The following is a 57,671-nucleotide window of genomic DNA, read 5'->3' as shown; positions in this document are numbered from 1 at the left end:
TAAATTGCCAGTGTATAAAAACAATATGGTGTTTTTGGCCCCAAGCAAAAGTGCTTATGCAACAGTTGCTAAATATTCTAAAAATCCACATATAGATGGCTTTGTATCTAAAAATAACTTAGATAATTTTATTAAACCTTCTGCTTCTTTATTAGTAAGTCCTTTAGGTAGAGGTAGAGCAATATTATTTGCTGATAATCCTAATTTTAGAGGTGCTTGGTATGGAACAAACAAACTTTTTTTAAATGCTTTGTTTTTTGGTGCTGAAATTAGAGTGCCTAGATAATAATAAGTGGTATTATTTGTACAAAAAAAGAGCGTTCGTAATACGAACGCTCTTTTTTATTTTAGAATATTTAGCTTTATGCTTTTAAATATTTATTAAAGAAATCAATAGTTCTTTTCCAAGATAAATCTGCAGCTTCTTTATCAAATCTTGGTGTGGTATTGTTGTGAAATCCGTGGTTTGCATTCGGATAAAAATGAGCTGTATGCTCTATTTTATTCGCTTTTAAAACTTTCTCAAAAGCTGGCCAACCCGCATTTACTCTTTTGTCTAATTCACCATATTGTAATAATAATGGTGCTTTTATTTGTGCAGCCATTCCATCATCAGGTTGTCTACCATAATAAGGTACTGCAGCACCTAAATCTGATACTTGCACAGCCATCATATTAGAAATCCAACCACCAAAACAAAAACCAACAACACCTACTTTACCAGTACAATTTTTATGATTTTTCACATAATTATAAGCAGCAATAAAGTCTTCTAGCATTTCTAAACGATCTCTTTTTCTTTGCATTGCTCTACCTTCATCATCATTACCTGGGTAACCACCTAAAGGTGTTAAAGCATCTGGAGCTAAAGAAATATATCCTTCTAAAGCTGTTCTTTTGCCTACATCTTTTATATAAGGATTTAAACCTCGATTTTCGTGAACAACAATAACTCCTGGAAGTTTACCTTTAGTTTCTGCTGGCATAGAAAGTAAACCATCAATTTTTAATCCGCCTTTAGGCGAATCATAAGTAATCATTTTAGAATCTATTCTTGGATCATCATCTTGAACTATAATAGAATCGATATAATTTGGAGAAACAAAACTCAGCAAAGCAGGCAAAGTAATAGCGCCAACTGCGTATAAAGAAAGTTTTTCTAAAAATTGTTTTCTTGTAAGTTTATTGTGTGCGTAATCATCATACAAATCAAATACTTCTTGACTTATATCTTCTTTTTTTAGTTCAATCATAATAGAGAATAGTTTATTAGAAATTTATCCCCCAAGATAATTAAAAATTGATGATTTATTTTGTTAAATTAATTGCAAACTTTGCAGTCTTCTTTTTCTTGAATTTCGCCAACTAAATTGCCTTTTTCATTCATTACAAAACCACAACAATCCATAAAACCTTGTGCAATTAATTTTCTTGCTCGTTGAATTTGCGATTTTGTTGTAGGTAAACTTTGTTTTAATTGATGTGCAACTTCTTGTTGTTTTAATCCTTTGATGTCTGATAAAAACAAAGGATCTCTATATTTTTTAGGCAAGTGTTTTAATATACCTCGCAAGCAATCTTGTTCTGTATGTGTATTTTCTAAGATTTCAGTTTCGGCTTCAAAATTGGCAATTTCAAAGGTTTGATTTGTGCTTTTCCAATAATCTAAAATCGAATTTCTAGCCACAGTAAAACACCAAGATTTTAATTTAGTGATGTCTTTTAAAGTATGAAGTTTGGTGTGGATTTTTATAAAAGTATCCTGTAAAATATCTTCAGCAATAGTGGTATCTTTTACCTTGCTGATGATAAATCGTTTTAAATCCTGAGAATAATTTGTCCAAACTTGTTTGGTAGTCATTGTTTTTATTTTAAAAAAGTCATTTCAACTTTATAAAGAAATCTAATGTAGAAGGTTCTTTATAAAGTCGAAATAACAGTGTAAAACTAACAGTTACAATTTGTACAAGTACAGCTTGTACAAGTGCAATTTTTACAATCTCCAGTTACACAACCTTTGCAATTACAAGTACATTCGTTTTTATATTTCATAATATTTGTTTTAATGTTCATCTAATAGACAGTAAAACTTTAAAAAAGATGCATTAAATTAAAAATATTTTTTTAGTTCTTTTCTAATCGTCATTATTTTGATAGGTGAAACATCTGCACCTCCTGTATTTCCTTTAGGAACCCAAATTAATGTAAATAGGAGAGAAGCTATTAATCTAATAATTTGACCAATACTTTCTTTGATGTTTTTAGTCTTTATGCCAAAATTCAACATCCAATAATGACTAATTGTATGTCTAATTAAATGTTTCTGCCCTAAAATATGTGCATTTTCTAAATGATAAAAAGAAGCTTCAAAATTTTTTAGTTTTAAAGCCTGTTTACCTAATTTTAGTTGATGATAATATGCTGTTTTTAAATTTTGATTATCCATTTTGTTTTAAAAATAGACGAGTTATCATCAAAAAAGATGCATTATTTAGATCTTGAACCTACAAATTGATCAGATTTCACTTTAAATAATACATTAAAAGTGGTTAAACTTCCATAAATTCTGGTGATGTATTGTTGCAAATCAATTTTATCTTGATCGTCTAAGGTCTTGCTTGAGTTAATTTTTTGCTCCATAACACGAATTCGATCTCTAACCATTACAATCTTATGAAAAAACGTATCAATGGGTATTTCTTTATCAGCTAAATTAGAATCTGCTGACCTAAAAATTAAGGTTCCTTTTTTCCATCTATCTGCAATTGGTGCTATTTCTGTAACATCGCTCCATTTTTGTAATAAACTTTTGAGTGATTTTTCAACTTCGTAAAAACTAATCGTATCAACTTCATCTTCTACAGCTTCAATTACTTCAAAATCGCTGTCAATATCTATGGTTTCTAATCCGTCTTTTATAAAAGTTACCCAATAATGTTTGCTGGTAACATTGGTTACAACTCCTGTTCCATATGTTGCGTGTTCTATTCTTGAACCTATTCCTAATAATTTCATTATGTATTTAATTTTTAAGGAAAGATAAATAACTTATCAATTCTATAAAATTATTTTATTTTCAATAATTATTGAAAGTTTAGAAATAAGTTGTATATTTGATGTATGGTATTAGAAGATGCAAAATTAAAATATATTCATACTTGGGGAAGTTTAGCTACTTCTTGGGGAGTTAATAAAACAATGGCTCAAGTACATGCGTTATTATTAGTTTCTACAAAGCCTTTGTCTGCAGAAGATATTATGGAAACTTTACAGATTTCTAGAGGTAATGTAAATATGAATGTTAGAGCTTTAATTGACTGGGGAATTGTACAAAAAGAATTGGTAATTGGTGAACGAAAAGAATTTTTTGTAGCAACCAAAGATATTTGGGAATTGTTTAAACAAATCACCAAAGAACGTAAAAGAAGAGAAGTAGAGCCTGTTTTAAAAGTTTTAGCTGATTTGCAAGAAATCGAAGACGATTCTGAAGAAGCTCTAGAATTTAAAAAGGTTTTAAACGATTTATCTAAAGTAACCACAACAGTAAATAATATTTTAGACAAAACGATTAAAGCTGATGAACACTGGCTTTTATCAAACTTTACCAAAATTGTAAAAAAGTAAAAAAATTTGACTATAAACTTTCAATAAATTCTGAAAGTTTTAAAATTATAATTATGAAATATATAATTTATTTGGTTTATTTAAATCGATTTATTTTTGGAGCAACAATAATACTTTATGCAACTATATTTTTAGGGTTAATGGCTCAAATTATTTTAGGAGGTTTTCAATTACTAACAGCAATTTTTTTAATGTTCTTATATAATAGAATTAATCAGAGTAGAATTCAACAACAAATAATTTATTGGTGTTTTGTAATTGCATATGGGTTATTGTGGTTTTTAGATTTAATAAACCCTAATAGCGATTTTTACGGTTTTGTTTTTTATATTTTAATTCCTTTGAGTATTGCTGGTTTCTTTACATTTATTTTAGAATCTATAAGAGAAGAAAATGAAAACTAAGAAACTATTTACAAATTTGATTGCTTTTGTTTGGTTCATAAACGGATTTTTCTGCAAAACCTTAAATTTTACACAAAGACATCAAGAAATTGTTGGCAGAATTTTAAATGAAAAGTATTCTAGAGAAATAACTTTTACAATTGGAATTTTAGAAATTTTGATGACAATTTGGATTTTATCAGGAATTAAATCAAGGATAAACAGTATTACACAAATCGCAATTGTAATTACTATGAATGTTATAGAATTTATTATGGCAGAAGATATATTACTTTTTGGGAAATTGAATATTCTATTTGCATTGTTTTTTTGCTCAATTGTGTATTACAAAGAATTCATAATTAAAAATAAAGATTATGTTTAAAAAATTTAAAAATCACCCATTTGCAGTGGAAGCTTTTTTTGAAAGTTCTACTGTTTTAACATTTGCAGTTCCAAAAGAACAATTAGAATCTTTAATTCCTGATTGTTTAACATTAGATACTTTTCAAGATAAATGGGCATTTATAGCAATTGCAATGGTGCAAACAAAAGGCTTAAAACCTAAAGGGTTTCCTAAGTTTGTGGGAAATGATTTTTTCTTAATAGGTTATCGTGTTTGTGTGAGATATACAAACAGTAAAGGAAAAAGATTAAGAGGTTTGTACATTTTAAAATCAGAAACAGATAGCCCAAAAATGACTTTTAGAGGGAATATTTTTACACATTATAATTATACAACTACAGATATAAATGTGAAAAATGAAAATGATATTATAAATATATTTTCTAAAAAATCAGATTTTAAGATACAAGTAAACAAAACAGTAGAAGAAGTAGAATTGCCACCAAATTCGCCTTTTTTAAATTGGAAAGAAGCAAGAAAATTTGCAGGCCCTTTACCTTTTACGTTTACTTATAATAAAGGAACGAAAGAGGTTTTAATAATTGAAGGAGTAAGGCAAAACTGGAAACCAAAACCGTTAAAAGTAGAAGATTATCATTTCAATTTTTTAAATAAATTACAATTGAAAAATTGTGTTTTGGCTAATAGTTTTATCATTGAAAATATTCCATATCAATGGAAAAAAGGAAGAATAGAATTATGGAAATAAAAAGAAAAAAGTTTCAAGGAGTCTTAAATATACTAAGTTTTAACAGACATTTTTATGTAATTGGTTTAAGTGTTTTATTCTTAATAATATTAGGTTGTTTATTTTTTAATGCATCAAATTTTATAATTTGATTGATAATTACAACATTTCTGTATGGACTTTTAATGCCTTTAATTGTTTCTGCTTATGTTTATGATTTTTCAGGATATTATAATTTTAATTGGCTAAATCAATTTTCTATTTCTGATGACGAAGAAAAAACATTTGTAAATATCAATGCAGGTTTTGATGAAACAAGTTTTATCATTAAAAACAAATTTCCAAAATCAGATTTAAAAGTTTTTGATTTTTATAATTCAGAGAAACATACAGAGCCTGCAATTGTAAGAGCAAGAAAAGTAACTTTAGAATACCTTAACACTCAGCAAATAAAATATAATGCTATTCCTTTAGCAGATAATTCTGTTGATATAGTTTTTTTATTATCAGCTGTTCATGAAATAAGAAATAATAAAGAAAAATCTGAGTTTTTAAGTGAATGTAAAAGAATTTGTAAACTTAAAGGAAGGGTTATTATGGTAGAACATTTAAGGGATGTTCCAAATTTTTTTGCGTTTTCTGTTGGTTTTACACATTTTTTCTCAAATAAAGTTTGGAAACATGTTTTTAAGCAAGCAGGATTTAGATTAACAAAAGAAACCAAATTTACGCCTTTTATGTCAATTTTTAGTACAATTAATAATTAACAAATATGGAATTACAACTCAAAATTATAGGAATACTTTTATCAATCTTATCCTTTATACATCTTGGTTTTCCAAAATATTTTAATTGGAAAACAGAATTGAAATCTTTAAGTTTAATCAATAAACAAATGATGACAGTTCATACATTTTTTATAGCACTTGTTGTTTTAATGATAGGTTTACTGTGTTTAACTTCTTCAAAAGATTTAATTCAAACAGAATTTGGTAATAAAATAGCACTTGGTTTAGGTATATTTTGGAGCATTAGGTTGATTTTTCAATTGTTTGTGTATTCACCTAAACTATGGAAAGGAAAGAAATTTGAAACTGCTATGCATTTCATTTTTACGCTGTTTTGGATATATATGAGTACACTATTTTTAACTATCTATTTTCAATAAAAAACGAATTATGAACATCAATCTAAAAGAAAACTGGCAAAAAATAAGAATGCATTTTAGTAAATCTTTTGCTGTAAATATGCACGTTTCAATTGCTTCAGTTGATAAAGACAATCAACCTACAGTAACACCAATTGGCTCTCTTTTTCTGAATGATAATCAAACAGGATTTTACTTCGAAAAGTTTGCCTCCAAATTAAATGTGAATTCTAAGACCAATAAAAAAATCTGTATTTTGGCAGTGAATAGTAGTAAATTATTTTGGTTAAAATCATTATTTAAAATGAGTTTTTCTAATTATCCAGCTGTAAAATTATATGGAGAATTAGGAATAAAAAGAGAAGCTACTGAAAAAGAGTTTAGAGCTTTTCAAAGAAGAATCAGACAAACGAAAAGATTAAAAGGGAGTCAATATTTGTGGCAAGATATGAGTATGGTAAGAGAAATTACTTTTACTAAAGGAGAGAAAATTAACTTAGGAAAAATGACTAAGGAATTATAAATATTATGTAGCTAAAAAATCCGCACAAAAATTGCGCGAATTTTAATATGTATATGAAGGTATTACCTTTTACATATTCCTTCTATATTGTCCACCTACTTTAAACAAAGCATCAGTAATTTGTCCTAAAGAACACACTTTTGTAGCTTCCATTAATTTATCAAAAAGATTCTCGTTCTGAATGGCAGCTTCTTGTAAAATTCTTAATTGATGTTCAACTTCTGTTTTATGAATCGCATTCAGATTTTCTTTGGTTTTAATTTGATATTGCTTTTCTGTTTCAGTAGCACGAATCACTTCAGCAGGTAAAACTGTGGGTGATCCTTTAGAACTTAAAAACGTGTTTACGCCAATAATAGGAAAATCTCCATTGTGTTTTAAAGTTTCGTAATACAAACTTTCTTCCTGAATTTTAGAACGTTGATACATGGTTTCCATGGCACCTAAAACACCACCTCTTTCTGTAATTCTATCAAACTCTTCTAAAACTGCAGCTTCTACCAAATCTGTTAATTCTTCTATAATAAAAGCCCCTTGAATTGGGTTTTCGTTTTTTGCCAACCCTAATTCTTTATTGATGATTAATTGAATCGCCATCGCTCTTCTAACTGATTCTTCAGTAGGAGTTGTGATGGCTTCATCATAAGCATTTGTGTGTAGAGAATTACAATTATCATAAATGGCATACAAGGCTTGCAAAGTTGTTCTAATATCATTAAAATCAATTTCTTGAGCGTGTAAAGAACGTCCAGAAGTCTGAATATGATACTTCAACATTTGTGCTCTTGGATTTGCTCCGTATTTATTTTTCATCGCTTTTGCCCAAATTTTACGAGCAACCCTACCAATTACAGCATATTCAGGATCAATTCCGTTAGAAAAGAAAAACGATAAATTCGGGCCAAATTTATTGATGTCCATTCCACGACTTAAATAGTACTCCACATAAGTAAATCCGTTAGACAAAGTTAATGCTAATTGCGTAATAGGATTTGCACCAGCTTCTGCAATATGATATCCAGAAATAGAAACCGAATAAAAATTACGAACCTGTTTTTCGATGAAATATTCTTGAACATCGCCCATTAATCGCAACGCAAATTCAGTAGAAAAAATACAAGTATTTTGTGCCTGATCTTCTTTTAAAATATCAGCCTGTACTGTTCCTCTCACTTGCGCTAAAGTGTCTTTTTTTATCTGTTGATAAACTTCGGATGGTAAAACCAAGTCTCCAGTTAAACCTAAAAGTAGTAAACCTAAACCTTCATTTCCTTCTGGTAATTCTCCTTGATATTTTGGTCTTTCTATACCTTTATCATCATAAATTTCTTTAAATTTTGCTTCAACTTCAGCCTCAAGATGATGTGCTGCGATGTATTTTTCACAATTCTGATCAATGGCAGCATTCATAAAAAAACCTAACAACATTGGTGCTGGGCCATTAATAGTCATAGAAACAGAAGTCATATGATGCGTTAAATCAAAACCAGAATACAGTTTTTTAGCATCATCTAAACAACAAATAGATACACCAGCATTTCCTATTTTACCATAAATATCGGGTCTTACATCAGGATCATTTCCATACAAAGTAACAGAATCAAAAGCTGTAGAAAGTCTTTTTGCATCCATTCCTAAACTTACATAATGAAAACGTCTGTTGGTTCTTTCTGGACCACCTTCGCCTGCAAACATTCTTGTTGGGTCTTCGCCTGTTCTTTTAAACGGATACAAACCTGCTGTATATGGGAATTCTCCAGGCACGTTTTCTTGTAAATTCCAGCGTAACAAATCTCCCCAAGCTTGGTACTTAGGCAAACTAACCTTTGGTATTTTTGAGTGTGACAGCGACTTGCTGTGGGTTTCAATTTTGATTTCCTTGTCTCTAACTTTAAAACTATAAATAGGATTTTTGTAGTGCTGTACTTTTTCTTGCCAGTTTAAAATGATTTCCCAATTGTAAGGATCTAAGTCTAGTTTTACTTTTTCGAATTGCGCAAATAATAATTTGACAAATTCTTTTTCATCAGCATTAATATGTTCTAAAATGGCATCTTCATCCAATCCAGTTTTAATAATTTCTACGGATGAATTTGTGATAGATACTATAGTTTGATGAATTCCATATAATTTTTGAGTAACAATTACTTGTTCATTTACTTTTTTGTCATAATCTCTATTATCATCAGCAATTTCTGATAAATAACGAACTCTTTTTGGCGGAATTACAAATATTTTTTCAGACATTGCTGAGGTAATTTCCATAGTTGATTTTAAATCAGCTCCAGTTTTTTCGACTAATTTATCCATAATACTTTTGTACAAAGTATTCATTCCAGGGTCATTAAATTGCGATGCAATTGTACCATAAACTGGTAAATCCTCTTGATTGATATGCCACAAATTATTGTTGCGCATATATTGCTTTTTTACATCTCTTACAGCATCTAAAGCCCCTCTTTTATCAAATTTATTGATGGCAACCAAATCTGCAAAATCTAGCATATCAATTTTTTCTAATTGTGTTGCTGCACCAAATTCAGGAGTCATCACATATAACGAAGTATCAGAATGTTCAATGATTTCTGTATCAGATTGTCCAATTCCTGAAGTTTCTAAAATAATTAAATTAAATTCAGCACTTTTTAAAACTTCAATAGCTTCATTTACATGTTTAGACAATGCTAAATTAGATTGACGAGTTGCTAATGAACGCATATAGACACGAGAATTGTTAATTGCGTTCATTCTAATTCTATCCCCTAAAAGAGCACCACCAGTTTTTCTTTTTGATGGATCAACAGAAATAATTCCGATTGTTTTTTTAGGAAAATCAATTAAGAATCTGCGTACTAATTCGTCTACCAAAGAAGATTTTCCTGCACCACCAGTACCTGTAATTCCTAAAACAGGAGTAGAGGCCCCTTTTAATTTCCCCAAAGGGGAAAAAATCTGTTCGAAATCTATATGGTTATTTTCTGCGAGAGATATTAATCTAGCAATAGTGTTGACATCTTTATTTTTTAGATTTTCTAAAACTTTTTCACTTCCTAATTCTAGCAACCAACTACCATCTTCATTACAAACTTTCCCATCATTTTTTGAGTCAGATTGTAGTTCCTTCCCTTTGGGAAGGTTAGGATGGGCTTGTTCGCTTTTTTGTACCAAATCATTAATCATACCTTGTAAACCAAGAGCTCTTCCATCATCAGGAGAATAAATTCTTGTAATTCCATAATCCATTAAATCCTTAATTTCTTCAGGAAGAATTACTCCACCTCCACCACCAAAAATTTTGATGTGACCAGCACCCTTTTCTTGCAATAAATCGTACATATATTTAAAATACTCATTATGACCTCCTTGATAAGAAGTCATTGCAATAGCATTCACGTCTTCTTGAATAGCACAATTAACTACTTCTTCTACTGATCTATCATGCCCTAAATGAATAACTTCAACTCCTGTAGATTGAATAATTCTACGCATAATGTTTATAGCAGCATCATGACCATCAAAAAGTGAAGCAGCAGTTACAATACGTATTTTATGATTAGGTTTATAGGTAGATGTTTGTTTCATTCGTAATAAATGTTTAATTTATGTCTTGCAATTTAAGGAATTTTCAAAATAAAGTTTAATCTTATGAATATTTAATTATTTTATAGCTTTTATTTGTTTGATGTTCTTAGTTTGGCATATTTTTTGATAAATTATAGCTAAATTTAATCTTATGAAAACTCTAAAATTATTATCATTATCATTATTTCTATTAGTTGGGTTGTATTCTTGTAATACTGTAAAGGTGGTTACAGATTATGATACAAAGGTAGATTTTAATCAATATAAAACTTTTGCATTTTATAAAACAGGAATTGATAAAGCTGAAATTTCTAGTTTAGATAAAAAAAGAGTTTTAAGAGCAATTGAATCTGAATTGTTAGCACAAGGGTTTACAAAATCTGAAAATCCGGATATGTTAGTGAGTATTTTTACAAAATCGAGACGTAAGGTAAACGTCAATCTGAATAATACTTTTGGTTACGGTTTTGGTTGGGGATGGAATCCTTACAGGTGGAATGGTATGAACAACAATCTAAATATAAATGAATATACAGAAGGTACCTTGTTTATCGATTTTATTGATAAACAAAAGAAAGAATTAGTTTGGCAAGGTATTGGAACTGGTGCTCTAAAACTAGATAATGTAGAGAAAAAAGAAGAACGAATTAAGTTATTTGTAAAAGAAATTATTTCAAGGTTTCCACCAGAGCAAATTAAATAGTTCAAAAGAAGTTATAATAAAAAACGCTAACATTTATTTGTTAGCGTTTTTTTTGATTTATACTTAAGATTATTATTTAATCGGTTTAACCGTTTTAATAATTCTAGCAGCAATTTTGTATGGGTCTCCGTTTGAAGATGGACGACGATCTTCTAACCAACCATGGTATCCTTTTTCTACAGCGATAATTGGAATACGGATAGATGCTCCTCTATCTGAAACTCCCCAAGAGAAATCACTAATAGATGCAGTTTCGTGTAAACCAGTTAAACGTTGTTCATTGTGCTCACCATAAACTTCAATATGTTCTTTAGTTAAAGGACGGAAAGCTTCACAGATTTCTGCGTACTTTTCTTTAGAACCACATTCTCTTAAAATAGAGTTAGAGAAGTTTGCGTGCATTCCAGATCCATTCCAGTCTCCTTTAATCGGTTTTGGGTGGTATTCAATGTACCATCCATACTTTTCTGTTAAACGATCTAGTAGGTATCTAGCAATCCAAATTTCATCACCTGCTTTTTTAGCACCTTTTGCAAACAATTGAAATTCCCATTGTCCAGAAGCAACTTCTTGATTAATACCTTCAAAGTTTAATCCAGCATCAATACATAAATCAGCATGCTCTTCTACGAAATCTCTACCAAAAGTATTTTTACCACCTACAGAACAGTAGTACATTCCTTGAGGTCCTGGATAACCACCTACAGGGAAACCTAAAGGTAATTGTGTTTTAGAATCCATAATAAAGTATTCTTGCTCAAAACCAAACCAAAAATCATTATCATCATCTTCAATAGTAGCACGACCATTAGATTCGTGTGGAGTTCCATCAGCACTTAAAACCTCAGTCATTACTAAGTATCCATTAATACGAGCAGGATCTGGATAAATTGCAACAGGCTTTAAAATACAGTCAGACGCTCCTCCAGAAGCTTGCTTTGTAGATGACCCATCAAAAGACCAATTACCTAATTCTTCAACTGTTCCTTTAAAGTCTTCATGTTCTTCAACTTTGGTTTTACTTCTCATGTTCTGAGTTGGATAGTATCCATCTAACCAAATGTATTCTAATTTAATTTTTGCCATAATTATTTATTGTGTGTGATGTTAATGTTACAAAAATGGCTTTTTTTGTATTGATATCAAAAAAAAAGGGGGGTAAAAATTGAAAATGAATAAAAAATAATTTTATCCCTATTTTTTATGGGGTATATTTGTTTAAAAAATAAAAATTACCCTTTAAAAATCATATTATGTCAACAATTAGATTTTCTGCGTTGCAAGAAATATTGAATAGAAGTGCTAAAAAAGTGCAAGAAAATGAAAAAAGATCGGTTTTGTTTGGCAAAAATGTATTTAATAAACACGCAATGCAACAGTATCTTACAAGAGCTGCATACGAAAGTGTTATGAATGCGATTGAAAAAGGAACAAGAATTGACCGAAAAATAGCAGATCAAGTTGCTGTGAGTATGAAAGATTGGGCTATCTCTAAAGGTGCTACACATTATACTCATTGGTTTCAACCTTTAACAGGTGCAACAGCAGAAAAACACGATGCTTTTTTCGAATCTATAAACGGAAGTTTAGCTATAGAAAAGTTTGATGGTGAACAATTGGTTCAGCAAGAACCAGATGCTTCTAGTTTTCCAAATGGAGGAATTCGAAATACTTTCGAAGCTAGAGGTTACACAGCTTGGGACCCTACATCACCAGCATTTATTTACGAAACAACTTTGTGCATACCTACGATTTTTGTTTCTTATACAGGGGATGCTTTAGATAATAAAACACCTTTATTAAGAGCTTTACAAGCTATAGATATACACGCAACTGCAGTTTGTAAATATTTTGATAAAAATGCAACCAAAGTAAATGCAACTTTGGGGTGGGAACAAGAGTATTTTTTAATAGATGATGCACTTGCATATTCTAGACAAGACATTTTAATGACGGGTAGAACGCTTTTGGGTCATATACCCGCAAAAGGTCAGCAATTAGATGATCATTATTTTGGTAGTATACCTGCAAGAGCTATGAGTTTTATGCAAGATTTAGAGCAAGAATGTATGTTGTTGGGTATTCCTGTAAAAACAAGACATAATGAAGTTGCACCAAATCAATTTGAATTGGCACCCATTTTTGAAGAAGCAAATTTAGCAGTAGACCATAACTCTCTATTAATGGATGTGATGCATAAAGTGTCTAGACGTCATCACTTTAAAGTGCTTTTTCACGAAAAACCATTTGTAGGTATAAATGGTTCTGGTAAACATAATAATTGGTCTTTATCAACTTCAGATGGTACAAATCTGTTAAGTCCTGGTAAAACACCAATGAAAAATTTACAATTCTTAACTTTTTTTGTAAATACAATAAAAGCAGTTTACGAAAATGAAGAATTATTAAGAGCTTCTATAGCCTCTGCAAGTAATGATCATAGGTTAGGAGCCAATGAAGCACCACCTGCAATTATATCTGTTTTTATTGGTAGTCAGTTGTCTAGAGTTTTAGATGAGTTAGAAAATGTAACCATAGGTAAATTATCTCCACAAGAAAAAACAGATTTAAAACTAAATATTATTGGTAAAATACCAGTAATTTTATTAGACAATACAGATAGAAATAGAACTTCGGCTTTTGCTTTTACAGGTAATAAATTCGAGTTTAGAGCAGTAGGTTCATCAGCCAATTGTGCAATACCAATGACAGTTTTAAACACTATTGTTGCAAAACAATTAAAAGAATTTAAAATTGAAGTAGATAATCTTATAGAAAGTAAAAATTTAAAAAAGGATGAAGCTGTATTTAATGTATTAAGAGAATACATTAAAGCTTCAAAAAATATTCGTTTTGAGGGCGATGGTTATGGAGATGCTTGGGAAAAAGAAGCAAAAAAACGAAAACTAAGTAATAATAAAACTACGCCAGAAGCATTAAAAGTAAAAGTTTCTAAAAAAACAATTGCTTTATTTGAAGAAATGAATGTAATGAACAATGTAGAGTTAGAAGCAAGATATGAGATTGAATTAGAAGAATACACGAAACGTTTGCAAATAGAGAGTAGAGTTTTAGGAGATATAGCAAGAAACCATATTGTACCAACAGCTATTAATTATCAAAATACGTTATTAGAAAACACCAAAAATTTAAAAGAAATTTTTGGTAACGAATTTAAGAAGATTGCTAAAGAACAAATCGAATTGATAATGATTATCTCTAATCATATTACAGAAATAAATGCTTTAACCAATAAAATGATTGATGAACGCAGAAAAGCAAATAAACTACAAGGATTAAAATCTGCTCAAGCCTATTGTAATAAAGTAAAACCATTTTTTGATGATATTAGATACCATTGTGACAAGTTAGAAACTATGGTAGATGATAACTTGTGGCCACTAACAAAATACAGAGAATTATTATTTACAAGATAATATACTTTTAGGTATTGAGTTTATGAGGTTTTGGGCGTTTTAACGGGCTTTCATTACTCGCTTTTTTTGCTGAAAAAGCAAAAAAGAGCTAAAACAAACCATTCAATCCCTAACGCATATAGCTTACCTAAAAAGGAAGTAATTTTAAATAATCAACAGTATTAAATACCTCACAGTTTTTTTTGTACTGAATTTATTTCACTATTAAAAGATGTGAGGTTTTTTCTAATAAATAAACTTTTTTTTTGAAAAAAAAATATTTTGAGCTTTTTGTAAAAGCTTTGCTCCTTTGCTAGTAAACATTCATTCAGATTTCTACTGTTTTTTTCAATCAAAAACCTAAATTTGCAATTCACAATACAATAATATGAGTCAAGAAGTTTCTAAAAGATACGCACAAAGAGGTGTTTCTGCATCAAAAGAAGATGTGCACAATGCAATTAAGAATATAGACAAAGGTTTATTTCCGAAAGCATTTTGTAAAATAGTACCAGATTATTTAACTAATGACGATGATTATTGCTTAATAATGCATGCAGATGGTGCAGGTACAAAATCTTCTTTAGCTTATATGTATTGGAAAGAAACCGGAGATATTTCTGTTTGGAAAGGTATTGCACAAGATGCTTTAATAATGAATATAGACGATTTATTATGTGTTGGTGCAACAAATAATATCATGTTATCATCAACCATTGGTCGTAATAAAAGTAAAATTCCTGGCGAAGTTTTATCAGCAATTATAAACGGAACAGAAGAGTTAATTGAAGATCTTAAAGGTTTTGGAGTAACAATCCATTCAACTGGAGGAGAAACTGCAGATGTTGGTGATTTGGTGAGAACAATTATTGTAGATTCTACAGTAACTGCAAGAATGAAACGTTCTGATGTTATTGATAACGCAAACATAAAAGCTGGTGATGTAATTGTTGGTTTAGAATCTTTTGGACAAGCAACTTACGAAACCGAATATAATGGAGGTATGGGTTCTAATGGCTTAACATCTGCAAGACACGATGTTTTTCATAAGTATTTAGCAGATAAATATCCAGAAAGTTTTGATGCAGCTGTACCAGAAGAATTGGTATATTCAGGAGGTACTAAATTAACAGATGAAGTAAAAGATTCTCCTATTGATGCAGGTAAATTGGTTTTATCACCAACAAGAACGTATGCGCCAATTATCAAAGAAATTTTAAATAATTTTTCTTCGGATAAAGTACATGGAATGATTCATTGTTCTGGAGGTGCACAAACCAAAATATTACATTTTGTTGATGAGTTACACATTGTAAAAGATGATATGTTTCCAATTCCGCCATTATTTAAATTAATACAAGAACAATCTAAAACAGATTGGAAAGAAATGTATCAAGTTTTTAATTGTGGACATAGGATGGAAATTTATGTTACTCCAGAAATTGCAGAAGACATTATTTCTATTTCTAAATCTTTTAATGTTGATGCTAAAATTGTAGGTAGAGTAGAAGCATCAGAAACAAAAAAGTTAACTATTAAAAGCGAGTTTGGTGAATTCATTTATGAATAATCCCAAATTTTAAAATATTTAAAAACCTCTAATTCTTATCAATTTAGAGGTTTTTTATTATAGAAATAATTCCTAATTAATTCTTTTGATAAGCGCCAGAAGAATACGTTAACTCATAACTGTGAGTATAGATTTCAAAAACAATTCCAAAAGGATCTTTTACATAACACATTTTAAAAGATTTATCCTGTTGTGCCTCCAAAAGTTGAATATTGTTTAAAAAATAGAGGTAAATCTTTAGAGCAAATTTTAAGAAGTTTAGATAAAAGGGGCTTAGAAGATTGTTAAAGTTCAATAAATAGATGAATTTTATTTTATAAAAACCGTAATTTAGGCACATCAAACTATCAGAAAAAGAAATTTATATGACTAAGAAAGAGTTAAATAAAAAAGAAAATGACGGTTCTAGAAAAGAAGAAACCAATTCTATTATTGAGCGTCAATTACGTTTTCAAGATTTATTAATTAGTATTTCAACCAAATATATCAATTCAGATTTATCGAATATAGATGAGTTGGTTGGTAAATCTTTAAAACAAATAGGAGAGTTTGTAGAAGCAGATAGAAGTTATGTTTTTTCTTATGATTTTGTAAACAATACTACAAGTAATACTTATGAATGGTGTGCAAACGGAATTGAGCCAGAAATAGAAAATTTACAAAATATTCCCATAGATTATATAACACATTGGTTAGAAGCGCACAGAAAAGGAGAGGCTTTTTATGTAGAAGATGTTAGCCAGTTGCCCAAAGATGGAGAGTTTGGTTTACGTGCTATTTTAGAACCACAAGGCATACAAAGTTTAATTGTAATTCCTAAAATTAAAAACAATGAATTAATTGGTTTTATAGGCTTTGATTCTGTTAGAAAAATAAATAAATATGCAGAAAATGAAAAAGATATACTTTTTGTTTTTGCAAATATGTTAGTCAATGTAATTCAAAGAAAAGAACAAGAAGAGCTTATAAAAAAACAAGAACAAAAAAAGGAAGAATTATTACAAAACTTATCAGCACAAAACGAAGAGTTAAGTAAATATGCTCATGCTGTTTCTCATGATTTAAAGGCTCCTTTAATAAATATTCAAACGTTAATAGATTGGTTTTTAGAAGATAATAGAGATAATGTTCCTAATGATTTTTTAGAGCTTTTAAAAGAAACATCTTTTAATGTTGAAAAAATGAACTTCTTAATTAAAGGTATTTTAGATTATTCTACCATAGATAGGTTAGATACAGATGATAGAGATATAGAATTTAATGTAATGGTTTCAGATATTGTTAATGGGATATCAAAACCAGATCATGTAAAACTTACAATTCAGAAAGATTTACCAACTATACATGGAAATTTATGGAGGTTTGAACAAATATTTATCAATTTAATAGAAAATGCAATTAAATATAGTGATAAAGAAGAAGGCCTGATTGAGGTAGGTGTAACTGATAAAAATGAATATTACGAATTTTTTGTTAAAGACAATGGTATAGGTATTAATCCAGATTATTTTGATAGGATTTTTAAAGTTTTCACCAAATTAGAGAGTGTTAGTTCTTCTTCTGGAATAGGATTATCTATTGTTAAAAAAATAATTAATTATTATAAAGGTGATATTTGGTTAGAAAGCCAAGAAGGTAAAGGAACTACATTTTATTTTACCATTTTAAAATAGCATAAACCTGATTTTTAAGTGTTTTTTCTCAAAGAATCTGATTGATTAAAGTACTTAATAAACATACACACTTTATGGTTTAGTACTTTTTTTAAAGTGATAATATTTTGACTATTATTAAAATTATTAATGGTTTAATTAACCTTATCAAAAATAAAATCAATTCTAAAATCATCAGAAGAAACAGATGCTTTTAACTGCTTGTTGTCTAAAATGTATTTTATTCTATTAGGGAATTCGTTCTTCGGATTTTCGCTTACAAAAGAAGTATCAGTTTGTTCTATAAATTTAAATAAAGTTGGTTTTTCATTTACGCCTTTAACCTCTAAATACAGAGTATCTTTAATAGTAATAATACTCAAAATTTCTTGAAAAGACCTAGTTTTACCTTTCATTGTATAACCCATTCCTACTAAATTAGTGTTCCAAATTTCGTAAGTTTGGCTACCAGGTTTGTCATTTAAACGTTTCCATTCACCAATTAAAAAAGTAGGTTTTTGTTTTTTTTTGATATTACTGTTGCAAGAAAATATCAATAAAAATGAACATAAAATAAGTAGCTTTTTCATAAAAATAGATAGGTTTTTTCAAAGATACCCATAAAAATTGTAAATTCGCAATCCAAGAAAAGAGGACAAGATGTTAGATAAATTAAGAATTGTAAAACAACGTTATGATGAGGTTTCTGATTTAATTATTCAGCCAGAAATCATTATGGATCAAAAACGTTATGCACAATTAATGAAAGAGTATAAAGATTTAGGTGATGTTGTTAAGAAAGGTGCTGAATACAATACTCTAATGAACAATATAGAAGAAGCAAAAGAAATTATTGCTGATGGTTCTGATGCTGAAATGACAGAAATGGCAAAAATGGAAATTGATGAAGCTAATACTCGAATTCCGCAATTAGAAGAGGAAATTAAATTCTTGTTAATACCTAAAGATCCAGAAGATTCTAAAAATGCAGTTGTAGAATTACGTGCAGGTACAGGAGGTGATGAAGCTAGTATTTTTGCAGGAGATTTATTTAGAATGTACACAAAATATTGCGAAGGTAGAGGTTGGAAAGTTTCTACTGTAGATTATTCAGAAGGTACAAATGGTGGTTTTAAAGAAATTCAATTTGAAGTAAATGGAGATGACGTTTACGGAATTTTAAAATTCGAAGCAGGCGTTCATCGTGTGCAAAGAGTACCACAAACAGAAACACAAGGTCGTGTGCATACTTCTGCAGCAACTTGTATGGTTTTTCCAGAGGCAGAAGAATTTGATGTAGAGATTAATCCAAAAGAAGTAAGAATCGATTTTTTCTGTTCTTCAGGTCCAGGAGGTCAATCTGTAAATACAACCTATTCTGCTGTTCGTTTAACACATATTCCTACAGGTTTAGTAGCTCAATGTCAAGATCAAAAATCGCAGCATAAAAATAAAGAGAAAGCTTTTAAAGTTTTACGTTCTCGTTTATACGATTTAGAATTGGCTAAAAAACAAGCAGAAGATGCTTTAAAACGTGGTTCTATGGTTTCTTCTGGAGACAGAAGTGCAAAAATTAGAACTTACAATTATGCACAAGGTCGTGTTACAGATCACAGAATTGGTTTGTCTTTATACGATTTACCTAATATTATGAATGGCGATATTCAGAAAATTATAGATGAATTAATGTTAGCAGAAAACACAGAAAAATTAAAAGAATTAGGAGACGGAATTTAAGCTTACTTTTCTTTCTAAAATATTCAAATCTCAAAATTTTACATTTTGAGATTTTTTATTTGCGTTACTTTTTAAATGAAATGCATTAATCTACACAGTACAAACCTTATACTTTTGAAGAAACCAAAAATAAAAATTATGATTGCTACAAAAATTTTAGGATTAACTGCAGCTGTAAGTAAAAGTAAAAAGCTAAAAATTGCATTACTATTAACAGAAGTTGCTTTGTTAACCATGGCTTTTAAAAAAGAGAATAATTTAGAGAAAAAAAAGCTTGAAAATAAAATTGTTTAAGGGAGTTAAAGTAAAAGTTAGCTCTAGAAATTTTTATTTTATTGGGGGATGAAATAAGCAAAATAGAGACAGTAATTTTTATGAATACAAACAGAACCTCAAAAAACGCTTTACGGATATTTTGGGTTTTTGTTTTTTTAAAATTAAGAGTTTGCTTAGTTTTATTTAGCGATAACTTTGTTTCTCTCTTTTTTCTTTAAATAAGAACCAATAATTCTATGAATGTCTCTATTGTCTTTTTGAGGTTGAACAAAAAATAAATAGTCTTCTGGATTTGTTAATTGTTCTGATTGATGCTTATTTACATAGCCAAAACCTTTGTAAATTCCGTCTAAAATTAAGGCAAAACCAATTTCATTCTTAGTTCTTCCAATTTCTTTAATCACCAAATTTTCAGCTCCAATTCCTATTGATTTTATTGCTTCTTTTACACGTAAATTGTAATCTTCTACAGACTCTTTATTGCAACAAATACCTTTACATTCTTTTATTTGATAATGGAAACAAGTACTTACATTAGTTTGTAAATGACAGTATTTTGGGCACAATTCAAACTCTTTACACAAATTTTCTAAATGATTTCTAACCTCAGAAACATTGTAATATTTGGTTAACGGATTTGGTACTAATTTTAAGCGATTATAAGCCAAATGCAAAATTCCTTTTTGGTCTTCGTAAGAAAATAAGCCAATTGCTTCTCCAGATTTTCTTTGGGCTCTATTGTATTTTGGGTAAATATGTTTTATTTCTGATGATTCGTACAAAAGCGCTAATAATTCACTGCCAGTTTTCACATAAGAAATATCAGCAGTTTCTAAACACATATTCTGCTCTTTCTTTTTTTTATCGTAAAAATGACTGATAACTCTTTGCTTTATATTATTGGCTTTACCCACGTAAATAACTTCTTTGGCTAAATTTTTAAAATAATAAACGCCAAAAGTTTCAGGTAAATTATCTACTACTTTTTTATCTAAAAGCGGAGGTAAAGTAGCTTGTCTAGATCTTGGATTTAAAAAAGAATTGATGATGAATTTATCATCTCTTTCAATTAATCTTCTAAACAATTCTGTTGTGGCTTCAGCATCTCCTTTTGCTCTGTGCCTACCATTAATGGGTATATTTTCATCAGTACAAATATTACCTAAACTATATGAGTTTAATCCTGGAATTATTTTTCTTGATAAACGAACTGTACAGAGTTTTTTACGCTTAAAATCGAAACCTAAACTTTTAAATTCTGCCTGAATAATATTGTAATCGAAGTTTACATTATGTGCCACAAAAATAGTGTCTTCTGTAATTTCTGCTACCTTTTTTGCTATTTCATAAAACTTAGGTGCATTTCTAACCATTGCATTTGTAATACCTGTTAAATTGGTAATAAAGGGTGGTATATTTTGCTCAGGATTTACTAATGATGTAAACTCATCTACCACAACTTTTCCATCAAAAACAAAAATAGATATTTCAGTTATTTTCTGACCTTTATATCCATTTCCTGTGGTTTCTATGTCTACTACAGTGTACAATACTTTTTTTAAATTGAGTTATTAAATGTTTTTTTACTTAATTTAAATTGTCACCAATTTATTGTTGTGTTTTACTAAAAAAGCCACGCAATCAAAAATAGAAATTAGTGAATTCGTGGCTTATATATAAAGATGCACAAAATCTGAAATGATTATGCAATAATGTTTTTTAAATCTGCAATAGTTTCTGTCGGATTTTCGGCTCCAAAAACAAAACTACCTGCCACTAAAACATTGGCTCCAGCTTCAATTAATTTATTTGCGTTTTTGTTGGTAACTCCACCATCTATTTCTATTTGACAATTAGATTCTGTAAACTCAATTAAATGTCTTAATTGGCTTACTTTTTTATAAGTATTTTCTATAAATGATTGCCCTCCAAAACCTGGATTTACACTCATAATACAAACCAAATCTAAATCTACAATAATGTCTTCTAAAACTGCAATTGGTGTGTGCGGATTTAAAGCAACTCCGGCTTTCATTCCTGCAGCTTTTATGGCTTGCACTGTTCTGTGCAAATGTGTACAAGCTTCGTAATGCACTGTTAAAATATCTGCACCCAAATCTGCAAAAGTTTGTATGTATTGATCAGGATTTACAATCATTAAATGTACATCAATTATTTTGGTAGCATGCTTATTTATTGCTTTTAAAACTGGCATTCCAAAAGAAATATTTGGTACAAAAACACCGTCCATAATATCAATATGAAACCAATCTGCTTCACTATTGTTTACCATTTCTATGTCTCTTTGTAAGTTGGCAAAATCTGCCGCTAAAATTGAAGGTGCAATTAAATTACTCATTATTATTTTTGTGCTTTTTGCAAATATAATGAAATGAGGTATTCATCTGCTAATATTTTGATAAGTTAAAAGTTTTTGACTTTTTATATGAAACAAAAAATCACTCTTTTTTAAGAGTGATTTTAAAGAAAAATTAAGTGAAATATTTTATATAAAAGTATAATTAGATACCGTTTGTTAATAGCTGTTTTCTTTTAATAAAAAGAATAAAACCTATTGTAGATATTACTAATATTCCAAATATTAATAAATATTGATTTTTTAAAAAAGGGCTATTATTTTTTATACCAAAGTCTTTTTTAAAATCATTTTTTTTTGATAAAACAACTTTTTCATTTTTTTTAGGTGATCTCCACCAAAATACAGTTTGTTGATTACCATTTTCTTTAAAAGCATCAATATCAACTTTTAAAGATTCAGTGTTTATAGGATAATTTTTTATATAAAAAAATGCATCAGTCTCATGAGACCCTAATTTTACGGCGCTTAATCCTAGTTCTAAAGGGGTGTTGTTAATACTCAATTTAATTCTAGATTTTAAATAGTCTATAATTAATTTTTCATATTGATCTCTTGATAATTCTTTAAAATCAATAGCGTTATGTTCATTAAGTAATGCTTTTTGTAACCCAGATTGAGTCATGTATATATTTAAAACAGCTTTGTTATTACTTGATGATACTAATTCAACTCTAGATGTTAAAGGATTGTGAGCTTCTAATGAAAAGTAGCTAGAATATAATAGTAAAATTAGAATGAATTTTTTCATAATTAATTACTGAATTTCAAAACTATCTTGCACTGCCACACCTTTTAAACATGGAGGCATATTTGTAACAGCAGTTGTACTAGCAACATAATGATAAACACCATCTGGGTATTCTGTTGTTGCTGCCGTTCTTCCATTACATTCATCAAGGTCGTCTGGCATTTCTGCATATGCATAAATAGGAAATCCATCTTTTGCAAAACCTGCTAAAATTGTACCAGATGTTTGTTCAAACATGGTACATTCTACTTCATCTATGTTGTTGGCAGCTAAAACCTGATTTATAACTTGTGGTATAAAGTGAGCGTGATAGTAACCTGCTGGGTCTGGATGCCCTCCACAAGGATCAATTGAAGGGAAATTAATTTCCTCAATTTCACTTATATCTTGAGTACCAAACATTGCTGGACCAAAAACAGCAGATGGTGGGTCTCCAGTTAAGGGAGTACCATCAATAGAAAAGCCTAAGTTTTCAACTTCATCTATATCCGTACTAGAACTAGCTAATTTAGGTACAACAGGTACAGTAAAAACAAAGTTTAAATCGGCATCATATGCTAAAGCTAAACAATTAGAAGTACCACTATTATTATTACTATAAACAAGGCCAGTATCATCTTCAACAATATTCCATCCATCAGCTTCCATATCTTCAAGTAAATCTCTAGAAATGTTTCTTAATCCTGGGTTTGTTTCTCCATCATATACAGCAATCCCTCCAATGTCATCAATGGTTTCTGGACAAAACGGACCTAATTCTCCATCAATAGCATCTCCAGAAAAAGTTATTTGATAGCAATCTGCAGTTGTACCATCTTCTAATCTAGCTTCAACTAATTCAATAGAAATAAGGCTACTGGTATTAAAATATGATTCTGCTATAATTGATGATTCACTAGTTGTGGTTTCATCTTCCTCTTCATCATAGCTGTCATTATTACAATTTAGAAAAGAAAAAGTAGACAACAAAATCAAAACAAGTATGGGTAACTTAATAATATTTTTTTTTTGTTTCATGATATAATAATTTAGTTTATAAAATATTTAGATGATATATCTCTTAAAAACTTGTGCTTATATTATTTAGAATTTTAATTAAAAAATAAAACTCTCAGATTTTTTCTGAGAGTTTTATTTTTACTTTTTTAGTACATTTGAAATCTAGCCTAAATAAGTCATTAAAATTTTAGATCTAGAAGTGTGTTTTAATCTTCTGATTGCTTTTTCTTTAATTTGACGAACACGTTCTCTTGTTAAATCGAAAGTTTCTCCAATTTCTTCTAATGTCATTGGTTGGTGCTCACCTAAACCAAAGTATAATTTTACAACATCTGCTTCTCTAGGAGTAAGCGTTTCTAAAGCTCTGTTAATTTCTATACGTAAAGATTCATGTAATAAAACTCTATCTGGGTTTGGAGACTCACCAGAGTTTAATACATCGTATAAATTAGAATCTTCACCTTCTATTAAAGGTGCATCCATAGATACGTGACGTCCAGAATTTTTCATAGATTCTTTAACGTCATTAACTGTCATGTCTAATTTCTTAGCAATTTCTTCTGCAGAAGGAGGACGCTCGTTTTCTTGTTCTAAGAAAGCGTACATCTTATTAATTTTATTAATAGAACCAATTTTGTTTAATGGTAAACGTACAATTCTAGATTGTTCTGCTAAAGCTTGTAAGATCGATTGACGAATCCACCAAACAGCATAAGAGATAAATTTAAAACCACGTGTTTCATCGAAACGTTTTGCAGCTTTAATTAAACCTAAATTACCTTCGTTAATTAAATCTGGTAATGTTAATCCTTGATTTTGATATTGTTTTGCAACAGATACAACAAATCTTAAATTGGCTTTTGTTAGTTTTTCTAATGCTCTTTGATCACCAGCTTTAATTAGCTGTGCCAATTCTACTTCTTCATCTGCAGTAATTAAATCTACTTTACCTATTTCTTGTAAATATTTGTCTAGGGATGCAGTTTCTCTATTAGTAACCTGCTTGGTAATTTTAAGTTGTCTCATCTAATTCTCTCTGACTTTTTAAAGGATTAATGTATTGCTACAACTTATTATACGTAACAATTATTGTAAATGTTACAAAATGTTTCATTTTTTTTTAAAAGTGTAAAAAGACACGTTCAACGTGTTAAAATTGCGGACTAACTTTTTTTAAAAAATAGTTGTGACTTATTGTTTTTTTTTGTGTCTAAAAGGTAATTAGTATTGAAAACAAGTATAGTTAACAAATTAACAGACGAAGAATTGGTCTTTAAAATAGTAGAAACAAACAACTCTCAGTTGTTTGCTATTTTATATGATAGATTCTCTAAAGTTGTTTATAACAAGTGTTATGGCTTTGCCAAAAGTAAAGAAGAAGCAGAAGATTTAACACATGATGTTTTTATTAGATTGTTTGTAAAGTTGAAAACGTTTAAAGGCAATTCTAAGTTTTCTACTTGGTTGTATTCTTTTACATATAATTTTTGTGTGAATTATGTACAAAGAAATACTCATAAGAAAAAAGAAAAAGTTACTGTGGTTACAGATGTAATTAAAGATGATGATGTATCTGAAGAAATTGATGATGCTGCATTATTTGAATTAAAGTCAGATAAATTAGCTAAGGCTCTAGATTTAATGGACCCCAAAGATAAAATGATTCTTTTAATGAAATATCAAGATGATATGAGCATTAAAGAAATTAAAGAGGCTTTAGGTATTGGAGAAAGTGCAGTAAAAATGCGAATTAAAAGAGCAAAACAAAAAGTGGTAAGTATTTACGGAGAACTATAAATATGGGGAATCCTTTTAAAAAAATATTACATCATCATGAAGTGCCAGATGTACTTAAAGAAAAAGTACTGAATGACATTAATATGATTAAGCTAACAATTGATGTTGCTGATTTGTTTTTGGTGAAATACCCAAATACAATTGGCAATATTTTGGGTGCTATACATCAAAAAAAAGAAGATAAATAACTAATTATACAACAAAATGAACGCTTTACAAATAGCCCTACAATCTGATTTCGATTTTAGTTTTTTACAAAACCTTTGGTACAATTTTGTGAACTTTTTACCTCAATTATTAAAAGGGCTTGCTTTTTTAATTATTGGATGGCTTTTTATTAAATTTATTTTATACATCATAAAAAAAGCATTAGGGCTTACAAATATAGATGCTTTACCAGAAAAATTAAATGTAGATGAAATTTTTGGCAATACTTCTATTAAAATTCAACCTACAAAAATTATCATTACAACTATAAAATGGATACTAATCTTTATTTTTATAATTGTAGCTTCTGAGTTGTTAGGTTTAAAAATGGTTTCTGAGCAGTTAGGTAATTTAATTGCTTATTTACCAAAATTAATAAGTGCTTTACTAATTTTTGCTGTTGGTATTTATATTGCAAACATGGTAAAAAAGGCAGTTTCGAGTATGTTTACTTCTTTAGAACTTACTGGAGGCAGCTTAGTTGGAAATATTATTTTTTACATAATTGCAGTAATAGTAAGTGTTACAGCGTTAAACCAAGCTGGTATAAACACAGATTTGATTACTAACAATTTATCTATTATATTTGCATCGATTTTGGCAGCTTTTACAATCTCTTTTGGTTTAGGCTCTAGAGATATAATAAAAAGACTTTTATTCGGTTATTACTCTAGAAAGAACTTAAAAATAGGTAGTAAAATAAAAACTGAAAATTTTGAAGGAATTATTGAGTCAATTGATAATATTTCAGTAATTTTAAAGGTCGAAAATAAAACGATAATTATTCCTGTTAAGGAAATAGTAGATAACAAGATTGAAGTGTTGCATTAGCATCACTTAAAATCTGATAGAAAGTTGGGGGACTATCTATCATGCGTGAGTTAATCACAAAAAAAGAGACCGTTTTTAACGGTCTCTTTACTTTTATATAAATCTAATATTTATTCTGTTTTCTTAAAAAAGACCATTTATTTGAGCATCTATTCTGTCTATTATATAACCTAAATCTTCTTGGTTAGTAACAAAATCTAAATTATCTACATCTATTACTAAAAGTTTACCTTTTGTATAAGTAGAAATCCAAGCTTCATAACGTTCATTAAGTCTGCTTAAATAATCGATACTTATAGAATTTTCGTAATCTCTACCACGTTTGTGAATCTGCCCTACTAAAGTTGATATGTCTGCACGTAAATAAATTAATAAATCTGGTGGCTGTACTAAGTTTTCCATTAACTCAAATAAAGAACTATAATTGCTATAATCTCTATTAGTCATTAAACCCATTGCATGTAAATTCGGTGCAAAAATATGAGCATCTTCGTAAATAGTTCTGTCTTGAATAATGTTTTTACCTGTTTCTCTTAATTCTAAGATTTGGCGAAAACGACTATTTAAAAAGTAAACTTGTAAATTAAACGACCAACGTTCCATTTCTCCGTAAAAATCATCTAAGTAAGGATTTTCATCTACAGACTCAAAATGAGGTTTCCAATTAAAATGTTTGGCTAAAAGTTTGGTTAGCGTGGTTTTACCTGCGCCTATATTTCCTGCAATTGCAACGTGCATATATTGTGTTCTAAAATATTAAAAAGAGCTACAAAAGTAAAAAAATATAACTTTAAATTTGTTAACAAATCAATTTATATCCAAAACCTCTAACATTTAAAATTTGAATGTTAAGATCTTGTTTTAACTTTTTTCTGAGCTTGCTTATAAACACATCCATACTTCTGGCATTAAAAAAATCGTCATTACCCCATAATTTGTTCAGAATAAAAGTTCTATCTAAAACTTCGTTTTTCTTTTCAAATAAATAAAAAAGTAATTCGGCTTCTCTGTGTGTTAAGGTTTCTACAGTATTAGAATTTGTTAATGTTTGTTTTGTGAAATTAAAAATATATTCGCCAATTTTAATGGTTTCTACATTTGTTTTTAATTCAATTCTATTTAGTAATGCCTTAATTCTAACAATAAGCTCTTCCATAGAAAAGGGCTTTTTTAAATAATCGTTACCACCAATTGTAAAACCCTCTAAAACATCGCTAGTTTGCGATTTTGCTGTTAAAAATATAATAGGAATACTTTTGTTTTCTTGCCTAATTTCTTGAGCTAAAGTAAATCCATCTTTTTTGGGCATCATAACATCTAATACTAAAATATCTGGCTCTTCTTTTTGATAAATTTGATAAGCTTCTTCACCATTTTCTGCATGATAAACTACAAAATTTCTAGTTTCTAAACTTTCTTTTACAATCATTCCTAAACTAGCTTCATCTTCAGCTAAAAGTACTTTTATTTTAGACATTGGGTATGGTGATTTTAAAAATGGTTTGTTTTTTATCAGAAGAAAGCGTAATACTTCCTGTATGTTTTTCGATGATTTTTTTACAATAATACAGTCCAATTCCAAAGCCTTTTACATCGTGCGTATTTCCTTTTGGAACTCTGTAGAATTTGTCGAAAATCTTTTCTTGTTGATTTTTTTCAATTCCATTACCATCATCAGCAATTGTTATTTCTGTTGAGTTTAGAATTGAATTTATATTGATGTCTATTGTGTTTCCACCATATTTTATAGCATTATCAATAAGGTTAGAAATTACATTTTCAAAATGAAAAACATCTACATTTACATAATTAGGTTGTAAGTTCCACGAAAAATGTAGCTCTTTTTTATTGGCTAATAATTGGTGTTTTTTTACTAGTTTTTCTGTCATTTCAACCACATCAACAGTTTCTTTTTTTAATATTAATTGTTCGCTATCTAAGGTAGCAGTTTCTAACAATTTTTCTACCATTTGATGTAGTTTTTTTAATTGTACAGAAGACATTGCCAAATATCTTTGAGTTTTTTCTTTATCATCTAAAACATTAAAATTTTCTATAGCTTCTATGGCTGTAGATACTGTAGCTATTGGTGTTTTAAATTCATGAGTAATATTGCTAATTAAATCGTTTTTTATAGCAGCTAATTCTTTTTGTTGATTAATGATTTTTAGTAAATAGAACAAACAAGAAATAATTAATAAAGACAAAATTAACGATAGAAAAATGCCTCCAAAACTTCTTTTTAGAGCTTCGTAATTTGGGTTGCTATAATATAATTTATAAGATTGGTTGTTTTTTAAATAGGTAGATTTTGAGTTTGCTGAAAAATTTTTATCGACTAAAGTGGTGTCTTTGGTTTTTTTAAAAATGGTGTCTTTTTTTAAATGATGAAAACTTGTTTTTAAGTAAATGCCTTTAGTATTTAATTGATTTTCTATTAAAGAATCAATTTTATTATAATCTAAAGATTGATCTAAAAACGAAATAAAGATGGGTTTTAAATTAGTTTTTAGTTTTAAACTATCTGCAGCTGCTTTTCCTTTAAAATATTTTACTGAAGTTTTGTTGCCATTTTCATCAAAATGAATTCCATTTTTATCATCTGTAAATTGGGTAAATGATTTGATTTTATCAATGTTATATTTTTTTAATTTGATAGAGTCTACTTTGTTGAGTTTGCCTGTTTTTTTGCTAACAACATCATATAAAATAGAATCTTGTTTGTTGTTTAAATTATTTATCAATTCTTTGGTGTCTAACATCATAGAATCTATTTTTTCTTGAGAAAAATTTTCATCCGAAGAAATTTGAATACTATTAATGGTAAATTTTGGTTTTTCGTTCTCTTTAGAATTTGAGCTGTTTTTTATTTTTGAAATTATAGAATCGAAAGATTTATTGCTCTTAATTTTTACAGTTTGCTTATTATCAGTATCGTTATTAATAATAGTTAAAAAGTTGCTTTTTGCCAAAGTAGAATAATACTCTTCTATAGCATTGTCTAAACTTAATTGAATTTCATTGGCAACTCTTTGCTTGTTTTCTTGGTAATTTTTTAAATTCCAATAAAACTGAACCCCAATTGTAGTAATAATTGTGGTGGCTATTAAATAAAAAATCCATTTGTATTTTTTGGTATTCATATTACAAATATAAGTTGTAATTGCTATAAATTTAGTCGGTTAACATTCGTTAACACTTGTTAACCTAAATAACAAGAGATCATTATCATCTTTGTAGTGAACAATAATTCAAAATAATTTATTATGAAAAAAGTCCTTTTATTGGTAGCAATCTTATCATCATTATTTAGTTTTTCGCAAGAGAATAATAATAAAGAAACAAATGTAAAGGTGAGTAAAGTAGCTTTTGAGGTAAATTCTCCAGAAGAATTAGAATCTATAGATTGGGAAGGTGTAAAAAAAGTATTTAGTGAAAATACTGAAAATGAAAAAATAGAAATGAGCTTTACTTTAAGTTATCCAGAATCTAAATACAAAATTAAAAGCTCTATAAAGGTAGGAGGAGAATCTAGAAATATTGATTCTTTAATCTTAAAATCAAAAAAAGGAATACAATCTATAATAAAATTATCAACACCTTATAAAAACTAAATATTATGAAAACTTTTATCACAGCATTTACACTTTTGTTAGTTTGTACATTACAAGCACAAAATTTTACAGGAAAAGCGATTTATAAAACGAGTCAGAAATCGAACTTTAAAATGAATAATGAAAAAGGTGTAGATGATAAAATGCAAGAAGAGTTAAGAAAAAGAATTCAGAAAATGTATCAAAAAACCTTTATTTTAGAATTCGATAAAACAACTTCTACCTACAAAGAAGATATAAAATTAGAAGAACCAAAACCACAAGTTGGGGGTAATAATGTTGTAGTAATGTCTTTTGGAGGTTCTGGAGCAGCAAGTGTGTATTATAAAAACATTCAAGAAAAAAGATTTGCAAATCAAACAGAAATAATGGGCAAAGTGTTTTTGGTAAAAGACTCTTTACCAAAATACGATTGGCAAATGACTACAGAAACAAAAAACATTGGTCAGTATACATGTTATAAAGCTACTTATACAGAAGAAGTAGAAAGTAAAAAAATAAGCATTGTTAACGGAGAAACAAAAGAAGATGTAAAAAAAGAAACTAAAGTAACTACTGCTTGGTATACCTTGCAAGTGCCAATTAATAATGGACCAGATAATTACCAAGGTTTGCCTGGTTTAATTTTAGAAATTAACGATGGTAAAAGAATGATTGTTTGTACTGAGATCGTTTTAAATCCTTCAGAAAAAATAACCATTCAAGAACCAGCAAAAGGTAAGGTTGTTAACCAAAACAAGTTTGATGAAATTCAGGAACAAAAATCTAAAGAAATGATGGAGAAATTTAAAAGTAGAAATGGTTTTGATATGGGAAATGGAGTTCAAGTAAAAATAGGAGGCTAGAGGTGTTAAAGTTTTCCCAACAGCTTTAAACTTTTAAACCTTTTTTAAGTCATACTGAACATATAACCGATATTTTTACAAAAAAATAAAAATGATGAAATCAGTATTTACTTTCTTATTAGTTTTAGCAACTAATATTTTATTTTCTCAAAACGACTTTCAAGGTAAAGCAACCTACATGTCTAAAACTACTATGGATATGAGTAGGTTTGAAGGAAGAAGTGAGCAAGAGAAAAAGCAAATTATGGCTCGTATGAAAAATTTTTTAGAAAAAACATACACCTTAAGTTTTAACAAAACAGAATCTGAATTTAAAGAGAATGTAAAATTAGATGCTCCTGGAGGAACTTCTGGTAGAAGATTTGGAGCAAGTAATGGAAAAGGTGCTATTTACAAAAACCTTAAAGAAAAAGAAATGATTGAAGATGTTGAAATGTTTAGTAAACGTTTTTTAATTGTTGAGGATATGGAACAACCAAAATGGGAGTTAAGTTCAGAAACTAAAAAAATTGGTCAATATACTTGTTACAAAGCAACTTTAGTAAAAGTAGATACAAGTGTAGATTTTGGTAGTATTTTTGGTAGAAGAGGTAGAAGAGGTGCAGATAATGAAGATAAAAAGGAAGAAGAAAAAGAACCAGAAGTTAGAACTTTAGAAGTTACAGCTTGGTATTCTCCGCAAATACCTATTAGCTCTGGTCCAGATTCTTATTATGGTTTGCCAGGTTTAATTTTAGAATTAAATACGGGTAGAACTACAATGTTATGTACAGAAATTGTATTAAACCCTTCTGAAGCATTAGAAATTGATAAACCTAAAAAAGGTAAAAAAGTAGATAGAGAAGAATACAACAAAATTGTTAAAGTTAAAACAGACGAATTAAAAGAGCGCTTTCAAAATGGAGGTGGTAGAGGAGGAAGAAGATTCTAATCTTCTTTTAGTAACTTTTTTTAATAAAATTCAAACAAATCAAACATGAAAAAAATATTATTATTCACCATTTTAATGGTGTCATGGGTTTCTACAGCCCAAATTACCCTAAGAGGTGTTGTTAAAGATTCTATTGGTGAACCTTTAGAAATGGCAAATGTTATTGCTATAGATAATGTTGCAAAAACAATTAGCTCTTTTGGCTTTACAGATGCAAGTGGAAGTTTTAAATTAGATTTAAAACGTAATACTACTTATAATGTAAAAATTAGTTATGTAGGTTTTAAAGAAATTAGCGAAACTGTACAAACAAAAGAAGAGAGTATTGTAAAAAACTACACAATGTTCGAAGACAATATGCTAGATGGTATTAATATTGTTGCTAAAATGCCAGTAACTATTAAAGGAGATACCATAGTTTATAATGCAGATTCGTTTAAAAATGGTTCTGAACGTAAGTTAAAAGATGTTTTAGATAAATTACCTGGAGTAGAAATTAATGATGATGGACAAATAGAAGTAGAAGGTAAAGCTGTAGAAAAAATAATGATAGATGGTAAAGAGTTTTTTAGTGGTGATACTAAATTAGCTACAGAAAACATACCATCTAATGCTGTAGATAAAATTCAGGTTTTAAGAAATTATGGCGATGTTAGCCAATTAAGTGGTGTACAAAACAACCAAGATAGAGTTGCCATCAATATAAAATTAAAAGAGGGTAAAAAGAACTTTTGGTTTGGAGATGTTTTAGCAGGTGCAGGAGACTCACCAGATACAGGTTTGTATTTATTTCAGCCAAAATTATTTTATTACACTCCTAAATATACAATCAATATTATTGGTGATGTAAATAATATGGGAGAAGTTGTACTAAGCAGAAGAGATGCAAGAAGCTTTGGTGGTAGTTTTCAGAGCCAAAGTCCATCTAATGGTACAAACATTAACATTGCAGATGCAGGTATTGGTTTTTTAAATGCAAGCACTAGAAATGCAAACAGAATAGAAACTAAGTTAGCTGCTTTAAACTTTTCATACTCTCCTAATCCTAAATTAGATTTAAGCGGATTTTTAATTTGGTCTGGTAATTCTAATGGTCAAAGAAATATAAATACTATAGATTATATAGATCCAGATACCCCAGACGATGTTGTAGATAATAGTACAAACCAAACTAGTAATAATGGCTTGTTTAGATTTAGTACTATATATAAAAAGAACATCAATAATCAATTAAACTATAATGTTTCTGGTCGTTTTTCTAATGAGTTTAGAACAGATAATGTAAATTCTTTTGTTTTAAGTGATATTACTGAAACAGAAAAAGCTACACCTTATACTATTAATCAAGATTTTAGCTACTTTTATACAGCAAATGAAAAAAACATTTTTGCTTTAGAAGTGCAACATTTATTACAAGATGAAGACCCTTTTTATGTTGCTTCTTTAGAAAATGATCCTTTTAATAATAACCCAACTAATGACGAAGATTTAGAAGACTCTGAAGATGGTTTTGATGATACTGCATTTACCTTAGGTTTAGACAGATCTAATTTGTACTACAATTTAGAACAAGACAGACGCGTAAAAACAAATCAAGTAGATGCTAAATTAGATTATTACTATATTTTAAATGATAAGAGTAATTTAAACTTTGTAACTGGTACTATATTAAGTTCTCAGAATTACGATTCACGTTTTTTCCAGATTTTAGATGATGGTTCAGAAGTAGACCCAACTCCAGCTATTGCAGGAATTGATAGTTCTGAAACTACAAATGATACTGAGTACAATTTTACAGATATTTATGCAGGTTTAAGATACCGTCTAAAAACAGGGATTTTTACAATAACTCCTGGTTTTACAGTACACTCTTACAACTCTAACAATACACAATATGGTTCAGAAACTTTTAAAGATACTTTCTTTAAAGTTTTACCAGAATTCGAAACGATTGCTCAGTTTAAAAGCAGTGAGAGTTTAACTTTTACTTATAAACAAGAAGTAAACTTTACAGATGTAAATCAAATTGCAAGAGGTATTGTTGCAAATAGTTATAGTTCTTATTTTGCAGGTAATGCAGATTTAATAAATGCTAGTTTTCATAATGTTAGCTTATTTTATAGAAGCTTTAATTTATTTAATAACAGTAGTGTATTTGCAAGAGTTAACTATAGAAAAACAATAGATCAAGTAAACTCAAATACAATTTTCGAAGACAATTCTGTAGTTTCTAGTAGTACAAGTATTAACTCACCTTTCGATAATGAGAGTTTTACTGCATCTGCAAGATTAAGCAAAACAATCAGAAAAATTACAGCAAGAATTGGTGGTAACTTTTCTTTTAATAAAAGCTATCAATTCATCAACTCTTTAGAGAATACAAACGAAAACGTATCTAGAGGATTCAATACAAGAATTGGTACTAATTTTAGAAAAGCACCAAACGTTAGTTTGTCTTATAATTTAACTTATAACGATCAAGTAAATAGTGCAAGAACAGAAGATATTAATACTGTAACACATGCACCAGCAATTAATTTTGATGCGTATATCTGGAACTCTTTAACACTAACATCAGATTTTACTTTTAATGAAGTTAGGCAAGAAGGTGCTAAACAAAGTTCTTTTAATATTTGGAATGCTAAGTTAGCCTACAGAAAAGATAAAGATGCTAAAATGGAATATGAATTAGTAGGTAGTAACTTATTAGGTACTGGTTCAGAAACTTCTGTTGGGCAAAGTATTATTTCATTTAATGTAAATGAAAGATTTATTATGCCAAGATTCATCAGCTTAAGGTTGCGTTACCAACTATAACAAAATATTTTATTTATTTTTAAATGGCTCTTTTTTAGAGCCATTTTTTATTTAGTTTATTTACTTTTACAGTATGAGTTTATTAGCAACAAAATCATCTTTATACGCTACTTTTAAAAGTTTAGGATTACTGTATTTATTTATTGCTTATGGTCTTTTTTTAGATGGATTTTACATTTTTAGCAAAACAGATAATGCACAATTATATGCAAATATCAGTATGCTTTTGGTTTTTCCAATTGTGTATTTTAAGGTAAATAAAAGATCTAGAGAACACTTAATTGCTGGAGTTTTAATCGGTTTTTTTGGAGAGTATCTTTTCTCGGTTTTACTGGGGATGTATACTTACAGACTAGAAAATGTACCACATTATATTCCTTTTGGGCACGCTTTAGTTTATTTAGCGGTTTTGTATTTTTCTAAGGCAGCCTCAATCATTAAACACAGAAAAAAGATTGAAATATTTTTAGCTATTTTTATCTTTATTTATGCAAGTATTTTCTTAATTTTTAAGTTCGATGTTTTTGGTTTTATAATGACAATGGCAACCTTATATATTTTAAGAAACAAGCCAAGAGAACGTTTGTTTTATTTAACAATGTACGTTTCTGTTGCTTATTTAGAGATTATAGGTACAAGTCTTTTATGTTGGGAATGGCCACCAATTGCTTGGGATGTTATTCCATTTTTACCAAGCCATAATCCACCAAGTGGAATTAGTTTATTCTATTTTTTATTAGATTTAGGTTGTTTGTGGGTGTATAAAAAACGTTATAAAATAACTTGGTTAAGAATGAAAAACATCAGAAAAATACGTGAGAATAAAACTGTTGTTACAAACTAATTTTGAACTAAATTCGTTATCAATAATGTAAGTTCGAGTAAATTTTTAAGAACTTTAAATTTCTTTCGAGAATTAATTTAAATAAACTAATGTCGATAAAAGTAGCATCAGTAACAAAAACATATAAAACTCAAAAAGCTTTAAATAATATTTCTTTTTCTGCGGATAAAGGTCAAATTATTGGTTTTTTAGGTCCAAATGGGGCAGGAAAATCAACAATGATGAAAATTTTAACGGGCTTTATAAAACCAAATTCTGGTGAAGTTTTGGTTGATGAAATAGATGTTTTAAAAAATCCATTAGCAGCACAAAAAACTATTGGTTATTTGCCAGAACACAACCCTTTGTATGCAGATATGTATGTACGAGAATACTTGCAATTTCAGGCTTCCATTTTTAAAGTTGATAAAAGCCAAATAGAAACTTGTATCGAAAAAGTAGGGTTAACTGTTGAGGCTCACAAGAAAATTAATCAATTGTCTAAAGGATATCAGCAAAGAGTAGGTTTGGCTGCAGCCATTTTACACAATCCTTCTGTTTTAATTTTAGATGAACCAACAACAGGTTTAGATCCTAATCAATTAGTAGAAATTAGAGCTTTAATTTCTGAATTAGGTAAAGAGAAAACAGTGCTATTTTCTACACATATTATGCAAGAAGTAGAAGCTGTTTGCGATAGAGTTATCATCATAAAAAAAGGAGAAATATTAGTAGATAAAAACCTCGCAGATTTAAAAGAAAATAATCAACAAACTATTATTGTAACTTTCGATTATAAGATAGAAGAGCAATTTATAAATCGATTACCAAATATAGTTTCCTATAAAAATAATTACGATAACACTTGGTATATTACTTTTGAAAGTGATGAAGATATGAGGCCAAAAATCTTTGATTTTGCTCAAGAAAATGGATTGAAAATATTAGGTTTAAATACCGAAAATAAGAATTTAGAAACCTTGTTTAGAGAAGTAACTCAATAATTATTTTACTAAATATTGATAAGCTTCTAACAAAGTAGGAAAAACCAAAATACTACCAGCTTCTTTTAATTCAGCTTCAGAGTATTGAGTTAAAATTCCTATAGGCTTCATGCCTGCAGCTTTAGCAGCCTTTGTACCTGTTAAGCTATCTTCAAAAACCCAAAGATCTTTAAACTCTTCTTTTTTAAACCCTAAGGCTTTTGCTAGCGTTTTATATGCTTCAGGATCTGGTTTTGGTTTTTCATAATCTTGTACACCAAAAACAGTTTTAAAATTTAAGTTTAAATGATGAATGCTGTTCTTTAAAAACTGTTTAGTGGCGTTACTTGCAATTCCGTAAGGAATCTTTTCTTCGGATAACAAATCTGTAAATTCATGAACACCAGGTAATAATTCAGGCACTGTAAAATACTTGTCTAAATGCTCATCTTTTAAATGATATAATTCTTCAGTTTGATGTTCTTTACCAATTACACTGCAAAAATATTCAGCAATAATTAAAGGTGTTTTACCTGTATGAATTTTAGGAAAAGGAGCAATTTCTTTATTAAATAATTCTTTAAAAGCAGAAGTCCAAGCAGAATAATGGCTGTTAAAACTATTTACAATAACTCCATCAAAATCGAATAAAAATCCTTTAGGCTGCAGTTTCATTTACAAGTGTTTTAGCGGATACTAATTTAGTTAAATATGGATTTAAAAACTTGTTAGTTGGGTCTAATTTTTCTCGAATTTCTTTAAAAGCATCCCATTTTGGGTAAATTTTAGATAATTGAGCATTTTTAGCAGAAAAACGTTTGCCCCAATGAGGTCTGCCTCCGTGTTTTAAAAATATTTTTTCTATACTTTTAAAGGCTTCATAAGTATCTGCAGTTGCAGCATTTCTAGAAACACATCCCATAGTTACTGTATCATGCCCATAAGCATAACTTAACCAAGATTTATCTTGATATACAAAACGTACATCCATAGGTATGTGGATAAAAGATTTGTTGTTCCATTTGTTGATTTCTGTTTTTAATTCATTAAAAACTTCTGGAAATTTGTCTAAAGCAATTGTCCATTCTGCTAGTTCTAAAGTAGACCCTCTAGATTTAGTAACTGTAGCTTGGTATAATGTGCCTTTGTGCTCTTTTTTAGCACTGAAAAAAGCTTTTGCTAATATTTTGTTTGCGATTGCAGTGATCCAAGGAAATTTGTGAGAATATTTATATAAAAATTTAGAAGTGTTTCTTCTATGTTTTAAATAATTTGGTCCTTTATTTTCAGTAATTTCTTTTTTAGGATCAATTTTATCACCAGTAATTACATAGCCTTTATCTGTATGAGGTAGCCATAGTATTCTTAAAAAGTCATGCTCTTTTAATCTGCTTTTTATTTTTGGCAACCATTCACTATCGTTTTCTGGCCTTTCTTTTACATGAAGTGTATAAGCAGGCTCACATTGAAAAGTAATGGTAGACATTACACCTAACATACCTAAAGAAACACGAACTGCATCTATTAAACTGTCTTGTTCAGTAATTTTTTTTATGCTACCATCTGCAAGAACCAAATTACATTCAGTCATGTATTCGCATAATAATTTTCCGCTTGTACCATGTGTTCCTGTTGCTAAAGCCCCACCAATGGTAATGGTATTAATATCTGGTAAACAAGGTATACACCAGCCTACAGATTCTATAGCTTCTAATAACTCACTTAATATTAAACCAGACTGAACTGTTATTGTTTTTTTGTTGTAATCATATGAAACAATTTTGTTATAGTTTGTCATATCAATCAAAACATCTGTGCCAGCAGCAATATCTGCAGAAGATTGTTTGCTTCCAAAAAAACGTATCTTTTCGTTATTTGCTATTACTTCTTTCAGTTCATCTTCAGTAGTAATATCAAACTTTGTTGCGTAGTTATACTTTAAATTTCCATTCCAGCTAACCCAAGTACCGTTATTTTTTTGTTTCATAATATCTTACTTTCGTTAAACAAAATTACAAAATAAACGATTTATAACAGCTTTTAAAATGATAAAAATAATAAAATAAATTTTTGATAAATAAAAAGAACTATTTCATCATATTGATAAAAATAGCGCTCATAATACAAGAATATGTTATTTTAATTCAACTTATAGTTAATTTGTTGGTTTTGAAGTGTAGCTAACAATTCATTAGAAACATTAACTTTTGTGTTTCTACTTGGTAAGTTTACTTCAATTTTTTCTTTAGCATCCCAAATAGTAAACTTTAAAGACTGCTTACCACCATTTGTTCTAAGAATTCTCTGTAGGTTAGTAATGGTTTCTTCAGTTATATCATCCACAGAAATTTTAATAGTTAACTTTTTACACAACTCATCCATAATATCGTGTAATAATTTCATTTCTGTAAACTTTAATCTTGGTTCGCCAGTTACACCTTCTTTGTTTGTCCAGCCAGGTTGAATTGTTGCACGCACAAATAAGAAAGAATTGGGTACTAAAAAGTGTTTCATTTTTAAGTAATCTTCACCAAAAATTCTAAACTCATTACTATCTCCATAATCTTCTATGGTAAACATTGCCCAACCTTTACCAGCTTTAGAAACTCTGTGTTGCACATCTGTAATTATACCTGCAAAAGATAAATTCATACCCACATATTTGGCCAAATCTTCTTTAAAATATTTTAATGAAGCATTACAGAAAATCATTTCATTTTTAAAATCATCTAGAGGATGTGCAGAAATATAAATACCAATTACTTCTTTTTCTTGTGATAAAAGTTCCATTGTTCCCCAAGTTTCACACTCAGGAATATCTGGTTCAGGAAACTGAACAGTAGAAGCTTCTCCAAACATAGAAACCTGTGCAGAATTCTTGTTTTCTTGATATTTACTACCAAATTTCATAGCACGTTCTAAGAAGGTTAATCCTTTTTCATCAGTTGCAAAATATTGCGCTCTGTGTGTATCTGTAAAAGAATCGAATGCACCTGCTTTAATTAAACTATCAAAAGATTTTTTGTTAGCGGCTCTTAAATCTACACGTTTTGCTAAATCAAAGATAGAAGTATAATTTCCGTTTTCTGTGCGCTCTTTAATTATGGCTCTTACAGCAGCAGCACCTACACCTTTGACAGCAGCCATTCCAAAACGAACAGCTCCATCTTTATTTACTGAGAATTTTAAATAAGATTCATTTAAATCTGGTCCTAAAACTTCTAACCCCATTCGTTTACATTCTTCCATAAAGAAAGAAACAGCTTTAATATCTTTCATATTATTAGAAAGTACAGAAGCCATATATTCTGCAGGATAATGAGCTTTTAAATACGCAGTTTGATAAGCAATCCAAGCATAACAAGTAGAGTGAGATTTATTGAAGGCATAACTAGCGAAGGCTTCCCAGTCTTTCCATATTTTTTCTAGTTTTTCTTCATCATGACCATTTTTACCTGCTTGCTCAATAAACTTAGGTTTCATTTTATCAAGTACAGCAATCTGCTTTTTACCCATGGCTTTTCGTAAAACATCAGCTTCACCTTTGGTAAAATCTGCTAGTTTTTGCGAGAGTAACATTACCTGCTCTTGGTAAACTGTAATTCCGTAAGTTTCTGCCAAATACTCTTCCATTGCTGGTAAATCGTATTCAATATCTTCTGTTCCGTGTTTTCTGTTGATAAAACTCGGAATGTATTCCATTGGTCCAGGTCTGTACAAGGCATTCATTGCAATTAAATCTGCAAAAACGGTTGGTTTTAAAGAACGCATATGTTTTTGCATCCCTGGAGATTCATATTGAAAAATACCTACAGTTTCTCCTCTTTGGAATAATTCATAAGTTTTTTCATCATCTAAAGGAAAATTCTCAGGATCTAAATCAACATTGTGTTTTGCCTTTACAATTTTTACAGTGTCTTTAATTAAAGTCAGTGTTTTTAATCCTAAGAAATCCATTTTTAACAAACCTGCAGATTCTACTACAGAGTTGTCAAATTGGGTAACATACATGTCAGAATCCTTTGCCAAAGCAACAGGAACATAGTTGGTAATATCTCCAGGAGTAATAATTACACCACAGGCGTGAATACCTGTATTTCTTACAGAACCTTCTAAAATTGTAGCTTTATTAATAGTTTCAGAAACAAGATCAGAACCAAAAGACATGTTTCTTAGTTCTTCTACTAATTGTTTTTCTTCTGCTCGTAAACCATCAACTTTACCTTTACTTTTTGGGTCATCACCAAAAATATTTTTTAGTTTAATTCCCGGAATTAATTTGGCAATTCTATCCGCTTCAAAAAGTGGTAAATCTAAAACTCGGGCTGTATCTCTAATTGAAGATTTTGCAGCCATTGTTCCATAAGTAATAATTTGTGCTACTTGATTTGCACCATATTTATCAATTACATAATCCATAACTCGACCACGACCTTCATCATCAAAATCGATATCGATATCGGGCATCGAAACACGCTCAGGATTTAAGAAACGCTCAAAAAGTAAATCGTATTTAATAGGATCAATATTTGTAATCCAAAGACAATAAGCAACTACAGAACCAGCTGCAGAACCACGTCCAGGACCAACAGCAACATCCATTTTTCTGGCTTCGCGAATAAAATCTTCTACAATTAAAAAATAACCAGGATAACCTGTTTTTTCAATTACTTCTAACTCAAAATCTAAACGCTCTTTAATGGATTCTGTAATTTCTCCATATCTAATTTTAGCACCTTCAAAAGTTAAGTGTTTTAAGAAATTATTTTCACCACGTTTTCCTCCATCTTCATCATCTTTTGCATCTTTAAACTTTTCTGGAATATCAAAAGCCGGTAATAAAACGTCTCTTGCTAACGTGAAAATTTCAATTTTATCTACAATTTCTTGAATGTTAATAATCGCTTCTGGCAAGTCTGCAAAAAGCGTTTTCATTTCATCCGAAGATTTAAAATAATATTCTTCGTTTGGCAAACCATATCTGTAACCACGACCTTTACCTTTTGGTGTGGCTTGTTTTTCGCCATCTTTTACACACAATAAAATATCGTGTGCATTTGCATCTTTTTTCTCTAGATAAAATGTGTTGTTTGTGGCAACGATTTTTATATCGTGGTTTTTAGAAAACTTTAGTAAGGTTTCGTTTACAATATTTTCATCTTGTTGATTATGGCGCATCAACTCAATGTAAAAATCATCTTGGAATTCTTCTTTCCACCAAAGCAAAGCTTCTTCAGCTTGTTTTTCACCAAGATTTAGAATTTTACTTGGTACTTCTCCATATAAATTACCAGTTAAAACAATAATATCATCTTTATATTTTTTGATGATTTCTCTATCAATTCTTGGCACATAATAAAATCCATCAACAAAAGCAATGGAAGACATTTTTGCCAAATTATGATACCCTTTTTTGTTTTTAGCCAACAAAACAACTTGGTAACCATTGTCTTTTTGCGATTTGTTTTTATGATCTTCACAAACATTAAATTCGCAACCAATAATTGGTTTTATTGGGTTTTCTGCACTTTTATTATGATTTAAAATGGCGCTTACAAAATGAAAAGAAGCCATCATATTTGCAGTATCTGTCATTGCAATGGCTGGCATATTATCTTTTGCAGCCGCTTTTACAATGTTGCCAATTTGCATGGTAGATTGTAAAACAGAATATTGTGTGTGGTTGTGTAAATGTGCAAATTGTACATCTTTTAATTCGGCTAAACCTTCTGATGTAGATTTTGTTTCTTTAACGTCTTTTAATTTCTCTAAACGTTTACGAATCTTATCACTCTCTTTTTTTAGGTTGATGTGTTTTAAACCAATTACTTGAATTGGTTTTGGATTCGCTTCAGAAAAGTTTTTAAAATAATCAGCATCAACATCTAATTGTTCTTTGGTAAACTCTCTTAAACGAATTAATTCTAAGAAACAACGAGTTGTAGCCTCAACATCTGCAGTGGCATTGTGTGCTTCTCCAAAGCCAACACCAAATAGGTGATTGTGTAATTCTGTTAAAGTTGGTAATTTAAATTTACCTCCTCTACCACCAGGAATTTGACACATTGTAGCTGTTTTTTCTGTACAAGTATCTAAAAGTGGTAGTTTTGTTAAATTGTTTTCTACACCTAATCTATGAAATTCACATCCCATAATATTAATGTCGAAACCAACATTTTGCCCAACAATAAACTTGGTTTTTTTAAGAGCTTCGTTAAAAAGAGCTAAACCTTTTTCTAAAGAAATACCTTGTTCATCTGCTAATTCAGTAGAAATTCCGTGAATTCTTTCTGCATCATAAGGAATATTAAAACCTTCTGGCTGAATTAAAAAATCGTTATGTTCTAATATATTACCCATTTCGTCATGCAATTGCCATGCAATTTGAATACACCTTGGCCAGTTGTCTGTGTCTGTAATTGGTGCATTCCAACTTTTGGGTAAACCAGTGGTTTCAGTATCAAAAATTAAGTACATAAATGATTTTTTTTGCTCATTATTTTGGAGGGTTAAATGTACGAAATAAAGGAAGTTTTAAGGTTAAAAAGTAAAGAGACTTATCAACAAAAAAAGTCAACCCAATTAAGGGTCGACTTTCTAAAATTAATTCAAATAATTTATTTTTATGCTAATTCTTCTTCTACCATCAAGCTGTTAATTGCTGATTGAATTTGCTGTTTTTGAGCTTCTAATAATTTCCTAGTTGATGGTGCAAATGCATCTTCTTCTAAAATCTCAGTGTATTCATTATAACTAACTTGCTCACCTCTAATAGCTTCTTCTAAAATTGCTTCTTCATCATTAGAACTAAATAAAGATTTTAAAGACATCCAGTTTCTGTGCATTGTACCTTGAAATGTACCAGTTTCTTCTGGTATTTGCCCATAAGATAATATTTCTGTTCTTAAGTTTTTAGCAAAATCACTTCGTTCTGAGGCTCTATTTTTAAAGAAAATTTTCAATCGAGAACTATCTACATTTTCGGCGGCATTTAAATACCCTTTTTCAGCATCATAATTCTTTTCTAATAATTCGTTTAATTTGTTCGAAATTTTTTCTGTGTACTTCATTGTGTCATTTTCATTTTAAATTCCAATAAATTATTTTGAGATGCGTATTGTTTCACATCTTTTTGCTGATACAAATTTAAATAAGCTTTAAAACTTTTATTGATGCATAAGGTTTCGATTTTAACTCATTTGATTTTTAGTTTTTATTTAAGAATTATGCTGTTGTTTTTTAAATTGAATTAAAATATTTGTAACATTTTCGTAAATTGGCATACATATAAAAGAACTTTTAATTAAAATATTTAAAAATGAAAAAATTACTATTAGTAGCTGTTATGTTTTTAGGACTTGTTGCTAACGCGCAAACAGCAGATGAAATTTTAGCTACTTACTATGAAAACATTGGCGGAATTGAAAACCTTAAGAAAATTAAAGGTCTTAAAATGACAGCTTCTGTTAATCAACAAGGAATGGAGATTCCTTTAGAAATTTATCAAATGGCTGATGGTAAACAAATGTCTGTTATTAATTTTCAAGGAAAAGAAATTAAACAAGGTGTTTTTGACGGCGAAACATTATGGGGTCATAACTTTATGACAATGAAAGCTGAAAAAAGTGATGCAGAAGCTACAGCAAATATGAAGTTAGATATGAATGATTTTCCTGATGCATTTATTGATTATAAAGAAAAAGGTTATAAAGTAGAATTATTAGGTAAAGAAACGATTGATGGTGCAGAAACATTTAAAATCAAATTAACAAAAGAACCTGTTACTATTGATGGTAAAAAAGAAGATAGCATTACGTATTACTTTTTTGATACCGAAAATTTTGTGCCAATTGCAATACAATCAGAAATAAAATCTGGACCAGGTAAAGGTATGATGTCAGAAATTACAATGAGTGATTATCAAGAAGTAGAAGGTTTATATTTTCCTTTTTCTATGACACAAGGTGTAAAAGGTCAGCCAGGTGCTCCATTAACTATTACTAAAATCGAGCTAAATCCAACAGTTGATGCAGCTTTATTTGCTTTTCCTGAAGAAAAGTAATCATCATAAAATACTACAAAAATCCTCAAATTAAATTTGGGGATTTTTTTTAATCACTAAAACCAAACAAAATGAAAAAACAACTTTTATTAGTGGCTGTTCTACTTTTATCTTTTTCTATAAAGGTTGATGCGCAAAGTAAAAACACAAAAGGAAAGCAATTATTTGGAGATTTAACTGCAAGGCATATTGGGCCAGCTCTAATGAGTGGTAGAATTAATGATTTAGAAAATCACCCAACAAATAATAGAATTATTTACGCAGGAACTGCAGGAGGTGGTGTATGGAAATCGAATGATGGAGGTGTAACTTTCAACCCGATTTTCGATGATTATTGTCAATCTATTGGTGCTGTAGAAGTAGATCCTAACGATCCTGATAATACAATTTATGTAGGTACAGGAGAAACATGGACAAGAAATAGTGTTTCTTATGGAGATGGTTTGTATAAAACTGTTGATGGTGGTGTTACTTGGAATAAATTGGGCTTTGAGAATTCGGATCGTATTGCAAACATTATCGTTAATCCAAAGAATTCTAATGAAATTTATGTAGGTGTTTTAGGTGCTTTATGGGGAGATAGTGAAGAAAGAGGTGTTTATAAATCTTCGGATGCTGGTAAAACTTGGGATAAAATTTTATATACCAATCAAAAAACAGGTTGTGCAGATTTAACAATGGATCCTAATAACCCAAAAATTTTATACGCTTCTATGTGGGAGTTTAGAAGAACTGGTTGGTCTTTTGAATCTGGAGGTAAAGATAGTGCGTTATACAAATCAATTGATGGTGGTGCAACTTGGAATAAAATTCATAACGGATTTCCAGAAGGTAGTTTAGGTAGATTAGCAATTGCAGTTGCGCCTTCTGATTCTAACATTCTTTACACGGTTATTGAAGCAGAAAAAAACGAAAGAAAAGGTTTATATAGAAGTGATGATGCTGGTGCAAACTGGAAACAATTAAACAATGATTTTGGTATTACAGTGCGTCCTTTTTACTTTTCTAGAATTGTGGTAGATCCTAAAAATCCAGATGTAGTTGTAAAAGGAGGTTTAAGTGGTTCTATTTCTAGAGATGGAGGAAAAACGTTTAAAAATTTAGGTAATATGCATAGTGATATTCATGATATTACTTTTGATATTCATAATTCTGATAGAATGTATGCAGGTACAGATGGTGGAGTATATCGTTCTTTAAATGGAGGTACAACCATGGAGATTGTAGAAAATTTACCTATTTCTCAATTTTATCAAGTTAGTGTAGACGATGCAGAACCTTATAATATTTATGGTGGTTTACAAGATAATGGTTCTTGGTATGGCCCATCTTCTTCACCTGGAGGAATAGAAGCAAGAGATTGGAATTCTATAGGAGCAGGAGATGGTTTTAGAGTGTTAAAACATCCAACAAAAAATATCATTTACTCAGAAATGCAAGGAGCAGAAAATGTTTGGAGATATGATGTAGCTGCAAAAAGAGTAAAAACCATTCAGCCTTTGCCACAAAAAAGTTTTGAAAAATTCCGTTTTAATTGGAATGCACCTATGGCTATAAGTGCACATCAACCCAATCGTTTTTATATGGGAAGTCAGTATGTTCACAAATCTGAAGATATGGGTGATACTTGGACAATTATTTCACCAGATTTAACGACTAATGATCCTTTAAAACAAGACCAAAGTAATTCAGGTGGATTGTCTATGGATAACTCAGGAGCAGAAAATCATACTACAATTTTTACAATAGCAGAATCTACTTTAGATGAAAATGTAATTTGGGTGGGTACAGATGATGGTAATGTGCAAGTAACACAAGATGGAGGAAAAACTTGGACAAATACTATTGCAAATGTGCCAGATTTACCTAAAAATACTTGGACATATCATATAGAAGCAAGTGTTTTTAATAAAGGTACAGCTTATGTAGTTTTTGATGGACATACTATGAATGATATGAAGCCATATACCTACAAAACAACAGATTTTGGAAAAACTTGGACAAGTATTATTACTAGTGATGTTGTTGGTTCTGTTAGAAATATTCAAGAAGATTATGTAAACCCTGATTTATTATTTTTAGGTACAGAATTCGGATTATACATTACGATTAATGGAGGAAAAAACTGGATAAAATTTACAAATAATATGCCTGCTGTAGCTGTACATTTTATTGAGTTACAGAAACAAACTAACGATTTAGTAATGGGAACGCATGGTAGAGGTATTATCATTATTGATGATATATCTCCATTAAGAGAAATTAATGAAGAGGTTTTAAAAGAGAAAGTACATTTCTTTACATCAAAACCAACTGTAATTTTCGAAGAAGGCAGTTTTGCTGGAAGTTTTGGAGCAGAAACTCAGTTTGTAGGCGCAAACCCAAGTAGAGCTGCACAAATAAAGTATCATTTAAGCAGACGTCATACTTTTGGTAAAATGACTTTAGAAATTCAAGATGATAATGGAAAAGTAATTAGCAAATTAGGTCCTGGGAAATCTAAAGGAATAAACATTGTAAACTGGAATTATAGATTAAAAAACCCAAAAGTAGCAAAAGGGAAAACGTTTAGTTTTGGTGGATTTACTTCGCCTTTAGTAGAAGCAGGTACTTATAATGTGGTTTTAAAGAAAGGTAAAGAGACTTTTACTCAGAAGATAGAGTTAATCTACGATCCTAAATCAAATTTATCAGCATCAGATAGAGAAGTGAAACACAATACCACCATGAAAATGTATAATATGACAGAAGAATTGGCATATATGGTATATGAGTTAGATGCAATATTGGAAAAAGCAGAAACGCTTAAAAAGAAAAAAATCGTAGAAAAGTTAACAGCATTAAAGAAAACTTTGGTAATTACAACTGGAGACAATTATGTAGGCTCAGCAGAACCTCAATTAAGAGAAAAAATGTCTGATTTATACAGTAAAATTGCCACTAGTTATGATAAGCCTTCAAATTCTGAATTAGAGAGTTTATCTATAATTGAAGAACGATTTGAAGTAGCTAAAGTAGATTATCAGAAAATAAAAAAGAAAGTAAAATTCTTAGATGAGTTAAATTTAAAGTCTTTCGAAGAATTTATAAAATAATTTTATGTTGAAAAAATCATTAATTTATAGGTTATTAGTGATTTAGTATCAAAAAAAGTTAGTATTTTTGCGCCCACTTATCACGAGATGGTAAGATTTTTAATAATCAAGGTCGAGAACCTTAAAAAATTAACAAATTATGTCTGTAAAAATCAGATTACAAAGACACGGAAAAAAAGGTAAACCATTCTATTGGATCGTTGCTGCAGATGCCCGTGCAAAAAGAGATGGTAAATACTTAGAAAAAATTGGTACTTACAATCCTAATGTAAACCCAGCAGAAATTAACTTAGATGTTGATGGTGCTGTAAAATGGTTACAAAATGGTGCGCAACCAACTGATACTGCAAAAGCAATTTTATCTTATAAAGGTGCTATGTTAAAGAATCATTTAGTTGGTGGTGTAAGAAAAGGTGCTTTAACAGAAGAGCAAGCAGAAGCTAAATTTACTGCTTGGTTAGAAGAAAAAGCAGCTAAAATTTCTGCAAAAGAAGAAGGTTTAAGCGCAGCAGAAGCTGATGCAAAAGCGAAAGCTTTAGCAGCTGAAAAAGCGGTTAACGAAGCAAGAATTGAAGCAGCAAAACCAGCTGTAGAAGAAGTTGCAGAAGAAGCATCTGAAGAAGTTGAAGCAGCAGCTGAAACTATTGATGAAGCAGCAGAAAAAGCAGCAGAGTAAATTATAAAGTGATACGATAATGCGTAAAGAAGAATGTTTTTATTTAGGCAAAATCGTAACTAAATATAGTTTTAAAGGTGAGGTTGTTATCAAATTAGATACAGACGAACCTGAGTTGTATAAAAATATGGAATCAGTTTATGTCGAATTTGGCACAAATCTGGTTCCATTTTTTATTGATAAAAGTTCTTTACATAAAGGCAATCAATTACGTGTTCAATTCGAAGATGTGTATTCTGAAGAAGAGGCAGATTCAATTTTAAAATGCGGAGTTTATTTACCTTTAGACTTATTACCAAAATTATCTGGAGATAAATTTTACTTTCACGAAGTGATTGGTTTTAAGGTTGTTGATGTTAATTTTGGCGAAGTTGGAAATATTGTTCATATCAATGATAAAGCAGCACAACCACTTTTTGAAATTGATAGAGATGGTAAAGAAATCTTTATTCCAATGATTGATGATTTTATCAAAAAAGTGGATAGAGAAAACAAACAAATACAAGTTGAAACTCCAGAAGGATTAATCGAATTGTATTTATAAATACAACTTGTCTTTTTTAAGATGATGTTGCTACAGTTTACAAAAAGAGAAAACTTCTACAGTTATTACAAAAATTAGAGAGGTGTCTGAGTGGTCGAAAGAGCTACCCTGGAAAGGTAGTATATGGGTAACTGTATCGAGGGTTCGAATCCCTTCCTCTCTGCAAATTTATAATGAAAAAAAATATAATTACAGAACCATAATAAATTGCTGTCTTCCTAATTTATTAGAAATTTGTTGCTATAATGATGATTTTTAAGCTATTTTGTTTTAAAATTTAATTTAAGGTTTTAGTAGATTCTCTTATAATTAAATCTGTTTCTAAAACCACTTCTTTATGAGCAAATAGTTTATTCTGTTTTTTTGCTTTAATTTCTTTATATAATAATTTGAATGCATTTTTACCCATATCAAATCCAGGTTGATTAATAGTTGTTAATGAAGGAGATATTACAGAAGACATAAACCAATTACTAAAACCAACAATACTTATTTCTTCAGGTACTTTAACACCTAATTTTACAAACTCTGTCATTGCTCCAATGGCAACTAAATCTGTGTTAATAAAAATACCATCTACATCTTTATGGTCTTTTAATAATTGTCTTGCATTTTCCTTTCCTTCTTCAAAACTCATATCTCCACATTCATTAACGTAAACTAAAGAAGGGTCATACTTTATGTTATTATCTAGTAATGCTTTTTTATAACCCAGAAATCTGTCAATAGAATTTTGAGGTAATAAAGCTCCCCTAAAATGAGCAATTCGTTTACAGCCAATATCAATTAAATGTTGAGTTGCGGTATATGCGGCTTTTCTATCATCAATAATTACTTTAGAACATTTTACAATTTTAGCAATTTTATCAAACATTACCAGTGGTGTTTCTTGCTCAATTATATCTGTTAAATGTTTATAATCTCCTGTGCCATTTGCTAATGAAATTAAAATACCATCAACTCTTTTACTTAATAATAAATCTACTTGCTTTTTTTCTAACTCGTAAGATTCATCAGATTGAAGAATAATTACTAAGTATCCTTTTTTTTCTGCTTGAGAAATTATTCCTTTAATAACACTAGAAAAAAAGTGGTGCACAATTACAGGGATAATTAAGCCAATTGTTTTAGACTCCTTTGTTCTTAGATTTACGGCAAAAGAATTTGGTTTATAATTTAATAAAGAGGCAGTTTCTCTAACTAGTTTTCTTGTTTTCTTACTTACATCTGGGTATTCTTTTAAAGCTTTAGACACTGTAGTAATAGAAATACCTAATTCTTCTGCTATTTGTTTGAGCGTAACCATAATAATACTTTAATATTGATTTAATTGTATGCTTTATTACCTTGCAAATATAGTAAATTAACTTTTTCGAAAACCTTTTCGGAAAATCGAAAACGTTTTCGATTTATTTTATTCATAAAATATTTGATTCAAACTATATTTTTGCTAAGAAACTAATTATAATTTTATTAAATTCACATTAAAGATGAAAAAACAAATAAAAATTAAATTTACAATGTTGATGATGATTTTACTGTCAACAACAGCTTTTGTTGCTCAGTCAACAATTTCTGGTAATGTAAAAGATCAAAGTGGAAATCTTATTCCTGGAGCAAGCATTATATTAAAGGAAAACGCTAAGGGAGCTATTACTGATTTTGATGGTAACTACGAAATTCAAAATGTTACCAATGGTACTTACACAATTATAGCCTCATATATTGGTTATGATAGTTTTAAAAAAGAAATAACAATAAATGGTAATTTAAAGTTAGATATAATAATTAAAGAAAATGCACAATCTCTAGATGAAATTATCGTTACTGGAGTTGTAAATCCTAAATCTAAAATAGAATCTAGTATATCTGTTTCTACAGTTGGTGTAAAGCAAATGGAACAGGCTTCACCAAGATCTGCAGGAGAACTATTTAGAAGCATTCCTGGTATTAGAGCAGAATCTTCTGGAGGTGAAGGTAATGCAAACTTTAATGTACGTGGTGTGCCAGTTTCTTCTGGTGGATCTAGGTATTTACAATTACAAGAAGATGGACTTCCAATTATGTTATTTGGAGATACTTCTTTTGGTAATGCAGATAATTTTTTAAGAATAGATTCTAATATTGGAAGAGTAGAAGCTATTAGAGGAGGTTCTGCTTCTACACAAACATCTAATGGTCCTGCAGGTATTATTAATATGATTAGCAAAACAGGTAAAATTGAAGGTGGTACAATAGGTGCAACTTATGGTTTAGATTTTCAATCAACAAGGTTAGATTTCGAATATGGAACGCCAATAGGTGAAGGATTATATTATCATATTGGTGGTTTTATGAGAACTGGGGAAGGACCAAGAGATATAGGTTACCAAGGTAATAAAGGTGGGCAAATAAAAGCAAATATTACTAAAGAGTTTAAAAATGGTTACGTACGTACTTATTTTAAATTTTTAAACGATAAATCTGTAATGTATATGCCAATGCCAGTGAGTTTAACAGGAACAAATTCTGACCCTACTTTTGGAAATCTTCCTGGATTTGATATTACTAGTGATTCCCCTCATTCTGTAAATATTCAAAATACGTATAGTGTGTATGATGGAAATGCTACTCAAAATGATATGAGAAGTGGTAATAACCCTGTTAGTAAATCTATTGGTGCAGAATTTTCTTTTGATTTAGGTGATGATTGGAAAGTAAACGGAAAAGCAAGATATTCTAATAATTCAGGACAATGGAATGCTCCATTTACGGCAAATGTTGGTACAGTTGCAGATATAGAAGCTTTAGTAAGAGGTGCTTCTGGTGCAACAGGTGCTTTAACTTATCAAGATGGTACAGCTTTTAATCCTGCAAACGGCTTGGCACAAGATTTAAGATATTTTGATGTAACTATCGAAGATTTAAGCAACTTTTTTAGCGATGTAAAAGTTACAAAAGCAATAAATGATAATATTGGTGTAACTGTTGGTATGTTCTCTGCTACACAAAACACTAAAATAGGTTGGCAATGGAGTTCTGCAATTTCTGAAGTTGCAGGAGATGGACAAGCAAGATTAGGTGTTTTCGAAGATTTTTCTCAAGGAGGTGCCTATTCTTATGGTCAGCCAGTTTGGGGTAACTGTTGTCAAAGGAAATATAATACAGTACACAACGTAAACTCGCCTTATGTAGGGGTAGATGCTGAAATTTCTGAAAAGTTAAACTTTGATGGTAGTGTTCGTTTTGAAAATGTAAATGTAAACGGAACCATAAATTCTGGACAACTAAGTAATTTAGATGCAAATGGAGATTTAATCGGTTTCGATTACAATAGCGATGGTGTAATTAGTCCTTTCGAATCTACAATACCAACAATAGCCGGTAATCCAGGACAAGCAATAAGCGACGACTATAATTTTGTTTCTTATTCAGCAGGTTTAAATTATAAAATAAATGATGGTGCAGCCGTTTTTGGTAGATATAGTAAAGGTGCTTCTGGTAGAGCTGCAGATAGAAATACTTATGGATCAGATGGTTTAGGAGATGTGCAATTTGATGAAATTTCTCAATTTGAAGTTGGTTTAAAAAAGAGATTAGATAATGGTGTTTTAAACGTAACAGGTTTCTTAAGTAATACCGATGAAGGAATTAGTAACGAATTAAACAGAACAGTAGGAAACCCTTTTAAAGCTTTAGGTTTAGAAGTTGAATCAGCATATAGATTTGGTGATTTTAGTTTGAATGGTTCTGTTACGTATACGAAAGCCGAAATTGATGGCGGTGCAAATGAAGGTAACAAACCAAGAAGGCAAGCAGATTTTGTATATAATATAGCTCCAACCTATTCTTTTGGAGCTGCAAAACAACACCTTTTAGGAATCACAATATTAGGTACTTCAGAGTCTTTTGCTCAAGATGATAACGATTTAGTAATGCCAGGTTATGCATACGTAAATGCAGTAGCAAAAGTGAGTTTAACTAAAGGTTTATCTTTAAGTGTAAATGCAAATAACTTATTTGACACAATAGGTGTTACAGAAGTTGAAGGAAATGGAAATATAGCCTCTGGATTAGCAGCAGCTAGAACAATTTCTGGTCGTTCTACAACAATGACGCTTCAATACAGTTTTTAAGACAAAAGTTTTTTATTGTTTATTAATATGAATGAAAAATGGAGCCAATGCAAATACATTGGCTCTATTTTTAAAAGTTAAAAATTTCGTCTCATTACAACTAATTTCTAAAATAAATTTGATTATGAAAAAATTAATGATTGTTGTTCTTTTATTATCAACACTTCAAATCAATTGCCAAGAAAAAGGCGAGATAAACAAAAGTTCTAAAACAGAAAAAATAATAGTATATGGTAGTGATAGTTGTCACTATTGTATAGATACTAAAACTTTTTTAAAAGAAAAAAATATAGAGTTTACGTATTATGATATTGATATAAATAAAGCAAAAGAACAAGAAATGTTAGTTAAATTAAAAAAAGCTAATATACCTGTGTATACTTTAAGTCTTCCCGTAATAGATAATAAAGGAGATGTTTTTTTAAATACCGGTAATTTTAAGGAATTTCTAAAACTACTGCACAAAAAAATCGAATAGTTATGAAAATTAAAAAACCTACTTTAAGCTTTTGGCAAATATTAAATATGAATGTTGGATTTTTCGGAATTCAATATAGCTTCGGACTTCAGCAAAGTGCAGTTACACCTATTTATGATTTTTTAGGAGCTAGTCCAGACCAAATTCCGATTCTACATCTTGCTGGTCCAGTAACAGGTTTATTAGTACAACCTATTATCGGAGCATTAAGTGATAAAACTTGGAGTCCTAAATTTGGACGTCGTAAACCTTATTTCTTAATTGGGGCAATTCTTTGCAGTTTAACACTGTTTGCTTTTCCTTTTAGTAGTTCTCTATGGATGGCTGCTGGTTTATTATGGATTTTAGATGTTGGTAACAATACAGCTATGGAGCCTTACAGAGCTTTAATTGCAGATAATTTAGAAGAAAAGCAACAGCCTTTAGGTTTTCAGATGCAAAGCTTTTTTACAGGTTTAGGTCAAGTACTCGCAAATTTATCATTATTTATATTTCCATTAATTTTTATTGGCACAACAGGCTCTTTACCAACTTGGGTATATGCATCTTTCTTTTTAGGCGCAGTTTGTTCAATAGCCACAATTTTATGGAGTATTAAAAAAACAAAAGAAATACCTCCTACAAAAGAAGAACTAATAAAACTGAAAGAAAAAAGAAGTGTTTTAGAACCTTTAATCGAAATCTTTTCAGCAATAAAAGATATGCCAAAAGTAATGTGGCAATTAGCATTGGTTTACTTGTTTCAATGGTATGCCTTATTTTGCTATTGGCAAAACTCCTCTAAAAGCGTTGCATTATCCGTTTGGAAAGCAACTCCAGATAACAAAGAATTATATAGTGAAGCCGTAAGTTGGACAGGTTTAGTAAATGGATGGTACAATGTAGTTACCTTTTTAGTTGCCTTTGCGTTAGTAGGTTTTGCAAAAAAATACAGTCCTAAAAAAGTACACGCATTTTGTTTAATAATCGCAGCAATTGGTTTTTTAGCATTTCCACATATAGAAAACAAAAACTTATTATTTTTTGCTATAACTGGTTTCGGGATTGGTTGGGCAAGTATGATGGGAATACCTTATTTAATGGTAGTTTCAGATATTCCAAAAGAACGATATGGCGTTTATATGGGCATTATTAATATGATGATTGTAATACCTATGATTATACAAACGGTTTCCTTTGGTTACATCTTAAAAAACTTTTTAGGCAATGACCCCAGAAATGCAATCACTTTTGCTGGAGTTTTATTAGTCTTAAGCGCAATTTTTACACTTTTTATCAAAAGTAAAAATCAAGTAAAACAATAACAACAAAACAATATTTTGAAAAAAGATAATAAAGAAATAGATATATTATGTATTGGTGAAGTCTTAATCGATTTTATTGGTCATCAATCTGATGTATTAATAAATAATACTAGAGATTACCATAGATATTTAGGAGGCTCACCTACAAATGTGGCTATGAATACTGCTAGATTAGGTTTAAAATCTATAATGATTTCTTCAGTTGGTAATGATGGTTTTGGAGAGTATATTTTAAAACGACTGAATGAAGTTAATGTAAATACAGAATATATAAAAAAACTAGATGATAAAGCTACAAGTGTAATTTTTGTATCTAAATCTAAAGGAACTCCTGATTTTATTCCTTTTCGCCAAGCTGATTCTTATATAACAGAAGATCAGATTGCTACAGATACTTTAACGAATACTAAAATTTTTCATACCACTTGTTTCGCCTTAAGTAAAGGCCCAGCACAGGCTACTATTTTAAAGAAAGCAGAAGAAGCATTTAATTTAGGTTGTAAATTAAGTATCGATTTAAATTACGCTAAAAAGTTGTGGAAAAGTCAAGAAGAAGCACTAAAAGTGATAAAAACCTACTGCAGTTTTAATCCGTTAATAAAAATTAGCGAAGATGATATGTTGCGTTTATTTGAAAAGGAATTAGCTCATCAAGAAATTTTTGAGTTTTTTCATAATCTTGGCGTAGAAACAGTTTGTTTAACTTTAGGAGAAAATGGTGTAAAATTATCAGAAAAAAATAAAAAAATTATTCAATTACCTGCCATAAAAGTTGAAAAAGTAATGGATACAACTGGAGCAGGAGATGCTTTTTGGTCAGGTTTTTTATTCGCTTATATTAAAGAAAAACCAATTCAAGATTGTTTACAAGTAGCTTTAAAATTAGCAGCGTTAAAACTTCAAAATGTAGGAAGACTGCCAGAAAATATCAATATTTTATCTAAACTTTTATAGTAACTAAATTATGAAAAAAGAAAGTAAAATAATTTCTAATGGAGTAATGCTAAATGCATACCCAGATAGTATTGGCAGTAATTTAAGTGATACAATTGCAATGCTTAAAATGCCAGAATTTAAAGATGTATTTTCTTTATTTTATGTGTTGCCCACTTTTTTTAATAGTGATTTAGATAGAGGATTTTCTATTATAGATTACAATTTAAATAAAGATCTAGTTTCTAAAGAAGATTTAAAAGCATTAGAAGAATTGAACATTATGCTGAAATTTGATATTGTTTTAAATCATTTATCAGTAGCTTCTCCTCAATTTAAAGATTTATTAAAAAACGGAGAAAAGTCTAAATACAAAGATTTTTTCATCAACTGGAATACTTTTTGGGAAGGCAATGGAACTAAAAATGAAAATGATATTGTAATTCCAAATAAAGAGTTTTTAGATAAGTTGTTTATGAGAAAATCTGGACTTCCAATTTTAAAAGTTCCTTTTCCTGACGGATCTGAAAAACCGTATTGGAATACTTTTTATCAAAATATACAATACAACGAAATTTCTAGTAAAGATATTAGTGAAATTTCCCCCCAAATTTCTCACAATGCTGAATTGATTTGTAACAAAATCAATTTAGCTATTACTAATAATTTAGACTTAAATTCGTTAGATTTCGAAGATTGTAACGAATATAAAGAAGAAATTTTATCAATTGTAAATAGAAAAGCAACCTATTTAGGTCAAATGGATGTGAATGCAAAATCTGAATTGGTTTGGGAATTTTACGACGAAACACTGGCCAAAGTAAAAAGTTTTGGATGTAAAATATTACGTTTAGATGCTTTTGCATACTTGCACAAAGAAATTGGGCAAACCAATTTTTTTAACAAACCTGGCACTTGGAATTATTTAGATCGAATTAATGAAATTGCAAAGAAAAACGATTTAATTCTACTACCAGAAATCCACGCAGAATATGGGTTAAACTTGCATAATGAAGTTGCTGAAGAAAATTATCAAATCTATGATTTTTTTCTACCTGGTTTAATGATTCATACTTTAGAAACGGGTAATAATAACGCACTTTTACGTTGGATTTATGAAATCATAGAAAAAGATTATAAAACCGTGAATATGTTAGGTTGCCACGATGGTATTCCGGTTTTAGATTTAAAAGGAAAAGAAGTAAATGGCATTTACAATAAAGGTCTTTTAGAAAATGAAGAAATAGAAACCATAATGAATACCATTATGGATCGTGGAGGAAGAGTTAAAAACCTTTATGACCCATCAGGTAAAAAAATTTCTTACTATCAAATTAACGCAACTTTTTTTAGCGCTTTAGGCGAAAATGAACAAAAATTATTATTGGCAAGAGCCATACAAATGTTTATGCCTGGTATTCCACAGGTTTGGTATTTAGACATTTTTGCTGGTAAAAATAACTATGCAGCTGCCGACAAAGGAGGTTCAGGAGGTCATAAAGAAATAAATAGAACTACGCTTACAAATAATGATATAAAAAACGGGTTAAAATCTGATATTGTAATAAATCAACTTAAAATAATGCGATTAAGAAATACATTAAAAGCATTTTCTGGAGATATTAATATTTTAAATAAATCTTCTGATATTTTAAGTATAGAATGGCAAAAGAAAGATTCTTGGGTATATTTAGAAGCAAACTTAAAAAATTATAATTTTAGTATTTCTTATTTAGATAAAGGTGTAAATCATAAATTAGTTTTTTAATTGCATTAAATGAA

The 57,671-nt window shown here is 29.6% G+C and carries 52 protein-coding genes, 1 tRNA gene and 2 pseudogenes (1 of these 55 running past the window's edge); 34 read left to right on the top strand and 21 right to left on the bottom strand.

The window, feature by feature from the left end:
* On the top strand, positions 1–286 hold the 3' portion of the coding sequence (locus KO506_RS04490; RefSeq protein WP_215993683.1) for a M14 family zinc carboxypeptidase. Its footprint begins 2,252 nt before the window's first position; 286 of the gene's 2,538 nt are visible here — the last part of the coding sequence; its start codon lies off the left edge, out of view; its stop codon occupies positions 284–286.
* Between the two features lie 76 nt (positions 287–362).
* Here the strand turns inward: KO506_RS04490 and KO506_RS04485 are convergent, their stop codons facing one another.
* From KO506_RS04485 to KO506_RS04470, 4 genes are all read right to left on the bottom strand, one after another.
* The gene (locus KO506_RS04485) at positions 363–1,253 is read right to left on the bottom strand and encodes a dienelactone hydrolase family protein (RefSeq protein ID WP_215993682.1); all 891 of its coding nucleotides are present in this window, start codon (positions 1,251–1,253) and stop codon (positions 363–365) included.
* A gap of 68 nt (positions 1,254–1,321) precedes the next feature.
* Positions 1,322–1,861 (bottom strand): sigma-70 family RNA polymerase sigma factor, encoded by a 540-nt coding sequence (locus KO506_RS04480; protein WP_215993681.1) that lies wholly within the window; start codon positions 1,859–1,861, stop codon positions 1,322–1,324.
* Positions 1,862–2,110: 249 nt separating this feature from the next.
* The gene (locus tag KO506_RS04475; RefSeq protein ID WP_215993680.1) at positions 2,111–2,446 is read right to left on the bottom strand and encodes a DUF3703 domain-containing protein; all 336 of its coding nucleotides are present in this window, start codon (positions 2,444–2,446) and stop codon (positions 2,111–2,113) included.
* A 41-nt stretch (positions 2,447–2,487) separates the two neighbouring features.
* On the bottom strand, positions 2,488–3,015 hold the full coding sequence (locus KO506_RS04470) for a hypothetical protein (protein WP_215993679.1): 528 nt from the start codon (positions 3,013–3,015) through the stop codon (positions 2,488–2,490).
* 105 nt (positions 3,016–3,120) lie between these two features.
* Here KO506_RS04470 and KO506_RS04465 point away from each other — a divergent pair, with 105 nt between their 5' ends.
* The 7 genes from KO506_RS04465 to KO506_RS04435 all read left to right on the top strand — a co-directional run bounded on the left by KO506_RS04465 (position 3,121) and on the right by KO506_RS04435 (position 6,771).
* Positions 3,121–3,624: a GbsR/MarR family transcriptional regulator gene (locus KO506_RS04465; RefSeq protein WP_215993678.1), complete on the top strand. Its 504-nt coding sequence runs from the start codon at positions 3,121–3,123 to the stop codon at positions 3,622–3,624.
* A gap of 53 nt (positions 3,625–3,677) precedes the next feature.
* Complete coding sequence (locus KO506_RS04460; RefSeq protein ID WP_215993677.1) at positions 3,678–4,028, top strand: hypothetical protein; 351 nt, start codon at positions 3,678–3,680, stop codon at positions 4,026–4,028.
* The gene (locus KO506_RS04455; RefSeq protein ID WP_215993676.1) at positions 4,018–4,392 is read left to right on the top strand and encodes a DoxX-like family protein; all 375 of its coding nucleotides are present in this window, start codon (positions 4,018–4,020) and stop codon (positions 4,390–4,392) included. The genes KO506_RS04460 and KO506_RS04455 overlap by 11 nt, the downstream gene beginning before the upstream one ends.
* A complete protein-coding gene (locus tag KO506_RS04450; RefSeq protein ID WP_215993675.1) occupies positions 4,385–5,122 on the top strand; it encodes a DUF2071 domain-containing protein in 738 nt (245 codons plus the stop codon). The genes KO506_RS04455 and KO506_RS04450 overlap by 8 nt, the downstream gene beginning before the upstream one ends.
* Before the next feature lie 131 nt (positions 5,123–5,253).
* On the top strand, positions 5,254–5,868 hold the full coding sequence (locus tag KO506_RS04445; protein WP_252726781.1) for a class I SAM-dependent methyltransferase: 615 nt from the start codon (positions 5,254–5,256) through the stop codon (positions 5,866–5,868).
* 5 nt (positions 5,869–5,873) lie between these two features.
* Entirely contained in the window at positions 5,874–6,269 is a 396-nt protein-coding gene (locus KO506_RS04440; protein WP_215993674.1) for a hypothetical protein, read from the top strand.
* Positions 6,270–6,279: 10 nt separating this feature from the next.
* The gene (locus KO506_RS04435; RefSeq protein ID WP_215993673.1) at positions 6,280–6,771 is read left to right on the top strand and encodes a hypothetical protein; all 492 of its coding nucleotides are present in this window, start codon (positions 6,280–6,282) and stop codon (positions 6,769–6,771) included.
* Between the two features lie 69 nt (positions 6,772–6,840).
* Here KO506_RS04435 and KO506_RS04430 read toward each other — a convergent pair whose 3' ends face one another.
* Positions 6,841–10,353, bottom strand: a complete 3,513-nt coding sequence (locus KO506_RS04430; RefSeq protein ID WP_215993672.1) for a methylmalonyl-CoA mutase family protein — start codon at positions 10,351–10,353, stop codon at positions 6,841–6,843.
* A gap of 151 nt (positions 10,354–10,504) precedes the next feature.
* On the opposite strand from KO506_RS04430, the gene KO506_RS04425 reads away from it, so the two are divergent.
* Entirely contained in the window at positions 10,505–11,056 is a 552-nt protein-coding gene (locus tag KO506_RS04425; RefSeq protein WP_215993671.1) for a DUF4136 domain-containing protein, read from the top strand.
* A gap of 72 nt (positions 11,057–11,128) precedes the next feature.
* Here the strand turns inward: KO506_RS04425 and KO506_RS04420 are convergent, their stop codons facing one another.
* Positions 11,129–12,142: a glutamine synthetase beta-grasp domain-containing protein gene (locus KO506_RS04420; RefSeq protein ID WP_215993670.1), complete on the bottom strand. Its 1,014-nt coding sequence runs from the start codon at positions 12,140–12,142 to the stop codon at positions 11,129–11,131.
* Between the two features lie 167 nt (positions 12,143–12,309).
* Between KO506_RS04420 and KO506_RS04415 the strand changes: the two genes are divergently transcribed.
* Both KO506_RS04415 and KO506_RS04410 read left to right on the top strand, forming a co-directional pair.
* Positions 12,310–14,493 carry a glutamine synthetase III family protein gene (locus KO506_RS04415; RefSeq protein ID WP_215993669.1) on the top strand — a complete coding sequence of 728 codons (2,184 nt, stop codon included), beginning with the start codon at positions 12,310–12,312 and terminating at the stop codon, positions 14,491–14,493.
* A 367-nt stretch (positions 14,494–14,860) separates the two neighbouring features.
* The gene (locus KO506_RS04410; protein WP_215993668.1) at positions 14,861–16,042 is read left to right on the top strand and encodes an AIR synthase related protein; all 1,182 of its coding nucleotides are present in this window, start codon (positions 14,861–14,863) and stop codon (positions 16,040–16,042) included.
* Positions 16,043–16,118: 76 nt separating this feature from the next.
* Here the strand turns inward: KO506_RS04410 and KO506_RS04405 are convergent.
* Positions 16,119–16,232, bottom strand: a pseudogene (locus KO506_RS04405) (glyoxalase); the annotation flags it as partial.
* On the opposite strand from KO506_RS04405, the pseudogene KO506_RS04400 reads away from it, so the two are divergent.
* Both KO506_RS04400 and KO506_RS04395 read left to right on the top strand, forming a co-directional pair.
* Positions 16,220–16,330 (top strand): annotated as a pseudogene (locus KO506_RS04400) (winged helix-turn-helix transcriptional regulator); the annotation flags it as partial. The pseudogenes KO506_RS04405 and KO506_RS04400 sit on opposite strands and share 13 nt — an antisense overlap.
* Positions 16,331–16,407: 77 nt before the next feature.
* Positions 16,408–17,715: a sensor histidine kinase gene (locus tag KO506_RS04395; protein ID WP_215993667.1), complete on the top strand. Its 1,308-nt coding sequence runs from the start codon at positions 16,408–16,410 to the stop codon at positions 17,713–17,715.
* Between the two features lie 134 nt (positions 17,716–17,849).
* Here KO506_RS04395 and KO506_RS04390 read toward each other — a convergent pair whose 3' ends face one another.
* Positions 17,850–18,284: a DUF6265 family protein gene (locus KO506_RS04390; RefSeq protein WP_215993666.1), complete on the bottom strand. Its 435-nt coding sequence runs from the start codon at positions 18,282–18,284 to the stop codon at positions 17,850–17,852.
* A 70-nt stretch (positions 18,285–18,354) separates the two neighbouring features.
* On the opposite strand from KO506_RS04390, the gene prfA reads away from it, so the two are divergent.
* Together prfA and KO506_RS04380 are read left to right on the top strand one after the other, a co-directional pair.
* Complete coding sequence (gene prfA, locus KO506_RS04385) at positions 18,355–19,431, top strand: peptide chain release factor 1 (protein ID WP_215993665.1); 1,077 nt, start codon at positions 18,355–18,357, stop codon at positions 19,429–19,431.
* A gap of 138 nt (positions 19,432–19,569) precedes the next feature.
* Positions 19,570–19,725 carry a hypothetical protein gene (locus KO506_RS04380; RefSeq protein WP_215993664.1) on the top strand — a complete coding sequence of 52 codons (156 nt, stop codon included), beginning with the start codon at positions 19,570–19,572 and terminating at the stop codon, positions 19,723–19,725.
* A 161-nt stretch (positions 19,726–19,886) separates the two neighbouring features.
* Here the strand turns inward: KO506_RS04380 and KO506_RS04375 are convergent, their stop codons facing one another.
* The 5 genes from KO506_RS04375 to KO506_RS04355 all read right to left on the bottom strand — a co-directional run bounded on the left by KO506_RS04375 (position 19,887) and on the right by KO506_RS04355 (position 24,860).
* Positions 19,887–21,257 carry an exonuclease domain-containing protein gene (locus KO506_RS04375; RefSeq protein ID WP_215993663.1) on the bottom strand — a complete coding sequence of 457 codons (1,371 nt, stop codon included), beginning with the start codon at positions 21,255–21,257 and terminating at the stop codon, positions 19,887–19,889.
* A 152-nt stretch (positions 21,258–21,409) separates the two neighbouring features.
* Positions 21,410–22,066: a ribulose-phosphate 3-epimerase gene (gene rpe, locus KO506_RS04370; protein WP_215993662.1), complete on the bottom strand. Its 657-nt coding sequence runs from the start codon at positions 22,064–22,066 to the stop codon at positions 21,410–21,412.
* A gap of 163 nt (positions 22,067–22,229) precedes the next feature.
* Entirely contained in the window at positions 22,230–22,835 is a 606-nt protein-coding gene (locus tag KO506_RS04365; RefSeq protein WP_215993661.1) for a hypothetical protein, read from the bottom strand.
* 6 nt (positions 22,836–22,841) lie between these two features.
* Complete coding sequence (locus KO506_RS04360; RefSeq protein ID WP_215993660.1) at positions 22,842–23,852, bottom strand: YHYH protein; 1,011 nt, start codon at positions 23,850–23,852, stop codon at positions 22,842–22,844.
* A 144-nt stretch (positions 23,853–23,996) separates the two neighbouring features.
* Positions 23,997–24,860: a sigma-70 family RNA polymerase sigma factor gene (locus KO506_RS04355; RefSeq protein WP_018942691.1), complete on the bottom strand. Its 864-nt coding sequence runs from the start codon at positions 24,858–24,860 to the stop codon at positions 23,997–23,999.
* A gap of 201 nt (positions 24,861–25,061) precedes the next feature.
* On the opposite strand from KO506_RS04355, the gene KO506_RS04350 reads away from it, so the two are divergent.
* The 3 genes from KO506_RS04350 to KO506_RS04340 are packed head-to-tail and all read left to right on the top strand — an operon-like array spanning position 25,062 to position 26,669.
* Positions 25,062–25,631, top strand: a complete 570-nt coding sequence (locus tag KO506_RS04350) for an RNA polymerase sigma factor (RefSeq protein ID WP_215993659.1) — start codon at positions 25,062–25,064, stop codon at positions 25,629–25,631.
* Between the two features lie 2 nt (positions 25,632–25,633).
* A complete protein-coding gene (locus KO506_RS04345) occupies positions 25,634–25,819 on the top strand; it encodes a hypothetical protein (protein ID WP_215993658.1) in 186 nt (61 codons plus the stop codon).
* Positions 25,820–25,835: 16 nt separating this feature from the next.
* Entirely contained in the window at positions 25,836–26,669 is an 834-nt protein-coding gene (locus KO506_RS04340; protein WP_215993657.1) for a mechanosensitive ion channel family protein, read from the top strand.
* A 123-nt stretch (positions 26,670–26,792) separates the two neighbouring features.
* Here the strand turns inward: KO506_RS04340 and KO506_RS04335 are convergent, their stop codons facing one another.
* From KO506_RS04335 to KO506_RS04325, 3 genes are all read right to left on the bottom strand, one after another.
* Complete coding sequence (locus KO506_RS04335) at positions 26,793–27,407, bottom strand: deoxynucleoside kinase (protein WP_215993656.1); 615 nt, start codon at positions 27,405–27,407, stop codon at positions 26,793–26,795.
* 61 nt (positions 27,408–27,468) lie between these two features.
* Positions 27,469–28,146, bottom strand: a complete 678-nt coding sequence (locus tag KO506_RS04330; protein ID WP_215993655.1) for a response regulator transcription factor — start codon at positions 28,144–28,146, stop codon at positions 27,469–27,471.
* A complete protein-coding gene (locus KO506_RS04325; RefSeq protein WP_215993654.1) occupies positions 28,139–29,812 on the bottom strand; it encodes a sensor histidine kinase in 1,674 nt (557 codons plus the stop codon). The genes KO506_RS04330 and KO506_RS04325 overlap by 8 nt, the downstream gene beginning before the upstream one ends.
* Before the next feature lie 123 nt (positions 29,813–29,935).
* Here KO506_RS04325 and KO506_RS04320 point away from each other — a divergent pair, with 123 nt between their 5' ends.
* The 6 genes from KO506_RS04320 (at position 29,936) to gldA (ending at position 36,703) form a co-directional block, all read left to right on the top strand.
* Positions 29,936–30,283, top strand: a complete 348-nt coding sequence (locus KO506_RS04320; protein WP_215993653.1) for a hypothetical protein — start codon at positions 29,936–29,938, stop codon at positions 30,281–30,283.
* A gap of 5 nt (positions 30,284–30,288) precedes the next feature.
* Positions 30,289–31,128, top strand: a complete 840-nt coding sequence (locus KO506_RS04315) for a GLPGLI family protein (RefSeq protein ID WP_215993652.1) — start codon at positions 30,289–30,291, stop codon at positions 31,126–31,128.
* Positions 31,129–31,222: 94 nt separating this feature from the next.
* On the top strand, positions 31,223–32,059 hold the full coding sequence (locus KO506_RS04310; protein ID WP_215993758.1) for a GLPGLI family protein: 837 nt from the start codon (positions 31,223–31,225) through the stop codon (positions 32,057–32,059).
* 45 nt (positions 32,060–32,104) lie between these two features.
* Entirely contained in the window at positions 32,105–34,876 is a 2,772-nt protein-coding gene (locus tag KO506_RS04305; RefSeq protein ID WP_215993651.1) for a carboxypeptidase regulatory-like domain-containing protein, read from the top strand.
* A gap of 73 nt (positions 34,877–34,949) precedes the next feature.
* Positions 34,950–35,720, top strand: coding sequence for a hypothetical protein (locus KO506_RS04300; protein WP_215993650.1), 771 nt, complete (start codon positions 34,950–34,952; stop codon positions 35,718–35,720).
* Positions 35,721–35,809: 89 nt separating this feature from the next.
* A complete protein-coding gene (gldA, locus tag KO506_RS04295) occupies positions 35,810–36,703 on the top strand; it encodes a gliding motility-associated ABC transporter ATP-binding subunit GldA (protein ID WP_215993649.1) in 894 nt (297 codons plus the stop codon).
* Here the strand turns inward: gldA and KO506_RS04290 are convergent, their stop codons facing one another.
* The 4 genes from KO506_RS04290 to KO506_RS04275 form a co-directional block, all read right to left on the bottom strand.
* On the bottom strand, positions 36,704–37,357 hold the full coding sequence (locus KO506_RS04290; protein ID WP_252726780.1) for an HAD family hydrolase: 654 nt from the start codon (positions 37,355–37,357) through the stop codon (positions 36,704–36,706).
* Positions 37,341–38,669, bottom strand: a complete 1,329-nt coding sequence (locus tag KO506_RS04285; RefSeq protein ID WP_215993648.1) for a D-arabinono-1,4-lactone oxidase — start codon at positions 38,667–38,669, stop codon at positions 37,341–37,343. The genes KO506_RS04290 and KO506_RS04285 overlap by 17 nt, the downstream gene beginning before the upstream one ends.
* 152 nt (positions 38,670–38,821) lie before the next feature.
* A complete protein-coding gene (gene dnaE, locus KO506_RS04280; RefSeq protein ID WP_215993647.1) occupies positions 38,822–43,159 on the bottom strand; it encodes a DNA polymerase III subunit alpha in 4,338 nt (1,445 codons plus the stop codon).
* Between the two features lie 146 nt (positions 43,160–43,305).
* Positions 43,306–43,752: a ferritin-like domain-containing protein gene (locus KO506_RS04275; protein WP_215993646.1), complete on the bottom strand. Its 447-nt coding sequence runs from the start codon at positions 43,750–43,752 to the stop codon at positions 43,306–43,308.
* A 248-nt stretch (positions 43,753–44,000) separates the two neighbouring features.
* Between KO506_RS04275 and KO506_RS04270 the strand changes: the two genes are divergently transcribed.
* The 5 genes from KO506_RS04270 (at position 44,001) to KO506_RS04250 (ending at position 49,222) form a co-directional block, all read left to right on the top strand.
* A complete protein-coding gene (locus KO506_RS04270; RefSeq protein WP_215993645.1) occupies positions 44,001–44,744 on the top strand; it encodes an outer membrane lipoprotein-sorting protein in 744 nt (247 codons plus the stop codon).
* A 71-nt stretch (positions 44,745–44,815) separates the two neighbouring features.
* Entirely contained in the window at positions 44,816–47,839 is a 3,024-nt protein-coding gene (locus KO506_RS04265; protein WP_215993644.1) for a WD40/YVTN/BNR-like repeat-containing protein, read from the top strand.
* A 139-nt stretch (positions 47,840–47,978) separates the two neighbouring features.
* Complete coding sequence (locus KO506_RS04260; protein ID WP_215993643.1) at positions 47,979–48,515, top strand: 30S ribosomal protein S16; 537 nt, start codon at positions 47,979–47,981, stop codon at positions 48,513–48,515.
* A gap of 19 nt (positions 48,516–48,534) precedes the next feature.
* Positions 48,535–49,059 carry a ribosome maturation factor RimM gene (gene rimM / locus KO506_RS04255; protein ID WP_215993642.1) on the top strand — a complete coding sequence of 175 codons (525 nt, stop codon included), beginning with the start codon at positions 48,535–48,537 and terminating at the stop codon, positions 49,057–49,059.
* 76 nt (positions 49,060–49,135) lie between these two features.
* Positions 49,136–49,222: transfer RNA gene (locus KO506_RS04250), tRNA-Ser, on the top strand.
* A gap of 114 nt (positions 49,223–49,336) precedes the next feature.
* Here KO506_RS04250 and KO506_RS04245 read toward each other — a convergent pair.
* On the bottom strand, positions 49,337–50,365 hold the full coding sequence (locus KO506_RS04245; RefSeq protein WP_215993641.1) for a LacI family DNA-binding transcriptional regulator: 1,029 nt from the start codon (positions 50,363–50,365) through the stop codon (positions 49,337–49,339).
* 184 nt (positions 50,366–50,549) lie between these two features.
* Here KO506_RS04245 and KO506_RS04240 point away from each other — a divergent pair, with 184 nt between their 5' ends.
* The 5 genes from KO506_RS04240 to KO506_RS04220 are packed head-to-tail and all read left to right on the top strand — an operon-like array spanning position 50,550 to position 57,657.
* Positions 50,550–53,174, top strand: coding sequence for a TonB-dependent siderophore receptor (locus KO506_RS04240; protein ID WP_215993640.1), 2,625 nt, complete (start codon positions 50,550–50,552; stop codon positions 53,172–53,174).
* Between the two features lie 31 nt (positions 53,175–53,205).
* Positions 53,206–53,652, top strand: a complete 447-nt coding sequence (locus tag KO506_RS04235) for a glutaredoxin family protein (protein WP_215993639.1) — start codon at positions 53,206–53,208, stop codon at positions 53,650–53,652.
* Between the two features lie 2 nt (positions 53,653–53,654).
* A complete protein-coding gene (locus KO506_RS04230; RefSeq protein ID WP_215993638.1) occupies positions 53,655–54,956 on the top strand; it encodes an MFS transporter in 1,302 nt (433 codons plus the stop codon).
* Positions 54,957–54,971: 15 nt separating this feature from the next.
* The gene (locus KO506_RS04225; protein ID WP_252726779.1) at positions 54,972–55,910 is read left to right on the top strand and encodes a carbohydrate kinase family protein; all 939 of its coding nucleotides are present in this window, start codon (positions 54,972–54,974) and stop codon (positions 55,908–55,910) included.
* Positions 55,911–55,920: 10 nt separating this feature from the next.
* A complete protein-coding gene (locus tag KO506_RS04220; protein ID WP_215993637.1) occupies positions 55,921–57,657 on the top strand; it encodes an alpha-amylase family glycosyl hydrolase in 1,737 nt (578 codons plus the stop codon).
* Positions 57,658–57,671 lie beyond the last annotated feature (14 nt).

Source organism: Polaribacter vadi, from assembly GCF_018861005.1.
In the GTDB taxonomy this organism is placed as follows: Bacteria; Bacteroidota; Bacteroidia; order Flavobacteriales; family Flavobacteriaceae; genus Polaribacter; species Polaribacter vadi_A.
Note: the sequence above shows the minus strand (reverse complement) of the source record. Positions and strands in the feature narration are given on the sequence as shown.

Bases quoted from the DNA above. Each gene is read 5' to 3' on its own strand.
- rpe (WP_215993662.1), bottom strand. From the start codon at position 22,066: ATGAGTAATTTAATTGCACCTTCAATTTTAGCGGCAGATTTTGCCAAC.
- KO506_RS04460 (WP_215993677.1), top strand. From the start codon at position 3,678: ATGAAATATATAATTTATTTGGTTTATTTAAATCGATTTATTTTTGGA.
- KO506_RS04235 (WP_215993639.1), top strand. From the start codon at position 53,206: ATGAAAAATGGAGCCAATGCAAATACATTGGCTCTATTTTTAAAAGTT.
- KO506_RS04330 (WP_215993655.1), bottom strand. From the start codon at position 28,146: ATGTCTAAAATAAAAGTACTTTTAGCTGAAGATGAAGCTAGTTTAGGA.
- dnaE (WP_215993647.1), bottom strand. From the start codon at position 43,159: ATGTACTTAATTTTTGATACTGAAACCACTGGTTTACCCAAAAGTTGG.
- KO506_RS04290 (WP_252726780.1), bottom strand. From the start codon at position 37,357: ATGAAACTGCAGCCTAAAGGATTTTTATTCGATTTTGATGGAGTTATT.
- KO506_RS04420 (WP_215993670.1), bottom strand. From the start codon at position 12,142: ATGGCAAAAATTAAATTAGAATACATTTGGTTAGATGGATACTATCCA.
- KO506_RS04245 (WP_215993641.1), bottom strand. From the start codon at position 50,365: ATGGTTACGCTCAAACAAATAGCAGAAGAATTAGGTATTTCTATTACT.
- prfA (WP_215993665.1), top strand. From the start codon at position 18,355: ATGTTAGATAAATTAAGAATTGTAAAACAACGTTATGATGAGGTTTCT.
- KO506_RS04475 (WP_215993680.1), bottom strand. From the start codon at position 2,446: ATGGATAATCAAAATTTAAAAACAGCATATTATCATCAACTAAAATTA.
- KO506_RS04480 (WP_215993681.1), bottom strand. From the start codon at position 1,861: ATGACTACCAAACAAGTTTGGACAAATTATTCTCAGGATTTAAAACGA.
- KO506_RS04430 (WP_215993672.1), bottom strand. From the start codon at position 10,353: ATGAAACAAACATCTACCTATAAACCTAATCATAAAATACGTATTGTA.
- KO506_RS04365 (WP_215993661.1), bottom strand. From the start codon at position 22,835: ATGAAAAAATTCATTCTAATTTTACTATTATATTCTAGCTACTTTTCA.
- KO506_RS04470 (WP_215993679.1), bottom strand. From the start codon at position 3,015: ATGAAATTATTAGGAATAGGTTCAAGAATAGAACACGCAACATATGGA.
- KO506_RS04270 (WP_215993645.1), top strand. From the start codon at position 44,001: ATGAAAAAATTACTATTAGTAGCTGTTATGTTTTTAGGACTTGTTGCT.
- KO506_RS04440 (WP_215993674.1), top strand. From the start codon at position 5,874: ATGGAATTACAACTCAAAATTATAGGAATACTTTTATCAATCTTATCC.
- KO506_RS04230 (WP_215993638.1), top strand. From the start codon at position 53,655: ATGAAAATTAAAAAACCTACTTTAAGCTTTTGGCAAATATTAAATATG.
- KO506_RS04395 (WP_215993667.1), top strand. From the start codon at position 16,408: ATGACTAAGAAAGAGTTAAATAAAAAAGAAAATGACGGTTCTAGAAAA.
- KO506_RS04345 (WP_215993658.1), top strand. From the start codon at position 25,634: ATGGGGAATCCTTTTAAAAAAATATTACATCATCATGAAGTGCCAGAT.
- KO506_RS04455 (WP_215993676.1), top strand. From the start codon at position 4,018: ATGAAAACTAAGAAACTATTTACAAATTTGATTGCTTTTGTTTGGTTC.
- KO506_RS04320 (WP_215993653.1), top strand. From the start codon at position 29,936: ATGAAAAAAGTCCTTTTATTGGTAGCAATCTTATCATCATTATTTAGT.
- KO506_RS04450 (WP_215993675.1), top strand. From the start codon at position 4,385: ATGTTTAAAAAATTTAAAAATCACCCATTTGCAGTGGAAGCTTTTTTT.
- KO506_RS04300 (WP_215993650.1), top strand. From the start codon at position 34,950: ATGAGTTTATTAGCAACAAAATCATCTTTATACGCTACTTTTAAAAGT.
- KO506_RS04310 (WP_215993758.1), top strand. From the start codon at position 31,223: ATGAAATCAGTATTTACTTTCTTATTAGTTTTAGCAACTAATATTTTA.
- KO506_RS04340 (WP_215993657.1), top strand. From the start codon at position 25,836: ATGAACGCTTTACAAATAGCCCTACAATCTGATTTCGATTTTAGTTTT.
- KO506_RS04285 (WP_215993648.1), bottom strand. From the start codon at position 38,669: ATGAAACAAAAAAATAACGGTACTTGGGTTAGCTGGAATGGAAATTTA.
- KO506_RS04275 (WP_215993646.1), bottom strand. From the start codon at position 43,752: ATGAAGTACACAGAAAAAATTTCGAACAAATTAAACGAATTATTAGAA.
- KO506_RS04265 (WP_215993644.1), top strand. From the start codon at position 44,816: ATGAAAAAACAACTTTTATTAGTGGCTGTTCTACTTTTATCTTTTTCT.
- KO506_RS04325 (WP_215993654.1), bottom strand. From the start codon at position 29,812: ATGAATACCAAAAAATACAAATGGATTTTTTATTTAATAGCCACCACA.
- KO506_RS04390 (WP_215993666.1), bottom strand. From the start codon at position 18,284: ATGAAAAAGCTACTTATTTTATGTTCATTTTTATTGATATTTTCTTGC.
- KO506_RS04305 (WP_215993651.1), top strand. From the start codon at position 32,105: ATGAAAAAAATATTATTATTCACCATTTTAATGGTGTCATGGGTTTCT.
- rimM (WP_215993642.1), top strand. From the start codon at position 48,535: ATGCGTAAAGAAGAATGTTTTTATTTAGGCAAAATCGTAACTAAATAT.
- KO506_RS04315 (WP_215993652.1), top strand. From the start codon at position 30,289: ATGAAAACTTTTATCACAGCATTTACACTTTTGTTAGTTTGTACATTA.
- KO506_RS04465 (WP_215993678.1), top strand. From the start codon at position 3,121: ATGGTATTAGAAGATGCAAAATTAAAATATATTCATACTTGGGGAAGT.
- KO506_RS04220 (WP_215993637.1), top strand. From the start codon at position 55,921: ATGAAAAAAGAAAGTAAAATAATTTCTAATGGAGTAATGCTAAATGCA.
- gldA (WP_215993649.1), top strand. From the start codon at position 35,810: ATGTCGATAAAAGTAGCATCAGTAACAAAAACATATAAAACTCAAAAA.
- KO506_RS04435 (WP_215993673.1), top strand. From the start codon at position 6,280: ATGAACATCAATCTAAAAGAAAACTGGCAAAAAATAAGAATGCATTTT.
- KO506_RS04355 (WP_018942691.1), bottom strand. From the start codon at position 24,860: ATGAGACAACTTAAAATTACCAAGCAGGTTACTAATAGAGAAACTGCA.
- KO506_RS04260 (WP_215993643.1), top strand. From the start codon at position 47,979: ATGTCTGTAAAAATCAGATTACAAAGACACGGAAAAAAAGGTAAACCA.
- KO506_RS04240 (WP_215993640.1), top strand. From the start codon at position 50,550: ATGAAAAAACAAATAAAAATTAAATTTACAATGTTGATGATGATTTTA.
- KO506_RS04360 (WP_215993660.1), bottom strand. From the start codon at position 23,852: ATGAAACAAAAAAAAAATATTATTAAGTTACCCATACTTGTTTTGATT.
- KO506_RS04335 (WP_215993656.1), bottom strand. From the start codon at position 27,407: ATGCACGTTGCAATTGCAGGAAATATAGGCGCAGGTAAAACCACGCTA.
- KO506_RS04415 (WP_215993669.1), top strand. From the start codon at position 12,310: ATGTCAACAATTAGATTTTCTGCGTTGCAAGAAATATTGAATAGAAGT.
- KO506_RS04425 (WP_215993671.1), top strand. From the start codon at position 10,505: ATGAAAACTCTAAAATTATTATCATTATCATTATTTCTATTAGTTGGG.
- KO506_RS04410 (WP_215993668.1), top strand. From the start codon at position 14,861: ATGAGTCAAGAAGTTTCTAAAAGATACGCACAAAGAGGTGTTTCTGCA.
- KO506_RS04485 (WP_215993682.1), bottom strand. From the start codon at position 1,253: ATGATTGAACTAAAAAAAGAAGATATAAGTCAAGAAGTATTTGATTTG.
- KO506_RS04380 (WP_215993664.1), top strand. From the start codon at position 19,570: ATGATTGCTACAAAAATTTTAGGATTAACTGCAGCTGTAAGTAAAAGT.